This is a genomic window from Variovorax sp. P4_B11, from assembly GCF_056402355.1.
Genome location: NZ_JBFUHO010000031.1, coordinates 1 through 54876 on the forward strand (window position 1 = coordinate 1; position 54876 = coordinate 54876).

55 protein-coding genes and 2 pseudogenes (1 of these 57 only partly in view) are annotated in these 54876 nt (G+C 66.3%); 25 read left to right on the forward strand and 32 right to left on the reverse strand.

The window, feature by feature from the left end; translation table 11 throughout:
* The 3 genes and pseudogenes from AC1DYD_RS24230 to AC1DYD_RS24240 form a co-directional block, all read right to left on the reverse strand.
* Positions 1-438 (reverse strand): annotated as a pseudogene (locus AC1DYD_RS24230) (hypothetical protein); the annotation flags it as partial.
* 99 nt (positions 439-537) lie between these two features.
* Positions 538-945 (reverse strand): hypothetical protein, encoded by a 408-nt coding sequence (locus AC1DYD_RS24235; protein ID WP_478175306.1) that lies wholly within the window; start codon positions 943-945, stop codon positions 538-540.
* 83 nt (positions 946-1028) lie between these two features.
* On the reverse strand, positions 1029-1178 hold the full coding sequence (locus tag AC1DYD_RS24240; protein ID WP_478175307.1) for a hypothetical protein: 150 nt from the start codon (positions 1176-1178) through the stop codon (positions 1029-1031).
* Between the two features lie 318 nt (positions 1179-1496).
* Between AC1DYD_RS24240 and AC1DYD_RS24245 the strand changes: the two genes are divergently transcribed.
* Positions 1497-2138, forward strand: coding sequence for a 2'-5' RNA ligase family protein (locus AC1DYD_RS24245; RefSeq protein WP_478175308.1), 642 nt, complete (start codon positions 1497-1499; stop codon positions 2136-2138).
* Positions 2139-2187: 49 nt separating this feature from the next.
* Complete coding sequence (locus AC1DYD_RS24250; protein WP_478175309.1) at positions 2188-3108, forward strand: HAD family hydrolase; 921 nt, start codon at positions 2188-2190, stop codon at positions 3106-3108.
* Between the two features lie 3 nt (positions 3109-3111).
* On the opposite strand, the gene AC1DYD_RS24255 is transcribed toward AC1DYD_RS24250, so the two are convergent.
* The 4 genes from AC1DYD_RS24255 to AC1DYD_RS24270 form a co-directional block, all read right to left on the reverse strand.
* Positions 3112-4224: an alkaline phosphatase family protein gene (locus AC1DYD_RS24255; protein ID WP_478175310.1), complete on the reverse strand. Its 1113-nt coding sequence runs from the start codon at positions 4222-4224 to the stop codon at positions 3112-3114.
* Positions 4221-4634: a hypothetical protein gene (locus AC1DYD_RS24260; protein ID WP_478175311.1), complete on the reverse strand. Its 414-nt coding sequence runs from the start codon at positions 4632-4634 to the stop codon at positions 4221-4223. Before AC1DYD_RS24260 ends, AC1DYD_RS24255 begins: the two co-directional genes overlap by 4 nt.
* Positions 4635-4666: 32 nt before the next feature.
* Positions 4667-6397 (reverse strand): acyl-CoA dehydrogenase family protein, encoded by a 1731-nt coding sequence (locus AC1DYD_RS24265; RefSeq protein WP_478175312.1) that lies wholly within the window; start codon positions 6395-6397, stop codon positions 4667-4669.
* A 78-nt stretch (positions 6398-6475) separates the two neighbouring features.
* A complete protein-coding gene (locus tag AC1DYD_RS24270) occupies positions 6476-7258 on the reverse strand; it encodes an enoyl-CoA hydratase (protein WP_478175393.1) in 783 nt (260 codons plus the stop codon).
* A 143-nt stretch (positions 7259-7401) separates the two neighbouring features.
* On the opposite strand from AC1DYD_RS24270, the gene AC1DYD_RS24275 reads away from it, so the two are divergent.
* Complete coding sequence (locus tag AC1DYD_RS24275) at positions 7402-7857, forward strand: MarR family winged helix-turn-helix transcriptional regulator (RefSeq protein ID WP_478175313.1); 456 nt, start codon at positions 7402-7404, stop codon at positions 7855-7857.
* Between the two features lie 235 nt (positions 7858-8092).
* Here AC1DYD_RS24275 and AC1DYD_RS24280 read toward each other — a convergent pair whose 3' ends face one another.
* The 6 genes from AC1DYD_RS24280 to AC1DYD_RS24305 are packed head-to-tail and all read right to left on the reverse strand — an operon-like array spanning position 8093 to position 14056.
* Positions 8093-9103 (reverse strand): YeiH family protein, encoded by a 1011-nt coding sequence (locus tag AC1DYD_RS24280; RefSeq protein ID WP_478175314.1) that lies wholly within the window; start codon positions 9101-9103, stop codon positions 8093-8095.
* Positions 9104-9119: 16 nt separating this feature from the next.
* Positions 9120-10748 (reverse strand): 3-(methylthio)propionyl-CoA ligase, encoded by a 1629-nt coding sequence (locus AC1DYD_RS24285; protein WP_478175315.1) that lies wholly within the window; start codon positions 10746-10748, stop codon positions 9120-9122.
* A complete protein-coding gene (locus AC1DYD_RS24290; RefSeq protein WP_478175316.1) occupies positions 10745-11101 on the reverse strand; it encodes a Rieske (2Fe-2S) protein in 357 nt (118 codons plus the stop codon). Before AC1DYD_RS24290 ends, AC1DYD_RS24285 begins: the two co-directional genes overlap by 4 nt.
* Positions 11101-11952 carry an SDR family NAD(P)-dependent oxidoreductase gene (locus AC1DYD_RS24295; RefSeq protein WP_478175317.1) on the reverse strand — a complete coding sequence of 284 codons (852 nt, stop codon included), beginning with the start codon at positions 11950-11952 and terminating at the stop codon, positions 11101-11103. The genes AC1DYD_RS24290 and AC1DYD_RS24295 overlap by 1 nt, the downstream gene beginning before the upstream one ends.
* A 16-nt stretch (positions 11953-11968) precedes the next feature.
* A complete protein-coding gene (locus AC1DYD_RS24300) occupies positions 11969-12961 on the reverse strand; it encodes a Bug family tripartite tricarboxylate transporter substrate binding protein (protein WP_478175318.1) in 993 nt (330 codons plus the stop codon).
* 39 nt (positions 12962-13000) lie between these two features.
* The gene (locus tag AC1DYD_RS24305; RefSeq protein ID WP_478175319.1) at positions 13001-14056 is read right to left on the reverse strand and encodes a beta-keto acid cleavage family enzyme; all 1056 of its coding nucleotides are present in this window, start codon (positions 14054-14056) and stop codon (positions 13001-13003) included.
* A gap of 159 nt (positions 14057-14215) precedes the next feature.
* Between AC1DYD_RS24305 and AC1DYD_RS24310 the strand changes: the two genes are divergently transcribed.
* Positions 14216-15217 carry an AraC family transcriptional regulator gene (locus AC1DYD_RS24310; RefSeq protein WP_478175320.1) on the forward strand — a complete coding sequence of 334 codons (1002 nt, stop codon included), beginning with the start codon at positions 14216-14218 and terminating at the stop codon, positions 15215-15217.
* A gap of 47 nt (positions 15218-15264) precedes the next feature.
* Here the strand turns inward: AC1DYD_RS24310 and AC1DYD_RS24315 are convergent.
* Positions 15265-15309 (reverse strand): annotated as a pseudogene (locus AC1DYD_RS24315) (hypothetical protein); the annotation flags it as partial.
* A 26-nt stretch (positions 15310-15335) separates the two neighbouring features.
* On the opposite strand from AC1DYD_RS24315, the gene AC1DYD_RS24320 reads away from it, so the two are divergent.
* Positions 15336-15671, forward strand: a complete 336-nt coding sequence (locus AC1DYD_RS24320; protein WP_478175321.1) for a hypothetical protein — start codon at positions 15336-15338, stop codon at positions 15669-15671.
* Positions 15672-15823: 152 nt separating this feature from the next.
* Complete coding sequence (locus tag AC1DYD_RS24325; protein ID WP_478175322.1) at positions 15824-16546, forward strand: FadR/GntR family transcriptional regulator; 723 nt, start codon at positions 15824-15826, stop codon at positions 16544-16546.
* 81 nt (positions 16547-16627) lie between these two features.
* On the opposite strand, the gene AC1DYD_RS24330 is transcribed toward AC1DYD_RS24325, so the two are convergent.
* The 3 genes from AC1DYD_RS24330 to AC1DYD_RS24340 form a co-directional block, all read right to left on the reverse strand.
* Positions 16628-18334 (reverse strand): FAD-dependent oxidoreductase, encoded by a 1707-nt coding sequence (locus AC1DYD_RS24330; protein WP_478175323.1) that lies wholly within the window; start codon positions 18332-18334, stop codon positions 16628-16630.
* A 120-nt stretch (positions 18335-18454) separates the two neighbouring features.
* Positions 18455-19765: a CaiB/BaiF CoA transferase family protein gene (locus AC1DYD_RS24335; protein ID WP_478175324.1), complete on the reverse strand. Its 1311-nt coding sequence runs from the start codon at positions 19763-19765 to the stop codon at positions 18455-18457.
* A gap of 14 nt (positions 19766-19779) precedes the next feature.
* Complete coding sequence (locus AC1DYD_RS24340) at positions 19780-21096, reverse strand: Rieske 2Fe-2S domain-containing protein (RefSeq protein WP_478175325.1); 1317 nt, start codon at positions 21094-21096, stop codon at positions 19780-19782.
* A gap of 107 nt (positions 21097-21203) precedes the next feature.
* On the opposite strand from AC1DYD_RS24340, the gene AC1DYD_RS24345 reads away from it, so the two are divergent.
* From AC1DYD_RS24345 to AC1DYD_RS24375, 7 genes are all read left to right on the forward strand, one after another.
* Positions 21204-22124 (forward strand): PDR/VanB family oxidoreductase, encoded by a 921-nt coding sequence (locus AC1DYD_RS24345; protein ID WP_478175326.1) that lies wholly within the window; start codon positions 21204-21206, stop codon positions 22122-22124.
* A 14-nt stretch (positions 22125-22138) separates the two neighbouring features.
* Positions 22139-22555 carry a hemerythrin domain-containing protein gene (locus AC1DYD_RS24350; RefSeq protein WP_478175327.1) on the forward strand — a complete coding sequence of 139 codons (417 nt, stop codon included), beginning with the start codon at positions 22139-22141 and terminating at the stop codon, positions 22553-22555.
* 63 nt (positions 22556-22618) lie between these two features.
* Complete coding sequence (locus AC1DYD_RS24355; protein WP_478175328.1) at positions 22619-23599, forward strand: Bug family tripartite tricarboxylate transporter substrate binding protein; 981 nt, start codon at positions 22619-22621, stop codon at positions 23597-23599.
* Positions 23599-24741 carry a CaiB/BaiF CoA transferase family protein gene (locus tag AC1DYD_RS24360; RefSeq protein ID WP_478175329.1) on the forward strand — a complete coding sequence of 381 codons (1143 nt, stop codon included), beginning with the start codon at positions 23599-23601 and terminating at the stop codon, positions 24739-24741. Before AC1DYD_RS24355 ends, AC1DYD_RS24360 begins: the two co-directional genes overlap by 1 nt.
* Positions 24738-25919: a thiolase C-terminal domain-containing protein gene (locus AC1DYD_RS24365; protein WP_478175330.1), complete on the forward strand. Its 1182-nt coding sequence runs from the start codon at positions 24738-24740 to the stop codon at positions 25917-25919. The genes AC1DYD_RS24360 and AC1DYD_RS24365 overlap by 4 nt, the downstream gene beginning before the upstream one ends.
* Before the next feature lie 9 nt (positions 25920-25928).
* Positions 25929-26372, forward strand: coding sequence for a Zn-ribbon domain-containing OB-fold protein (locus tag AC1DYD_RS24370; protein WP_478175331.1), 444 nt, complete (start codon positions 25929-25931; stop codon positions 26370-26372).
* 55 nt (positions 26373-26427) lie between these two features.
* Entirely contained in the window at positions 26428-27129 is a 702-nt protein-coding gene (locus AC1DYD_RS24375; RefSeq protein WP_478175332.1) for a nitroreductase, read from the forward strand.
* Positions 27130-27133: 4 nt separating this feature from the next.
* On the opposite strand, the gene AC1DYD_RS24380 is transcribed toward AC1DYD_RS24375, so the two are convergent.
* The 6 genes from AC1DYD_RS24380 to AC1DYD_RS24405 are packed head-to-tail and all read right to left on the reverse strand — an operon-like array spanning position 27134 to position 33374.
* The gene (locus AC1DYD_RS24380; RefSeq protein ID WP_478175333.1) at positions 27134-28705 is read right to left on the reverse strand and encodes an AMP-binding protein; all 1572 of its coding nucleotides are present in this window, start codon (positions 28703-28705) and stop codon (positions 27134-27136) included.
* 8 nt (positions 28706-28713) lie between these two features.
* Positions 28714-29616, reverse strand: a complete 903-nt coding sequence (locus tag AC1DYD_RS24385) for an SDR family oxidoreductase (RefSeq protein ID WP_478175334.1) — start codon at positions 29614-29616, stop codon at positions 28714-28716.
* Between the two features lie 10 nt (positions 29617-29626).
* Positions 29627-30826 carry an acyl-CoA dehydrogenase family protein gene (locus tag AC1DYD_RS24390; protein WP_478175335.1) on the reverse strand — a complete coding sequence of 400 codons (1200 nt, stop codon included), beginning with the start codon at positions 30824-30826 and terminating at the stop codon, positions 29627-29629.
* Between the two features lie 16 nt (positions 30827-30842).
* Positions 30843-32009: an acyl-CoA dehydrogenase family protein gene (locus tag AC1DYD_RS24395; protein ID WP_478175336.1), complete on the reverse strand. Its 1167-nt coding sequence runs from the start codon at positions 32007-32009 to the stop codon at positions 30843-30845.
* A gap of 34 nt (positions 32010-32043) precedes the next feature.
* Positions 32044-32925: an HpcH/HpaI aldolase/citrate lyase family protein gene (locus tag AC1DYD_RS24400; RefSeq protein WP_478175337.1), complete on the reverse strand. Its 882-nt coding sequence runs from the start codon at positions 32923-32925 to the stop codon at positions 32044-32046.
* Positions 32922-33374, reverse strand: coding sequence for a MaoC family dehydratase (locus AC1DYD_RS24405; protein ID WP_478175338.1), 453 nt, complete (start codon positions 33372-33374; stop codon positions 32922-32924). Before AC1DYD_RS24405 ends, AC1DYD_RS24400 begins: the two co-directional genes overlap by 4 nt.
* Before the next feature lie 119 nt (positions 33375-33493).
* Here AC1DYD_RS24405 and AC1DYD_RS24410 point away from each other — a divergent pair, with 119 nt between their 5' ends.
* Complete coding sequence (locus tag AC1DYD_RS24410; protein ID WP_478175339.1) at positions 33494-34525, forward strand: NADP-dependent oxidoreductase; 1032 nt, start codon at positions 33494-33496, stop codon at positions 34523-34525.
* Between the two features lie 16 nt (positions 34526-34541).
* Here AC1DYD_RS24410 and AC1DYD_RS24415 read toward each other — a convergent pair whose 3' ends face one another.
* The 9 genes from AC1DYD_RS24415 to AC1DYD_RS24455 form a co-directional block, all read right to left on the reverse strand.
* Positions 34542-35024: a PaaI family thioesterase gene (locus tag AC1DYD_RS24415; protein ID WP_478175340.1), complete on the reverse strand. Its 483-nt coding sequence runs from the start codon at positions 35022-35024 to the stop codon at positions 34542-34544.
* A 5-nt stretch (positions 35025-35029) separates the two neighbouring features.
* A complete protein-coding gene (locus AC1DYD_RS24420) occupies positions 35030-36268 on the reverse strand; it encodes an acetyl-CoA hydrolase/transferase family protein (protein ID WP_478175341.1) in 1239 nt (412 codons plus the stop codon).
* The gene (locus AC1DYD_RS24425; RefSeq protein ID WP_478175342.1) at positions 36265-36657 is read right to left on the reverse strand and encodes a MaoC family dehydratase; all 393 of its coding nucleotides are present in this window, start codon (positions 36655-36657) and stop codon (positions 36265-36267) included. Before AC1DYD_RS24425 ends, AC1DYD_RS24420 begins: the two co-directional genes overlap by 4 nt.
* A 61-nt stretch (positions 36658-36718) precedes the next feature.
* Complete coding sequence (locus AC1DYD_RS24430) at positions 36719-37171, reverse strand: MaoC family dehydratase N-terminal domain-containing protein (RefSeq protein WP_478175343.1); 453 nt, start codon at positions 37169-37171, stop codon at positions 36719-36721.
* The gene (locus AC1DYD_RS24435; RefSeq protein ID WP_478175344.1) at positions 37168-38697 is read right to left on the reverse strand and encodes an enoyl-CoA hydratase-related protein; all 1530 of its coding nucleotides are present in this window, start codon (positions 38695-38697) and stop codon (positions 37168-37170) included. Before AC1DYD_RS24435 ends, AC1DYD_RS24430 begins: the two co-directional genes overlap by 4 nt.
* A gap of 27 nt (positions 38698-38724) precedes the next feature.
* A complete protein-coding gene (locus tag AC1DYD_RS24440; RefSeq protein WP_478175345.1) occupies positions 38725-39522 on the reverse strand; it encodes an enoyl-CoA hydratase-related protein in 798 nt (265 codons plus the stop codon).
* Between the two features lie 13 nt (positions 39523-39535).
* Positions 39536-40306 carry a glucose 1-dehydrogenase gene (locus AC1DYD_RS24445; RefSeq protein WP_478175346.1) on the reverse strand — a complete coding sequence of 257 codons (771 nt, stop codon included), beginning with the start codon at positions 40304-40306 and terminating at the stop codon, positions 39536-39538.
* A 50-nt stretch (positions 40307-40356) separates the two neighbouring features.
* Positions 40357-41562, reverse strand: coding sequence for an acetyl-CoA acetyltransferase (locus tag AC1DYD_RS24450; RefSeq protein ID WP_478175347.1), 1206 nt, complete (start codon positions 41560-41562; stop codon positions 40357-40359).
* The gene (locus AC1DYD_RS24455) at positions 41562-43034 is read right to left on the reverse strand and encodes a 3-oxoacyl-[acyl-carrier-protein] synthase III C-terminal domain-containing protein (RefSeq protein WP_478175348.1); all 1473 of its coding nucleotides are present in this window, start codon (positions 43032-43034) and stop codon (positions 41562-41564) included. Before AC1DYD_RS24455 ends, AC1DYD_RS24450 begins: the two co-directional genes overlap by 1 nt.
* 139 nt (positions 43035-43173) lie before the next feature.
* Here AC1DYD_RS24455 and AC1DYD_RS24460 point away from each other — a divergent pair, with 139 nt between their 5' ends.
* From AC1DYD_RS24460 to AC1DYD_RS24510, 11 genes are all read left to right on the forward strand, one after another.
* Positions 43174-44088: an SDR family NAD(P)-dependent oxidoreductase gene (locus AC1DYD_RS24460; protein ID WP_478175349.1), complete on the forward strand. Its 915-nt coding sequence runs from the start codon at positions 43174-43176 to the stop codon at positions 44086-44088.
* Between the two features lie 20 nt (positions 44089-44108).
* Complete coding sequence (gene kce / locus AC1DYD_RS24465; RefSeq protein WP_478175350.1) at positions 44109-45041, forward strand: 3,5-dioxohexanoate:acetyl-CoA acetone transferase; 933 nt, start codon at positions 44109-44111, stop codon at positions 45039-45041.
* A gap of 105 nt (positions 45042-45146) precedes the next feature.
* Positions 45147-45611: a MarR family winged helix-turn-helix transcriptional regulator gene (locus tag AC1DYD_RS24470; protein WP_478175351.1), complete on the forward strand. Its 465-nt coding sequence runs from the start codon at positions 45147-45149 to the stop codon at positions 45609-45611.
* A gap of 241 nt (positions 45612-45852) precedes the next feature.
* The gene (locus AC1DYD_RS24475; RefSeq protein WP_478175352.1) at positions 45853-47508 is read left to right on the forward strand and encodes an AMP-binding protein; all 1656 of its coding nucleotides are present in this window, start codon (positions 45853-45855) and stop codon (positions 47506-47508) included.
* A gap of 151 nt (positions 47509-47659) precedes the next feature.
* On the forward strand, positions 47660-48514 hold the full coding sequence (locus tag AC1DYD_RS24480) for an ABC transporter ATP-binding protein (protein ID WP_478175353.1): 855 nt from the start codon (positions 47660-47662) through the stop codon (positions 48512-48514).
* Entirely contained in the window at positions 48511-49398 is an 888-nt protein-coding gene (locus tag AC1DYD_RS24485) for a branched-chain amino acid ABC transporter permease (protein ID WP_478175354.1), read from the forward strand. Before AC1DYD_RS24480 ends, AC1DYD_RS24485 begins: the two co-directional genes overlap by 4 nt.
* A 3-nt stretch (positions 49399-49401) precedes the next feature.
* Positions 49402-50439 carry a branched-chain amino acid ABC transporter permease gene (locus AC1DYD_RS24490; RefSeq protein ID WP_478175355.1) on the forward strand — a complete coding sequence of 346 codons (1038 nt, stop codon included), beginning with the start codon at positions 49402-49404 and terminating at the stop codon, positions 50437-50439.
* 29 nt (positions 50440-50468) lie between these two features.
* Entirely contained in the window at positions 50469-51686 is a 1218-nt protein-coding gene (locus AC1DYD_RS24495; RefSeq protein WP_478175356.1) for an ABC transporter substrate-binding protein, read from the forward strand.
* Positions 51671-52507: an ABC transporter ATP-binding protein gene (locus AC1DYD_RS24500; RefSeq protein WP_478175357.1), complete on the forward strand. Its 837-nt coding sequence runs from the start codon at positions 51671-51673 to the stop codon at positions 52505-52507. The genes AC1DYD_RS24495 and AC1DYD_RS24500 overlap by 16 nt, the downstream gene beginning before the upstream one ends.
* Positions 52508-52628: 121 nt before the next feature.
* A complete protein-coding gene (locus AC1DYD_RS24505; RefSeq protein WP_478175358.1) occupies positions 52629-54452 on the forward strand; it encodes an AMP-dependent synthetase/ligase in 1824 nt (607 codons plus the stop codon).
* Positions 54445-54876, forward strand: partial view of an enoyl-CoA hydratase/isomerase family protein gene (locus tag AC1DYD_RS24510; RefSeq protein WP_478175359.1) — the 5' portion only. 363 nt of this gene lie beyond the right edge of the window; 432 of the gene's 795 nt are visible here — the first part of the coding sequence; its start codon is at positions 54445-54447; its stop codon lies beyond the right edge, outside the window. Before AC1DYD_RS24505 ends, AC1DYD_RS24510 begins: the two co-directional genes overlap by 8 nt.

The following is a 54876-nucleotide window of genomic DNA, read 5'->3' on the forward strand; positions in this document are numbered from 1 at the left end:
GATCGAGAAGATGTCGAACTCTGTAGAGCCGATCAGGGCGTTGTTCACCATGAGCAGGCCGGATTCGAAGGCCGTGATCTCCCCGACCTCGTAGACGCACTGGATCTTCAGGTTCCCGACATTCTTCGCGTTGATCTGGTCGAGCGGCGAGAACCGCTGCGAGGACGGGGTCCTGTTGTAGCTCGGCCAGTCGCTGGCGGCAGCACCGGGCCATGCCGCCTCGGCCAGCGGCGGTGCGGGCACCGCGGCCACAGGCGCTTTGTAATCGGAGTTCGTCTCGGTGGTCAGCGTTCCTGGTGGCGCAGCAAAGGACTTGAGAAAGTTGAGCCCCATGGCGCCGTAGGTCGTCATCTGCACGGGGAGAGTGACATAGAGCAATCCCGCGACGGCCAAGCCCGCCACAAACAATATGCCGAGGATGACAAGCAGTCTTTTCATTTGAAGTCCCTTTCGGTGAAAAGTATCTGGCGCGTCGCGAAGAAGGGTCCATGACATCCCGACGATTAGTCTGGCTGCGATTCCGCTACCGGCAACCAGTCACGTCTTGCGGTTGCGGATCAGCAAAGCAATGATGGCAAGTGTGGGATCAAGAATCGCAATCGCGAACAACGTATGCGGAAATACACCTGATATCGCGAGGGGGACCAGCACAAGAGGGATGAGCACTATTCGATCGAGTATGGCAGCCGGGCCGATTTGTCGAGCGCCGGAGCGACCGCCGAATACGTAAAGCCAGCCAATGACGGCTAGCGCCGCGCCAGTCACACGAAAGATCGCACCCTCGTCTCCGACGAATGGCCTATCCATGAAGATCGCCTGCACCGCGCCGGGCCAGACAATGAACAGTGCTCCGATCGCAAGGTACATATAGCCGTTGATCACCGCCCATTTCGATTCGGCGGACAAGTCCGCGGGTTTCTCAAGAAGATCACTGAAAAAAGTCATGCCATTGCCCCTTAGGTTGTTGTGACGTTGAGGGAACTGTCTATAAAGATGTTTGCCAGGGCTGGTCGCTGCATGGCCTTGGCTCACCGGTAGCCGCCGCGGACCTTGCCGCGGAAGACCCAGTAGGCGCCGAAGGTGTAGATCGCGAGCAACGGGCCCTGGATCGCGCCGGTCTTCACGCAGATACTGCAGCCAAGGTCGAAATCGATCAGGTCGTAGTCGAATTCGGACATGCTGCCTCGCGGATGCCAAAACGGCTATGTTCCCCCCATCGCGGAGCTTGACCATCCCGGTGACCACGTACGCCTACGTACGTGGAGAGCCCCCTTCCTGGACTTCGAGCTTTCTGCTTTGCCGGTGCCAAACTCGACACTCGAATGTCGCTTTCGGGCTCGAAGCTCCCCAGCGTCCTACGCCCCCAACCGCAGTCCTTGCCTGTCCCGGAAGGATGCCTATACTGAATCCTTTCTGCCGCGATGCGGGGCACTCTGCACTGCACCTGGTCGCAGATGACAAGGGGTCTCCGGCCTCGGAAGCCGGGGATTGAAGACGTGACCATCCCGAACAATCCAGTCACAGCGATCGACATCTTGCTCGAGCCAGACGCCAGGATGCTCGAGCACGCTGAAGCCAACAACGCTCGCCTGCTTCAGGTTTTCCCCAAGGGATTCGCTCTGGACGCGACCCACCGCCCGCACGTCACGCTGGTGCAGCGGTTCGTCCGCACCGCGGACCTGGACGAGGTGTATGCCGCCGTCGAAAAGGTCCTTGCTGGAACCCGACTGGGCGACATAGAACTGGAGGCCATCAAGTACTACTACATCGCGAGCCAGGAGATTGGGCTGGCTGGCATCGTCGCGAAGCCCACGCCTCAGCTCCTCCAGCTGCAGGAGGCGCTGATCGAGGCGGTGACGCCGTTTACGACCGAGACCGGCGACTCGGCCGCGTTCGTCACGACACCCGATGACCCTGTCATCGACCCGATGCTCATTCAGTACGTTTCCGTGTTCGTGCCGAAGGCTTCCGGTGAACATTTCAATCCGCACGTCACCACCGGCGTTGCGACGCGCAAGCAGCTCGACGAAATGCTCGCCGAACCGTTCGAGCCATTCAGCTTTTCGTTCAGCGGCGCCGCCATCTATCAGCTGGGCCAGTTCGGCACCGCCGCCAAGAAACTCAAGGCGTGGGATTGAGGCCTGGCCGCTGAGCGGTCGGCGCCGACGGAAGTACCAAGGAGCGGGCATGAATTCGAAGAGGCTTTCCAGTTGGAACGACGGTCCGTCGCGCACTGCGATCGTGGACTTCGTCGAAAGGACTACCCGGTCGGGCAGTGCCGATTTCGTGCCGCCGTCCGATCGGATCGCGACCTTCGACAACGACGGCACCCTCTGGTGCGAGCGCCCCCTCCAGGTCCAGTTCTTCTTTGCGCGGGCACGCCTCGAACAGTTGGCGCAAGCGGATCCCTCCTTTCGAACGCGCGAACCATTCAAGACCTTCCTCGAGCACGACATGAGCAAGATCCCGGCCCTCGGGAAAGAGGACCTGCTGCACCTTGCAGCAACCGTGCACTCGGGCACGACGGTGGATGAGTTTGGTCAACTCGCCCGGCAATGGCTAGCTTCTGCCAAGAATCCGACGCTCTCGCGCCTCTTCACAGAGTTGACATACAAGCCACAGATTGAACTGCTGCACTTCCTGCGTGAAAACGGGTTCAAGACCTTTGTCGTCTCCGGCGGTGGCATCGACCTCATGCGCGCGTGCAGCGAAAGGCTCTACGGGGTGGCGCGAGATGAAGTGATCGGCAGCAGCATGAAGACGCGCTTCGAGATGCGCGACGGACGGGGCGAACTGGTCAAGCTGGCCGAAATCGAAAGTTTCAGCGACCGTGAGGTCAAGGTGAACAGCATTTCCCGCCATATAGGTCGCCGTCCGGTCCTCGCTTTCGGGAATTCCGACGGTGATCTCGCGATGCTCAGGTACACGCAAACAGGCGAAGGGCCGCGCCTGGCGCTGCTGTTGCACCATGACGACCCGGAAAGAGAATTCGCCTATGACCGCGACTTCCCCCTCAGCCCGCTGGCGGAAGCACTCGATCACGCGGACGAGTACGGATTGCAGGTCGTCAGCATGAAGCGCGACTGGGCTCAGGTCTTTTCGGGTTGAAGATCAAGCTTTGGTCCGCAATCCCGGGAAGAGCTTGAACGCATCGTCGCGAATCATTTCAATGGCCTCTGCGCCAGTCAGATTGGCATCCGGCGAGAGGGTCGGCACCGTTGCGCCCAACATTCTCTCCAACGCCAAGATGCTATGCACCAGTGCCTTGCCGAGCGGCGACAGTGGCAGATCCGGAGGAAGCAGGGCGACGTCGAACTTCGGAACTGGCCGGGGCGCGACGTCAGGCCATTGATCCGGTGTCCTCGGCTTGCCGAGCGAGAGAACGGGAGCGATGTCCAGGGCCGAGGCGTCGCGTGCGGTGAGAGGGCGCCCGAGCGACCACCGCTTGCGCAGGGTCTGGATCACCGAGGTGTGGCGATATTCATCGTTGACCACGGTGCGCTCGGGAACCCATGCCGAGATTCCGATGGCGGGCACGCGCGCGCCCGACCGATTGAACGTGAACCCCATCTGGCCGGCCGGTGCCGAGCGGTTCGGCGGCACAGCGGACGGAGGCGGGACATGGTCGTAGGTGCCGCCCGATTCGTCGAAGGCGACCAGCAGGAACGTGTTGAGGTAGTTCGATCCGCTCGACGATGTCGAAGAGCGGACCGCGTCGTAGACCGTTGCCAGCAGCGCGTCGCCACCCAGCAGAGAGGACGGCGGATCGTACGGCAGGCCGTGCATCAGCGCCGAGATCGGCGGGTGCATGTCATTGTGGCCATGCCACAGGTTCGGTTCGATGAACGAGTAGGTCGGCAGGCGGCCTCTCTTGGCATCTTCGAGGAAATCGGCCACCGTCGAGAAGTTGGTTGCAAAGCGGTTGCGCAAGCGCGAGGCGTGAATGATCCCGGTGAAGGAGGCTGGGCTTGGCGCATCGCAGTAGACGCGCCATGTCAGTTTCTTGGCCTCCAGGCGTTCGAACAGCGTCTCTGCCTTGTTGTGAACGGGAAAGGAATCGGGAGGAGACGTGTTGACGACGTATCCAGACGCCGTGCCCGCATGGAAGAACGAGCGATTGGTGAAGGTCTGCGACGGCACCTCGCAGAACCAGTGGTCGAAGACGGCGAAGCCACGAGCCAGCGTTGACATCACCGGCATCTGCTCCGGCGTGTACCCCGTCATGATCTGCGCGTACTCGTCGTAGGTGGCTGCCGCTTCATCTCGGCCGTGAAGGCGCTGATGTAGTCCATCACGAAGCCGTCCATCGTGGGCTGCTGGCGCGGATCGCTCGGCGCGTTGTACGGAGCCACCATGCGCGCCAGCGGCATGAACCGGTTCTTCGGGTCCAGGGTTCCGTACAGATCCGTGTTGATGTGCGGATACTCCTCGCCCGGATCTGGCTGCGGCGTGTTCATCGTGGGCGACATGCCGTAGGGCACGAACTTGCGCTCGGCTCCATGCTCGGCCCATTCCGGGATGGGGTTCTTGAGATCCTTGCCGATCACCCCGTCGAAGGACTTGACGTCGCCCGGTGCGTAGAGGCGGCCGAGCAGATTGTCGAATGAGCGGTTCTCGAACATGAGCACGACCACGTGGTCGAGCGCCTTGCGCCGGTCGCCTCAACTCAGGGGTTCATCTCATACGCGCCCGCGAGGCTGCGCGCCTGCTCCCAAACCGTCTCGAAGCGTGCGCGATCCGCCGCAGGGCGGCGGATGCATCTCTGCGCGGCGGACTGCTGCGCGTCCGTTGCCGATGGCTTGTTGAACAGCATGAGGGCGGAGCCTGAGAAGTCGCGCACAAGCACATCGAAGATCTGATCCACAAGCGCCGTCTCGGTGCCTGCGATCGCGGCCTGCTGGAGGATCAGTTCGGCATACGGCACCAGCGTGAACATCTCCCCAATCGCGAGCATGAAGTCCAGATCCTTCTGCTGCGAGGGTGACGGCGCAGCGCCGCCGAGCATGGCCCCCAGCGCATCGATCTGTTCGGTGAACACGGCGACGTTCGGCACGTGAGAGAAACTGGCAAAAACCGGCCGCCAGTCGTGAAAACGCACCTTTTGCAAGCCCTTGGTCGGCCCCTGCCGAAACAGGAACTCATCGTCCGCGGCATCCCTGCGCGTCGGCACCTCGCAGAGCGCCGGGCTGGCATTGCCCGAATTGAGCAGGTAGCCGGGCATGAACTTGAGCGCCAGCGCAAGGTTGACGTGCACGGTGCCCTCGATCTTGGGGAAGCCCTGCAGGCCGAACTGGGCCATCTGGAAGAACATGTCCTTCTCGAATCCCTTCGCGGAGATCACGTCCCACAGGTCGGCGTACGCTTTGGCGCCTTGCCGGGTGACCGTGATCTTCTCGATGGTGTTGAAAAGGAGATAGCGCCGGTCTTCAAGGGATGCCGAATGCATGTAGTCGATCGCGCGCTCCCCGAACAGCTTCATACCCGCCAACCGCGCGTAAGCATCCGTGAACAACGCCTGCACATGCGCAAAGTCGGTGACCTTGGCGTTGAAAAGCACGCGCCGCTCCGCGTGCGTGATCGCCTCGAAAAAGCAATGCTCGACCAGTCCGACTGCACCGAAGCCCAGGTTGAACTTGCCGACGTTGACGGTGTTCATGCCCGCATCGAAAGCCTCCTGCCCGGTATGCAGAACGTCGGCCGAAGTGACCGGGTAGTCCTCGAGGTCGAACGCCGCGACGTACATCTGGCTGGCCACGACGTTGCCGCGCAGCTTGTAGGCCGGGTGCTGGCTGTCGACAGTGAAGAACACGTAGGCATCCGGGCCGTCGATGCCCGCGATGCGGCCGAACACGGACACCATGCCAGCGACGTTGCCGTTGCCAATGTAGTACTTGCCGCCGTTGGCCTTGTAGCCGCCCTGGCCGTCGGGGGTCAGCACCATGTCGGTCGTGTAGATGTCTGCGCCGTGCTCGCGTTCGGAGAGGCCGAACGCGAAGACTGAGCCGGCATCGAGCAGGGCGGCGGCGCGCTGCCTTGCCTCGGCGTTGGCGCTTTGCCAGATCGGTCCCAGGCCGAGAATGGTGACCTGCCAGACGTACCAGTACTGCCCGCCGTAGAAGCCGAGGATATGGCTCATCATCGCGATGCGGCTCGTGTCCCATCGCTTGCTCGGATTTCCGCCGCCCTCGGCCGCCGGCGTGAGCAGCGTGGCGAACACCCGCTCCCGTTTCAGGAACTCGATGAAGTCTGCATACCAGATCCGTTCGCGGTCCTGTTCGAGAAGAACACGCTTGCCGCGCTGCTCGAAGAAGGCGATCGTCGCTTCGAAGATGCGCCGCGATTCGACGTCGAAGGCGCAGAAATCTGCGGCGTGTGGATTGAAGAGAGTCGAGTTCATGGGATGGGTTTCGGTGTGGGCGCCAGCGATGCAGCGTGTCACGTCAATGGTTTGTTGTGGACCTTCGACCCCTCGCGTTCACGCTGCGAACTTCGAGAAATCGGCAGGCCGCTTCTGCGCAAATGCAGCGAAGGCTTCGCGGGCTTCGGCGCTCTTGAGGCGGTCGGTGAAATGCACGCTCTCCCGGTCCATCTGGGTTGCGATGGCTTCCGCCTGTCGCATGAGGCTTTTCGTCAGCTTCAACGACCCCGCGGCCTGCCTGGCGAGAAGCTGTGCAACCTGCTGAGCTTCACCATGAAGCTCCGTCGGCGACACAACCCGATTGGCGATGCCCCAGTCCAACGCTTGTGCAGCGGTGATCGGCTTGCCCAGCGCGAACATCTCGAATGCGCGGACGTGGCCGATGCGAGCGGGAAGCAGGAGGCTCGATGCAGCCTCCGGCACAAGGGCCAGATTCACGAAAGGTGTAGACAGGAGCGCATCCTCCCCGAGCACCACGAAGTCGCAGTGCAGCAGCATCGTGGTCCCGATCCCCACGGCACGCCCATTGGCGGCAGCCACCAGTGGCCGGGTCGAGCCTGCGAGGGCGCGAAGAAATCGAACGACATGGCGCGGCTCACCGGTGCCGGCATCACCGCTTGCGGCAGTGGCGGCGAACTCGCCCAGGTCGTTGCCGGCGGTGAACATGGCGCCTTGGCCTCGGATCACGATGGCACGCACGGCAGGATCTTCCTCGGCGCCAATGAGGGCGTCGGCCAACACCGCGTACATGGCATTGGTGATCGAGTTCATCTTCTCCGGACGCGCCAGCGTCAGGGTGAGGACGCCTTGGGCGGATTCGACGGTTACGTGGTCAGTCATTGTTTCTCCTGTGGTTCGTTCCCCATCGGGGCGGCTTGGAATATATTTCGCAGACGAAGTATATACTTCGTGCACGAAATAGAATTGCCCTTCGTGTAACAATCAATCCGGTACGGTCCGGCGCACTTACAGATGAGAAATAAATGAAGGATCAGAGTAAAACGCGGCTGGTCTTCCTGCTCAACGTGGCCCAGAGGACGGTGGAGCGATGGATCGAGAGCAAGGCAGACGGGCCGATGGCCCTGTCAGCGGCGCAGGCAGGAACGATGTTCTTCCTGTCGCGTCATGACGGCGCGCTCGTAGGAGACGTTGCGCAGGCGCTGAAAATCGGCGCACCCGCGATGTCCGGGCTCGCCAACAGGCTCGAACAGGCAGGCTATCTGATTCGAAGGCGTGATCCGGAGGACGGTCGCGCCATTCGCCTCTATCAAACCGAAGAGGGGCGCGCCGCCGGACAAGATGCCAAGGCAAGGCTGAGTGCCTTGAATGCCCATCTGACCGAAGGCTTCAGTGCGGACGAAATGGAGGTTGTCGGACGATGGCTGGAATCACTACAGCGCAAGTTGTCCCTCGAGAACATCGAAGGGCACCGCGAGTAGGCGGACTCGATACAAGGAGCGCTGCGTCGAGCCCTCACAGGACGTCGCGAGGTAGCCCGGCTGTCGACGTGGACCGAGCGGGTCAACATCGAATGTCTGCTTTGCGGCGATCAAACCCTGCGCTCGTATGTCGCGTCTTGAACTCGGCCAGTCAATCGGCGTAGCCGGTCGGCGGCTGGGTGAGGAAATCAGGGTGCAGAGATGGCACCTCGGCAGAAGGAAGATGCGCCGCCGATCACCGCACCCAGTGCATCAGCGCCAAAGTCAAGACGACCAGGAAGACCGTCTCGCCGACCATCAGCAGCACCGGCTTGAGGCCGACGGTGATCAGTTCACTGAGTTGCGTCTTCATCCCGATGCCCGCAATGGAGGCCACCAGGAACCAGCGCGAGAAGTCGCTGCCGGTCTTGGCGACAAGGTCCGGGAGCCAGCCGGTGCTGTTGACGGCCACCAGGACCGCGAAGCCGACCGCGAAGCCCGGCAGCAGCGGCGGCCGTGGCCCACTGGCCTCGCCGGCTTGCCGGCGCGACAGCACGACGGCCAACAGGATCACCGGCACCAGCATCGCCACGCGCATCAGCTTGACGACGGTCGCGATGTCGCCGGTTTGCTGCGACATGCTGTAGCCGGCGCCGACGACCTGTGCGACATCGTGGATGGTCGCGCCGAGGAACACGCCAGCCGCGCGCGGATCGAGCCCGATCATCTGGGCGATCGTCGGGTAGACGATCATCGCGAGCGTCGACAGAGCCGACACGCCGACCACAGTGAACAGCGTCGCGCGCTCCTTCAACGGATGGCTCGGCAATGCCGCGGCCAGGGCCATGGCGGCCGAGGCGCCGCAGATCGCCGTGGCGCCGCCGCTGAGCAGCCCGAACAGGGTCTGGAATCCGAGCAGCTTCGCCGCCAGCATGGACACCCCGATCGTCAGCGAGACCGTCAACAGGACGATCACGAGGGGTTGCCATCCGAGTTCGGTGATCTGGCCGATGGTGATGCGCAATCCGAGCAGCGCGACGCCGATGCGCAGAAGCCTGCGCGCGGTGAATTCGATGCCCGCCTGGCAGGCGCCCTCGCTGGAGAGGAAGTTCATCGCCAGGCCGAGCAGCAGGGCGAACAGCATCACCGGCGCGCCGTAGTGCTCCGACAGGAAAGTCGCGGCCGCGGCAACCACGCCGCAGGCCAGCACGCCGGGGAAGAGGGCGCGGGCCTGCCCGGGGATGACGCTGATCGAAAGTGCGGTCATGGCGAGGTTCCGTCGCTCAGGCCGTGGGCAGCTTGTAGTCGGCAAACTGCTCGCGCAGCCTGTTCTTCAGCATCTTGCCGGTCGCGCCGAGCGGAATCTGGTCCACGAACACCACGTCGTCGGGTGTCCACCACTTGGCGATCTTGCCGTCGTAGAACGCGAGCACCTCGTCGCGCGTGAGCACGGCGCCGGGCTTCTTCATCACGACCAGCAGGGGCCGCTCGTCCCACTTGGGGTGCCGCACGCCGATGCAGGCGGCCATCGCCACGGCGGGGTGTGCCATCGCGACGTTCTCGAGGTCGATCGAGCCGATCCATTCGCCGCCGGACTTGATCACGTCCTTGCTGCGGTCGGTGATCTGCATGTAGCCATCGGCGTCGATGGTGCTGACGTCGCCGGTGGGGAACCAGCCGTCGACCAGCGGGTCGCCGCCTTCTCCCTTGAAGTAGCTGGCAATGATCCACGGGCCGCGCACCATCAACTCGCCCGAAGCCTTGCCGTCGCGCGGCAGCTCCTGGCCATCCTCGCCGACGATCTTCAGGTCGACACCGAAGGGGGGGCGCCCTTGTTTGGCCTGAACAGCCATGCGCTCCTCGGCGCCGAGTTGCAGGTGCTTGGGCTTCAAGGTGCATACCGTGCCGATCGGGCTCATCTCGGTCATGCCCCAGGCGTGCAGCACCCGCACGTTGTAGCGCTCCTGGAAGGCGCGCATCATCGCCGGCGGGCAGGCCGAGCCGCCGATGATGGTGCGTCGCATGGTGCTGAACTTCAGGTCGTTGGCTTCGACATGGGTCAGCAGCCCCTGCCAGACGGTGGGCACGCCGGCCGAGACGGTGACGCCTTCGCTCTCGAAGAGATCGTGCAGGCTCTTGCCGTCGAGGTGCGGGCCGGGGAAGACGAGCTTGGCGCCGACCATGCACGCGGCGTAGGGCAGGCCCCAGGCGTTGACATGGAACATCGGCACCACCGGCAGGATGGTGTCGCGCGCCGAGCAGTTCAGGCTGTCGGGCAGCGCCGCGGCATAGGTGTGCAGCACGGTCGAGCGGTGGCTGTACAGCGCGCCCTTGGGGTTGCCGGTGGTGCCGGAGGTGTAGCACAGCGAACTGGCGCTGTTCTCGTCGAAGCGGGGCCAGGCGAACTCGGGCGAGGCGGCCTCGATCAGCTCTTCGTAGCACAGCAGGTGGGGGATTTTCGAGTCGGCCGGCATGTGCGCCCGGTCGGTCATCGCGACAAAGGCCTTGATGGTGTTGACGCGCCCGGCAATGGCCTCGACCAGCGGCAGGAAGGTGAGGTCGAAGAACAGCACCTGGTCTTCGGCATGGTCAGCGATCCACACCACCTGGTCCGCGTGCAGCCGCGGGTTCAGCGTGTGCAGCACCGCGCCCGAACCCGACACCGCGTAGTACAGCTCCATGTGGCGGTAGCCGTTCCAGGCGAGCGTGGCGACGCGGTCGCCGAAGCGCACGTCCAGCGCGGCGACGGCGTTGGCCAGGCGGCGCGAGCGCGAGGCCAGTTCGCGGTAGCTGGTGCGGTGGATGTCGCCTTCGACACGCCGCGAGACGACCTCCTGGTCGCCATGATGCCGCTCGGCATGGGTCAGCAGGGTCGAGATCAGCAGCGGCTGCTGCATCATGTTTGCGTTCATGGAAATTCCTTTGCAATGAGAGTGGATGGGGCGTTCGGCGAAGGGTCGCCGGGGGTCAGCATCACCATGCCGTCGACGACCTGCACCGCGTATGTCTTCGCTTCCAGCATCGGCGCGCTCGGCGGGCCGCCGTGCTCCAGGTTGAACTTCAGGCCGTGCACCGGGCAAGTGACGCGGGTACCCTGCAGCTTGCCGTTGCTCAGCGAGCCACCGGCATGCGGGCAGCTGTCCTCGATCGCGTAGGCCGTGTCGCCGATCCTGAACAACGCCAGGTCGAGCCCGGCCTTGCAGACCCGCCGGCCCCTGCCCTCGGGCAGTTCGCTCAGCACGATCAGGGGAGTCCACGGGGCCATCACATCACCATGCCGCCGTTCGGGCTGATCACCTGGCCGGCGAGATAGTGCTCATCCGACGCCAGGTACACGGCGAGCGAGGCGTATTCCTGCGGCGTACCGAGGCGGCCCATCGGGATCATCTGGAACAGGCTGTTCTTCTGGGCCTCGGTGGTCGTCGCGAGGTAGGCCTCGAAGGGCGGCGTCATGACGCCGCCGCAGGCGATGGCGTTGACGAGGATGTTGGCCCCGGCAACGTCGTAGGCGGTGGTCTTGGTCAGGCTGATCACGCCGGCCTTGGTGGCCGAATAGCCCGGGCTGTGCATGCTGCCGACGCCCAGGCCAGCAATCGAGGCGATGTTGACGATCCGGCCCGAGTGCCGCGGCTCCATCAGGCGCAGCGCCGCGCGGGTGCAATAGAACACGCCGTGCATGTTGACGTCCCACCACTTGAGCCAGTCCTCGTCCGACAACGACGAGACGATGCCCAGCGATTGCCGCGGGACCGGCGTGGTGGCATAGGCATAGTGCTTGTTGCGTCGCTCGGTCTCGGCCGGCGAGTTCGGCACGCGCGCTGCGTTGTTGACCAGGATGTCGACCGTGCCGAAATGCGCGGCGGCTTGCGCGAACATTGCATCGACCGCGGCGCTGTCGGAGACATCGCACAGCACCGCGAGGTGGTCGGCCTGCCGGTCTGCCAGCCAGGAGCAGGTCAGGTCCAGCGCCGCCTGGTTCACGTCGCACAGCACCAGCCGCGCGCCCTCGTCGGCCATCGCCGAGGCGATCACGCCGCCCAGGCCCGGACCGGCGCCGGTGACCAGCGCCACCTTGCCGGCCAGCCGGCCAGTGCGGGGTTTCGTCGAGTCAGTCATGGCCTGTCTCCTTGATTCAGTCCGGCTTGAAGCCGATGGCTTTCAGGTGCGCGGCATGCTTGTCGGACGCCACGCGCAGCGACTGCGACAGCTGTTCAGGCGTCAGCGGCTGCCCGATGTCCTGGCCCAGCTCCTTGAAGCGCTCGATCACCTTCGGCTGCTGCAGTACCTTCAGCGTCGCCGCGCGGAACCGGGCCTGGATGTCGGCCGGAACGTCGGGTGTGGTCCACAAGCCCATCCAGGCGACGTCGTCGATCTGCGGGTAGCCCAGTTCGGTGAAGGTCGGAACGTCGGGCAGTGCGCTCAGCCGCTTGGGCGTGCTGACCGCGAAGGCCTTCAGCTTGCCGGCCTTGATCATCGGGATCGAGGTTGCCGGGCCGTCGAACATCAGCGCCACATGGCCGCCCATCACGTCCTGCAGGGCCGGTGGCGAGCCCTTGTAGCTGACATGCGCCATGTCGATTCCGGCCAGCTTGTTCAGCTGCTGGCCCATGGTGTGGGAGATCGTGCCGGTGCTGTAGGAGGCATAGCTTACCGTGCCCGGATGCGCCTTCACGTAGGCGATGACTTCCTTCAGGTTCGACGCCGGCAATGCCGGGTTGCCGACCATCACGAGCCCCGTGCGCGTCAACTCGGCCAGCGGCTTCACGTCCTTGAACATGTCGGTGCGGGTCTTGACCACATGGGGGATCTCGGTGGCCAGGCCGTTCACGCCGACCATGAAGGTGTAGCCGTCGTGGGGCGAGGAGATCAGGTCCTGGGTGCCGATGGCGCCCATGCCGCCGGCCTTGTTGTCGACGATCACGGGCTGGCCGAGTTGCGTCGCCAAGCCGTCGGCCAGGGTGCGCGCGATGAAGTCGGCGGTGCCGCCCGCGGGCGCGCCGACCACCAGGCGAATCGGCCTGCTCGGCCAGGTCTGGGCCATCGCGGCCGGCACGGCGGCCAGCAGGCAGGTGCCGGCAAGGGCGCCGAGCAGGGCGCGGCGCAGGGTTTTCGTCGAGTGGTTCATGGGGTTGTCTCCGTTCATTGTTTTCAAGCTGGGAATCGATCAGGCCGCGAGGCGCAGCGGCGCACCACGCTCGCCGGCCCGGCGGTTCGGCTCGTAGCCGAGCCTGGCCAGGGTCTGGTCGGCGCCCTTGTATTGGGTGCCGATCTGGTAGATCTGCCGGGCCTCTTCGCCGGTGGCGACTTCGCGGTACAGCGCGCGGGCGATGCGCACCGTCTGCTCGATCTGCTGGACGCTGGTCAGGCGCTCGCCTTTCCTGCCCCACAGGTTGTCCTCGATGCCGACGCGCACGTGCAGGCCCATCGCGATGGCCATGGTGTTCAGCGGCAGCACGTTGCGCATGAGGCTCTCGATGGTCAGCACGGCACCGGCGGGCACGCGGCGGATGAACTCCATCATGTTGTGCGGGTTCGGACCGTCAGCGCCGCCGCCGATCATCACGTGGTTCAGCACCAGCGGGCCGCAGTAGACGCCGCGGCGGATCAGGCGCTCGACCGTCTCGAGCTGGCCGGTGTCACCCAGCATGAAGTGCGGCTGGATGCCCTTGGCCTGCAGGCGCTTCAGGTGCTCCTCGACGAAGGCCGGACCCGAGGGGATGGTCATCTCGCGGTAGGCCTCCTGGTAGGCGGGCTGGGCCAGCGACGTGCCGGCGACGTCGTCGGCGCCGAGCAACTCGCAGATGTTCATCTGGTTGGTGTTGATGGCGATCGTCACCTGGTCGGGCTTGGGGTCCAGCTCGGCCAGCATGTGGCGTGTGTCGTCGCTCAGCCACTTGGCGTCGGCGCCTTCGCCTTCGGGGGCGAAGGAGATCGAGCCGCCCACCTGCAGCACCATCTGCGGCACCGCCTCGCGCAGCCGCGCCAGCATCTCGTTGAACATCGACATGCGCTTGCTGCCCTTGCCATCGGCTTCGCGGCAATGCACGTGCAGCACGGTGGCACCGGCGTTGTAGCAGTCGACCGCTTTCTGTACCTGCTCTTTCATCGTCACCGGGATGTCGTCGGAATCGCCGGGCAGGAATTCGGGGCCGTACGGGGCGACCTGGATCACCAGGGGTTGCTGGGTTTCGGGCAGCAGGGAGTCGTCGAGGAATTGCATGATGGGGTCCTTTCGGTGGAGTGGGTCGGGTCGGCGGGGAGCGGCGGTACAGTCCTTGTCGGTGTCGCTCAGTGGTATGTATTGTTGGGCGGCGGGTCAATTCGAACTTCACTATTCGGGACATTGGCTTACCATTTCGGGACAAGGCCCGACCCCCCCATGACCGCCCTTCTGCGCAGTGCGAGCCTCACCCATTTCGCTGAGGTGGCCGCCGAATGCGGCCTCGATGCTCGCGCGCTTGTCGCCGAGGTCGGGCTGCCGCCGCGCTGCCTGCTGGATCCGGATCTGAAGATCGCTGCGCCCAAGGTTGCAGACCTGCTGGAACTCGCGGCCACCCGGGCGAAGGAGCCCGTGTTCGCGCTGAGGATGGCCGCGTCGCGGCGGCTGTCGAACCTGGGGCCACTCGGCTTGCTGGTGCGCGAAGAACCCACACTGCGCAGCGCGCTGGAAGCGGTGGTGAGTCACATCCACCAGCACAACGAGGCGTTGACGGTGGAACTCGAGCCGTCGGGCAACCTCGTGGTGATCCGCCAGTACCTGCTGGGCGAAGGCGGCCAGTCGATGCGCCAGGCGACCGAACTCGCATTGGGTGTGATGTTCCGCGTGATCGCGGTGTTCATGGGCGCAGGCTGGCGGCCTCGCCTGGTGTGCTTCACGCATCGCGCCCCGCCCAGTCTCGCGGTACACCGCCGGATCTTCGGCGACGCGGTGGAGTTTGGGCACGAGTTCAATGGCATCGTCTGCAACGCCGCTGATCTGGACGTGCCGAATCCCGGCGCCGATGCGGTGATGGCGCGCCTGGCCGAACGGCTTCTGCGAGCGAGCCCCGGTGCCAGCGAAAAGCTGTCGGCTCGCGTGCGCCAACAGGTGGTCGTGCTGCTGCCGCGCGGGCTGTGCCGGGTCGAGGTCGTGGCGCAGCACCTGGGCATCGACCGACGCACGGTGGCCCGGCGCCTGAGCGCGGAAAACACCTCCTTCAGCGAACTGGTGAACGAACTGCGGTGCGATCTGCTGGCGCGCTATCTCAAGGAGGGTGCGCGCTCGCTGGGAGAGGTGTCGGCGCTGCTCGGATTTTCCGCGCCGAGTGCGTTTTCACGGTGGCACCGACAACAGTTCGGCCAGGCCGCACGCGTGCAATGGGCACAGACGCGGGCCCGTTGACAGCCGAGGTAGCCGCTGATCGCCGCGGGCTGAGCTGAGCGTGCGTGGGCGCGCGCCAGCGTCCATCCGGACAGCGTCGCGTAGGCGGCCATCACGCTGGGCGTGCCCAGGCCAACTCGTGGGCCGCAAGACCGCGCGCGACGGCGGCGCCGTCGCGACGGCGATCGCCGGTGAGATTGAAGCCACCGAGGCGGCGCTGCGACAGAGCGACAGCGAGGCTGCGCAAGCGTTGGCCGGCCGACTGGCCGCGGCGCCGTATGCGCAATGCGATGGCGCCGCCTACAGAAGCCATTCGATGGAGAGGATCGACATTAGCTCGACGCCCATTCGCGTGGACCAGTCCGTCTCGGGCTTGGTGTCTTGGCGCTTCTCGCCCGATGCAGTTCGCTCCGGGAGGTGCAACTTTGAAAGCGAAGCTCGTAAGTCGTTGATTTTGTTGGGCAAGCGAGTGTGACAATCTTGGAGGAACTCACCAAAACCAGTTCGCGTGGCAATGGGGGCTGCGCGGACTATCGCCCGGGTAGGGAGCCACGGTCCAGGCAGCAATTCCGTGTCACCATCGCTTCAGGTAGAATGATTGAACCAATGTCATCTCGTTCTCTTACCATGGACTTTTCTGCAATCGCACCGTCGCGGGCTGTGGATGAGATCGCTGCGCAGGTGAGAGAAATGATCGCATCCGGAAAGCTCAAACCAGGAGACCGCCTGCCATCGGAGCGGGACCTGTCAACGCGACTTCACGTCAGCCGCAACACCTTGCGCGAGGCGCTGCGCGCACTTGAGCATGCAGGACTCGTGGAGATGCGCAAGGGGGCCACGGGCGGCGCGTTTGTCCGCCCGGGTAGCTCCGGCGTCATCGTCAGCGGGATGCGCGATCTGTATCACCTGGGGGCCATCACGCCGGAGCAGCTGACCGAGGCCAGAGTGTGGTTGTGCGAAGTCGTGGTGCGCGTCGCGAGCGAACGGGCGACGGATGAAGACTTCGCAGCGCTCGAGGCCAATATCAATGCGGCGGCAAAGGCGGCCGACTTCGACGAGCGGGCCCGTCATAACCGTGAGTTTCACATCATCCTGGCTCGCGCCACGCGCAACCCGATACTGGTGATCACGATGGAAGGGATCGTCGAGGTCTTTGCACAGTTCATCGCGCAGATCGGACCGAGCGATAACGCGTTCATCTTGCCTTCGCGCCGTCGCTTCATGAAGCACTTGCGCGCGCGAGACGCCGCCGCGGCGGCCGCGGAGATGACGAAGGCGCTGGTACGGCTTCAGACCAAGTACATGGACCAGTGGGATGCCCGCTCGGCGGCCGTCCAGAGCAGGACCTAGGCTCGCCCCGCCCGGCCGTCCTCGCGACAAGACTCGACGCTGACGACGGCGCATGGAGAGTTCGCAGCACTGGCTCATCGTCTATCGCTTCGAGACAATAGCTCGAATCAGTCGGTAGGCGAAGACCATCGCAGGCCCTAGCGTGGCTCCGGGCCCGGGATAGGTGCCGCGCCAGATCGATGCCATGTCATTCCCACACGCGTAGAGCCCAGGGATTGCACGGCCCGACTTCCCGAGCACCTCGCCGTCCGCGGTCGTTGAGATGCCCGAGCTGCTCGCAGACTCTCCGGGCCAGACTTCGAGGCCGACGTAGGGGCCCGCCTCCAAAGGCGCCAGGCAAGGGTTGGGCAAGTGGGTTGGATCTCCGTTGAATCGACTGACTGCCGTGCTGCCTTTCCCGAAGAGTGCGTCGCGACCTTGCACGGCGGCTTCGTTCATTTGCGCGACGCTGGCCCGAAGTCCGTCGGCGTCGATTCCCAGTTGCTCCGCCAGAGAGTGCAAGGTATCGGCGACTGCGACATAGCCGCGCTGCGTCCACTGGCTCAGATTCGTGGTTCCCGGATGGATGGCGCCAAGTCCGTACTGTTTCACAAACCCGGCGTTGCAGACGAGGTACGCAGGAGTTGCGCACTTCGCCGTGTCACGCGCGGCGCGCATGCCTTCGACGAAGTGATGGTAGGAAGCGCCTTCATTGACGAAGCGCCGGCCCGAACGATCGACGGCGATCAGGCCTGGTTTCGCGCGGTCAAGGAACAGGTGGGGGTAGAGGGATTTGCGCCCAGCGCCGTCAGGCACCAGGGAGACGGGCTGCCACAGGAAGTCGGGGTCGCTGCGCTCAAGCGCAGCGCCAACGGCCAGGGCTGCCTCAATGCCCTCGCCGAGATTGCCGTCGAAGGCCAGTGAGTGAGAGTGCAGCGCATCGGTGCCAAACGCGCGGCGAAGCTCGGCATGGTGGCCGACGCCGCCCGTGCACAGCACGACACCCGCGCGCGCTACAAGCAGTCGGGTTGCATCTGAATCCCGGTGCCGGAATCGAACGCCCGCGACGCGTCCTTCGTTGAGGACGATGCTCTCACAACGCGCTTCGTACGCCACCGTCACGCCCGCTCGCATCAGGCTGTAGAGGAGGCGAGCCACCAGCGCATTGCCCATCACGAGTCGCGTTCCGCGCGGGTAGCCCGTCAATCGGTCGAGTGCGTACCTTCCGACGAGTCGCGCTGCGTGAATGAAGTTGGACGCAGACTCGAAGCGCCCGAGCAATGCGCTGATGTCCGCCTTGCCGACCATCATGCCGCCCAGCACCATGAAATGCGGCAGGGGCGCTCGCACGCGCGAAAACTTCTTGCCCAGCCTCCTTCCGTCGAATTCGACGGGGGAGATCGCCCGACCCGCCATGGCTGAGCCGGCGAACTCCAGATAGTCCGGGTGCGTGCCGGCGGAGCGAAATTCAAGGGCCGAGTTCGCTTCGAGAAAATCGATCGCTTCGGCCGCCGAAGTCAGATATGCCGATCTCAGGCCGCGTGGATCGTCCGCGCCCATCAACGCGTCGAGGTAGGTGCGGGCACCGTCGAGGCTGTCGCAATGACCGGCTCGTGCGCCTTGGCTGTTCCCTGGGATCCAGAGGGTGCCGGCCGACGAGGAGCTGGTGCCTCCCACTTGATCGCTCGCCTCGAGCAGCGTCACTTTCAAACCGTGAAGCGCGGCGACCAACGCAGCGGTCATGCCCGCCGCGCCAGCGCCGATCACGACGAGGTCGCTGTCCTCGCCTGGCGTCGCCTTCGTACTCACCGCAGCAGCGAAATGCCCGAGGCTTGCTGACCCCGGGCTTGGGTGAGAGGGGCGTCGAAGCGCTTCTGGAAGCAGGAGGTCTCGACCTGGCAAATCAAGGTCATTGTCGGCGATTCGGCGTCATGCGGCGTCACTGGCCGATGCGGGGACACGTTGACCGAACGCCCCCGAACGGGCCATTTCCGCCACCTTTGTCGCGGTCCAGCCCAGTATCTCCTGCAGTACGACCTCGGTGTGCTGTCCGATGTTCGGCGCCGGTGAAGGGTCGACCATCGGAGTGCGCGCATACCGGATCGGCGATGCGATGTTGGGGATTCGGCCCAACGTCGGATGCGGAATGTGCGTGACGACCCGACGCGCCTCGGCTTCGGCTGATCGCATCGCCTCTCCGACGGTGCGAACCTCGCCGCACGGGATCTGAGCCTCGCGCATGCGCGCCTGCCAGTGCGCCCAGGGAAACCGTCGAAACGCTTCGCCAAGCTCCTGAAATAGGAAGTCGCGACGTGCGATACGACCGTTGCGATTCATCAAGGTCTCGTCGCTCGCGAGCTCGGGGCGTTCAAGCACCTGTCCTACCAGACGCTGGAAGATCTTGTCGTTGCCGCAGTTGATGTAGAAGGGCTTGTCCGAGGCCTCGAAGACGCCCGACGGGCAGGTGTCGGGGCTCGTATTGCCGTTGCGCTCGGGCTCTCGGCCCGAGACGAGGTGCTGCATGGTGGCCCACCCCGTCATCAGGAGCCCGGTGTCGAACAGGGCGACCTCGACGAACTGCCCCTCGCCTTGCCGCTCGCGAGCGAACAGGGCGCCCAGAATGGCGTTGGAAACCATCATCGCCGTGCTGATGTCCATGACTGCGGACGAGGCACGCACGCCCATGCGATCCGGGTATCCATTCATGGAGACGAATCCGCTTTCCGCCTGCACCACGGGGTCGAAGCCAAGGCGGTCCGCGAACGGACCTTCGCGGCCATAGGCCGATACGGAGCAATAGATGATCTTCGGATTGAGGGCGCGGCACGCGGCGTAGTCGAGCCCGAACCGGCCCATCACCCCGGTCGAGAAGTTTTCGACGACAACGTCGGCATTTGCAATCAAGCTGCGCGCCACCTCGATGCCCGCCGGTGTCTTCAGATCAATGGCGACGCTGCGCTTGTTGCGGTTGCTCCATAGGAATGGCCCGCCCTGGGCGTCCAGGCCCGGCACTGCGGGCGGGTAGTAGCGAAGTTCGTCGCCTCGCTCGGGCGCCTCGATCTTCACCACATCGGCCCCCATATCGGCGAGAAACATGGTCGCCAGTGGTCCCGCAATGAAGTGGGTGAAATCGACCACCCGGATACCCTGCAAAACGGTTGGCGCGTTGGCGGGTCGTGCCACGTGCGCTGGGAATTCCTGCGCTCGTTGGGCGAGCGTGGGCTGGCTGGAGGTCGTCATGGAGTCTCGATCTGTCATGGTGCGTAGCCGAAGTCCTTGCCGGGCTCGGCACGCATGAACTCGCTTCCCGCAGCCATCCAGTCCGCGCCCTCCGGCACCGTGATCGAAATCGCGCGGACGAGGAACTTCGACGAATCCTCTACGGAGGCAGGCCGCACACCATCGGCGCGCAAACGCTTCACTGCCTCCAGCAGCACGCGGCGGGTTCTCGCAACGCCGCTATCGCTGACCCCAAGGTTTTCCTTGCTGCGGTCGTAGATCGGCGCAACGCCTGACTGGCATGCTGCGTCCTGCAGCCACAGTCCCGGCATGCCCGCGTTGTACTTCTTGGCCAGGGCCGGCGCATAGCCGTAGGCGTTCTCGCGGTTGTACTTGCTCCAGTAGGTGTGGTACGGGTAAGTGACCGGCCGGGGTTCGGCGAACGAACCCTCGGAAGCATGCCCGGTCTCGCGGTCGTTGTGACCTTTCATGAACAGCTTGCGCGTCTTTTCGTAGAAGGGCTGTGCCGGGTGATAGGAGAACATGATGCAAAGCGTGTGCTCGTCATCGATCGGCACCCACGCGTGACCGCTCAATTCGGGATATTGCGAGAAGGGCGGCACCAAGGTCCAGAACGGCATCAGGAACTGGTTGACCCGGATGTAGTTCTTGTCGTCGCCGAGCTTTCGGCGCGAGGCGACATGCACACCGCCATCATGCTGCACGACCTCGAACTTCGGTGCCAGGTCGGCCGCCTGCTTCCATTGGTCGATGCTGCCGCCCGCGTCGACGCGGCCGTGGAGGATCGCTGCGTGCGCCGAATCGATCTCACCTTCGAGGGCTTGAAGCCAATTGCAGTCCTGGATGCGCATGGACACATGCACGTTTTCCGGAGGAACCATGTTCCATTCCATGCTGGGCAGCTCGGGTGGATCCTCGTCCGGACCCATGTAGGCCCAGAGGACGCCGTTGCGCTCGCGCACGGGGTACGCCTTCACCCGCACGCGATTGAGCATCGGGGTATTTTCAGGCTCGGCAGGCATCTCCTGGCAGCGGCCATCGACAGAGAATTTCCAGCCGTGATAGACGCAGCGCAGCCCACCTTCTTCGTTGCGGGCGAACACGAGTGGTGCACCGCGATGAGGGCAAGCCTGGTCCACCAGCCCCACGCGCCCTTCGCTGTCGCGAAACGCCACCAGGTCTTCGCCGAGAAGGCGGATTCGGTAGGGCTGTCCGTCCACCGGAACATCGTCTGACAGCAGGAATGGCAGCCAGTACATCCGCATCAGATCGCCCATGGCCGTTTGCGGGCCGACGCGAACGAGCAGCTCGTTGTCTTCTGTTTTCAGCATCGCCTTGTCCTCATGAATGGTTCAACCATTGATAGAATTTAGCAGATTCGTGATACGCTGTCTACATGAACTCGATCAAATTTCCTGTGGTCGTTCGAGACCGAAGAATGGAAACCGCGGAAGTGGTTTGCCTGGAACTGGCGTCGGCCGGCGGTGATGCGTTGCCTGACTTCCTTCCTGGCGCCCATGTGGATGTCCGGATGCCCGAGGGGCAGGTCAGGAGTTACTCGCTCGTGAGGCAGGCCGCGGACTGCCGCGGCTACCTGATCGCGGTGAAGCGCGAAGCCCAAGGTCGTGGAGGATCCGCCTGCTTGCACGACGAGGCCATCGTGGGTTCCGCGCTGGAAATCAGTGCCCCGAAGGGTGACTTCACGCTGGTGGAGCAACCGGCGCTGAGTTGCTTCGTGGCGGGAGGTATCGGCATCACGCCGCTGCTGCCCATGGTCGAGCGGCTCGTCGAACTAGGCCACCCTTGGCAATTGCACTATGCGGCCGCCACGCCGTCACGCATGGCGTTTCACGACCGATTGGTGCGTCTGGCGGAAAAAGGCGGACAGGTCTCTTTTCACTTCTCGGATGGGTCCACGCCGCGCATGGATGTGTATGAGGTGGTCTGTGCGCTCAATGGATCTCCGGCAGCCCACTTGTATTGCTGTGGTCCTGCCCGCATGGTCGATGACTTTCTGCTGGCCGCCAAACGTCGCCCGTCGGGCACGGTGCATTACGAGCGATTCGGTGCTGCCCAGCCGATGGCCACGGAAGGCGGCTACACGGTCGAACTGGCCAGCACGGGACAACGCCACGCCGTTCCCAGTGGCAAGACGATCCTCGACGTGTTGCTGGAGGCGGGGGTGGACATGCCTTATTCCTGCGGCCAGGGCGTCTGCGGCTCGTGCTACACAAAGGTGATCTCAGGCGAAGTGGACCACCGCGATTGTTTCCTGACAGAGGACGAGCGTGCAACGAGCAGCGCCATGCTGATCTGTTGCTCAGGCGCCCGATCGGGCAACCTGGTCTTGGATCTGTGATGCAGGCTGACCCTATGAACGATCCCATTGTTCTCGGGCACGCCGAGATGGACGAGGTGCATGCCGAGTTCGAGGAGCTCCTCGCATCAGCGGGATGCAGCAGCGACGATGAACTGCTCCGCACGCTGGATGCCTTGACCTCGCACCTTGAATCCCACTTCTCCATGGAGGACGACTGGATGTCACGAGGAGACTTCCCGCCGCGCGACTGTCATGCGGCCGAGCACGCGGCGGTCCTGCGTTCGGCGAACGAGGTACGGCCGATGGTGGCAGCGGGCAATGTCCACGTGGGACGGTCGTTCATCCAGGCGCTGCGCGAGTGGTTCCCTGCGCATGCGACGCATCTTGATTCGGCCTTGGCGACGTGGATATGCAAGCAAAGGCTGGGCGCAAAACCCCTCGTCTTTCATCGCCGAGTGCCCAGTTATTGACTCATTGTTAGTATGGTTCTACCATTGATATCTTATTGAAAAACTTGTCCGCTCGGAGACAACATGCCCCACTCTCGTCGCGTTGCCCTGGCCGCAGGCCTTTTCCTTTCGCTTGCTACGCTTGCGGCGCCGTTCGCCGCGGCCCAAGACAAGTTTCCTTCCAAGCCGATTCACATCGTCGTGCCCTATGCGGCCGGCGGTAGCACGGATCAGTTGGCCCGCGCAATCCAGCAGCCGATGGCAGATTTCCTGAAGCAGCCCGTGATCGTTGACAACAAGGTCGGCGCAGGTGGTGCGATCGGCACGGACTACGTTGCCAAGGCGCCCGCAGACGGCTATACGCTGGTCTTCGGCAATTCAGGCCCCAATGCGGTCTTGCCTCTGCTTCGGAAGACGCCCTACGATTCATTGAAGGATCTACGTCCCATCTCGACAGTGGCGATCACGCCCATGATTCTGGCCATCGCGGCCGACAGCCCCGCGAAAAGCCTGAAGGAATTTCTTGCGGCAGCCAAGAAGTCCGGCAATGCGTGGAATTTCGGATCGGTGGGCAACGGCTCCCTGTCGCACCTGACGGGTGAATACTTCAACAGCATGGCGGGTCTCGGTCTCACCCATGTGCCCTACAACGGCGGCGCACCCATGATGACGGCTTTCGCTGGCGGCCAGTTGCAGGCAGCGTTCGTGACCGGCCTTGATGGCCAAGCCCTGGTTCAGGCAGGAAGGGTCCGATACCTCGCGGTTGGCACCCCGCAGCGCACCCCTATCGTGGCGGGCCTGCCAGCGATCGCCGAGGAAGTGCCAGGATTCCGCAGCGTGGCTTGGTTCGGCGTGCTGGCGCCACGGGGCGTGCCGGACGCGGTGGCCTCGAAGCTGCATGAGGCGGTGGTGCACGCAGTGGCGCAGCCCGAGGTCCGAAAGATGTTCTCCGACCGCAATATCGAGGCGCGCAGCAGTTCGCCTGAGGAGATGGAGCGCATGATCCGCGACGAGATGGCGCAGTGGGGGCCCGTGGCGAAGCGCGCAAACATCCGCCTCGATTGATGGAGACGCCTGTGTCCGTGGCTCGAGGGCCACTCCGCGGTCTGCGAATCGTCGAGTTCGCCGGCTTGGGTCCGGCGCCCTTTGCTTGCATGCTGCTGGCGGACATGGGCGCGGATGTCGTGCTTGTGGACCGCCCCGGCGCGTGCGTGGCGGATCCTTTGCAGATCGTCAATCGCGGCCGTACGCTGGTGCACGCCGATCTCAAGGCGCCCGCCGACAAGGATCGGGTATTGACTCTGCTCGATGAAGCGGACGTGCTTGTGGAAGGATTCCGGCCAGGTGTCATGGAGCGCCTCGGACTGGGCCCCGACGTCGTGATGGACAGAAACTCCAGGCTTGTCTACGCACGCATGACGGGTTGGGGGCAGGACGGGCCGCTGGCGAAGACGGCTGGCCATGACATCAACTACATCGCCATGACGGGCGCGCTCGCAGCGATCGGTCCGAAAGATCGGCCTACGCCGCCGCTGAATCTGCTGGGGGACTACGCGGGTGGCAGCTTGTTCCTGGCGCTCGGCGTGCTGGCGGCCGTGCATGAGGCGAGAAACTCAGGGCTGGGACAGGTCGTGGACGCGGCCATCACCGACGGTGTGATTCAGCTCATGACGCACTTCATCGCGCAGCGGCAGCGCGGCCGCTTCACCGAGCAGCGCGAGAGCAACATGCTGGATGGCGGTGCGCCCTGGTACGGCGTGTATCGAACAGCGGATGGGCAGCATGTCGGGGTGGGCGCCATCGAACCCCAGTTCTTCGCCCTCTTCGTCGATCGGCTTGGCCTGGACGGCGTGTGGAAAAAGGCGCAGCACGACGAGTCCCTCTGGGCGGGTCTGCGCGAGGCGATCGCCGCCGCGCTGGAGTCGCGCACTCGCGCAGAATGGGAAAAACGCTTCATGGGCTCGGATGCCTGCGTGTCGCCAGTGCTCACGCTCAGCGAAGCCATGGTGCATCCGCACAATCTGGCGCGTGGCAACTTCGTGAACCTCGATGGCGTGGTGCACCCCGCACCGGCGCCACGTTTCTCGCGGACTCCGACCAGCGCGGTGGCCGCGCCACCGAGCGGGTTGTCCACCTTCGATGCGGCGCTGCTGCGCTGGAAAGGCCACGGAATGGCCGCGACCGAACCGGGAGAAGGGCAGTCATGAGCGATCGAACATTGCGGGGCAAGGTCGCCGTCGTCGGCGTCGGTGAGACCGGATACTACAAGCACGGCCAGGCGCCCGAGCCCGAATTCAAGCTCGCGCTGCGGGCGATTCTTGCCGCGTGCAGCGACGCCGGCATCGGCGCCCACGACATCGATGGTTTTGCGTCTTACAGCGATGACCGCAGCGATGCCGTGAGGTTGGCGACGGCGCTCGGCCTTCCACGTCTGCGTTCATCGACCATGCAATGGGGCGGAGGTGGCGGCGGCTGTTGTGCCGCGGTCGCAAATGGGGCTGCCGCGATTGCGACAGGCCAAGCCGACTGCGTCGTCGTCTTTCGCTCTCTGGCCCAAGGGCAGTATGGACGTTTCGGACAGAACTCGGCATCGGGGACTGTCTCCGGTGAGCGAGCCTATCTCGTGCCTTATGGCGTGATCGCACCGCCCCAGCGATTCGCCATGCGGGTCATGCGCTACATGCATGAGCACGGCGTGAGGCAGGACGCCCTGCGAGCCATCGCCATGGCGTCCTATCACCACGCGCAGAACAATCCCCGTGCGGTGATGCACGGCAAGCCTTTGAGCGCGCAGCGCTATGACGCGTCGCGCTGGATCGTGGAGCCCTTTCACCTCTTCGACTGCTGCATGGAAAACGATGGCGCCGCTGCGCTGGTTCTCATGGATGCAGAACGGGCCAGGGACCTTCGGCAAAAGCCCGTGTACTTGTTGGGTGCGGCCTCGGGTGCCAGTGAGCGCTTCGGCAGCCACGCGCACAATTCTCCTGCCTATGCGTCGGCCAATTTCACGACGGTGGCTCGGGATCTCTACCGCATGGCGCAGGTCTCGCCCGGTGATGTGGGCGTGGTGCAGAGCTACGAGAACTTCACGGGTGGCGTGGTCATGGCTCTCGCCGAGCATGGCTTCTTTGCGCCCGAGGAGGCCAACGAATTTCTGACGCTCGACAACTTGACGGCCACCGCGGGTCGCCTGCCGCTCAACACCAGCGGCGGCAATCTGGCCGAGTGCTACATGCATGGCTTCGAGTTGGTGCTGGAAGCTGTGCGTCAGGTGCGAGGCACTTCCACCAACCAGGTCCGGCGCAACGACGTCGCGCTGGTCATTGGCGGGCCCATGGTCGCACCGTCCAGCAACCTGATGCTGGGCTCCGCGGCGGCACTTTGAGGACCATCGATGACGACGAAGTTCTATCTCCCTGAAGGGCTGCCCGCGCCGGTGGCTGAATCCGACGGCGTGTCAGGCCCGTTCTGGAGCGGTTTGCGCGACGGGCGCCTGTGCGTGCAGCGCTGTGCTCACTGCGGGACGTGGCAGTTCGGCCCGGAATGGCTTTGTCACCATTGCCATGCCTTCGATCCGGAGTGGGTCGAGGTGCCCGCCGAGGGTGTGATCTACAGCTGGGAACGCGCCTGGCACCCGGTGCACCCGGTGTTGCAGGACTGCGGCCCCTACGTGGCCGTACTTGTGGAATTGCCCCATGCGGGCCGCGTGCGGATCGTGGGAAACCTGTTGGGTGATCCTTCGCAAGAGGTCCGGATCGGCGCCAGGGTGACCGGCTGCTTCGAGCATCATGCAGATGCCGAGCTGCCGTTCACCCTCTTGCAATGGCAGGTCGCGTGAGCCGAGCCAGACCTGCCGATCGGCGCTCGCTGCCCTGCTTGACCAGGAGGCGGACGTGACCCAGGAACGCCAGATGGGCGGCCTGGAAGCCAACCAGGTTCTCGGTCGACTCTTGAGCACCAGGCACAGTTGCCGCGCATTCCTGCCGGATGCGGTGCCGCTCGATGTCCAGCGGCGAATCCTGGAGTGCGCGCAGCGCAGTCCGTCGTGGTGCAATGCGCAGCCCTGGAAGGTGCACGTCACCCAGGGGCAGGCCACCGAACGTTTCCGGAAACTCATGCTTTCTGCTGCCGACGACTCGGAGGTCGGTCCTGACTTCGCGTTCCCCTCGGCATACGAAGGCGCCTATCGCCAGCGCCGGTACGACTGCGCAATGCAGCTTTATGAGAGTGTCGGCGTAGCCCGCGGCGACCGCGAAGCTTCAGCATGCCAGGCACGGGAGAACTATCGCCTGTTCGGCGCGCCCCATGTGGCAATGATCACCAGCGATGCGCGACTGGGAGTCTACGGCGCCGTGGACTGCGGAGCCTTCGTGGCGAATTTCTTGCTGGCTGCCGCCAGCCTCGGAGTCGCCACCATCCCACAGGCGGCGCTGGCCTCGCGGCCGAGCCGCGTACGGAAGTTTTTCGGGTTGGACGACGACCGCCTCGTGGTGTGCGGAATTTCCTTCGGCTACGCAGCGAGCGCGCATCCGGTGAATGGTTTTCGCACCGCGCGGGCAGCCCTGGACGATGTGGTGTCTTTTGTGTCCGAGTAGCAGTTCAGCGTACGCTGGGATCAGCCACGACCTCGCGAAGCCGGCGCCGCAACAGCTTGCCGGTCGGCGATCGCGGCAGGCTGTCGATGACCCGGAATTCCGACGGTCGCTTGACGCGGCCGAGATGGCGCTCGCAATGCGCGCGCGCCGCCTCGATCAGCGCTGGCCGATCGCCCGCGGGCGTTCCGTGCTCGGGCACCAGGAAGGCCACGGGCCGTTCGCCGAAGCGCGCGTCCGCGACGCCGACGACGGCGCAGTCCCACACGCCGGGCACGCCGCGAAGGGCCGACTCGATCTCCTGTGGGTAGACGTTGACGCCGCCGGAAATGATCATGTCGTCCTGGCGATCGGTCAGATACAGATAGCCTTCCTCGTCGACGTGACCGATGTCGCCGAATGTCTGCCATCCTTGCGGCAGCGTGCGCGCAGCGGTCTTCTCGGGCGCCTTGTAGTAGGCGAACGGCGACACGCCGGAAAAGCACACGAGGCCGGTGGCGCCGGCGGGCAATGCATGGCCGGCTGGGTCGGCGATGTGCAGCACGCCCTTGCGGGCGCGGCCGACCGAGCCCGGATGCGCGAGTGCTTCCTGCGAGTCGATCAGGGTCAGGCCCACGCCTTCGCTGCCTGAGTAATATTCCAGGACGATCGGACCCCACCATTCGATGAGCGCCTGTTTGAGGGCAGCGGGGCAGGGGGCCGCACCGTGGATGGCGCAGCGGTGCGAGGGTGCGGAGAAGGCGGCGCGCTGCTCGGCAGGCAGTTCGAGTAGCCGCTGGAACATGGCCGGGACCCATTGACTGTGCGTGATCGCGTGGCATTGCAGCAGGCGCAGGGCTTCTTCGGCGTCAAAGCGTTCCATCACATGCACCGCGCCCCCTCCTGCCGTCACGGCCAGCGCAAAACGCAGCGGGGCGGCGTGATAGAGCGGCGCCGTCGACAGATAGCGCACATCGGGGTCGCCCAGCCCGAACAGCGAGAAAAGGTCGCTGGCGAAAGGTGGCGTGCCGCGGTAATCGGCGGGAAGGAGCGGCCGGAACACGCCCTTGGGCGCACCGGTGGTGCCGGAGGTGTAGACCATCAAGGCGCCGGGTGCCTCGCGCGGATCAGGCTCCGGCGAGGTCTTCGCCAGCAGCGGCTCGATCGCGGTGTAGCCCGCGATCGCGCCGCGGACCGACAGCCATTCAAGTCCCGGCTTCCTTGCGGGTCCGATCAGTTCCGCCGCCACCTCCGCCAGCGCCGCATCGGCCACGACGACCTTCGCGTCGCAGTCGTCGACCAGATAGCCCAGTTCGGTGGCGGTGAGGCCGGTCGGCATCGGCGTCAGGTAGACACCGGCGCGCCAGGCAGCCCAGGCCAGGGCCACCGCCTCGGCGCGATTGCCGATCAGCGAGGCGACGTGGTCGCCGCGCGCAAGGCCGAGGCTGCGCAGCACTGCGGCCATGCGGTTGACGCACGCCTCGAGCGCGGCATAGCTCCAGCTTTCGCCGCCGCAGACGATCGCGGCGCGATCCGGTGTGGCGCGGGCGTGGATGCGCAAGTCGCGCACTGCGCCGTCGCTTTCGGGCATTGTCGGCATCGGCCGCATCATCCCGCGGCGCGCTGTGCTTTTTCCTGCTCGGCGCGCCCGCGCACGATGGCCTTGGCTTCAGACCAGTCCTCGGGCGTCAGCTTGCCGAGCGCCGCGAAGGTGCTCGGCGCGGCGAGGTGGTGGCCGCCGTCGATCGCAATGTTCTGCCCGGTGAGGTAGTCGCAGCCGTCGGCCTGCAGGAAGGTCAGCAGGTTGCACAGCTCCGGCATGCGGCCGAAGCGCTGCATCGGAACCTCGTCCGCGGATGCGGCGCCGACGTTGGCCTTGGGGATCGGCGCGAGCTTCTCCCATGCGCTCTCTGTGGGGAATGGACCCGGCGCCACCGCATTCACGCGGATGTTGTTCGCGCCCCATTCGACCGCCAGCGACATGGTCATCGCGTGGACCGCGGTCTTGGCCATGACCGACGGCAGCACGTAGGCGGAGCCGGTCCAGACCCAGGTCACCAGCATGCTCACGACGGAGCCGGGCAGGCCCTGCGCGATCCAGCGCCGGCCGCAGGCCAGGGTGGAGAAAAGCGCGCCGTCCATCACGGTGGAACGCACTGCGGCGAAGCCGCGCGGGCTGATGTCGATGGACGGCGAGATGAAGTTGGCGGCAGCGTTGTTCACCAGGCCCGTCAACGGCCCGCCGGCCCAGATGCGATCGACCATCGCCTCGATCTGTTCGGGTTCGCGCACGTCGCAGATGTGGTATTGGGCGCTGCCGCCATGCTGCGCCGTCTGGTTCAGCTCGGCCACGGCCTGCTGCAGCACCGCCTCGCGGCGTCCGCAGATATGCACCGAGGCGCCTTGCGCGGCAAACTGGCGCGCCAGCTCCTTGCCGAGGCCGGTACCGCCGCCGGTGATCAGGATGCGCTTGCCCGACAGGACATCGGGGCGAAAGGTGGACGGGATCACTGCGAGTCTCCTAGACGGGATTGATGCCCGCGACGCCGTTGACGGCGGCGTCCTTGCCGGGCCGGAAATCGGCGAACAGCTGGCGGCCGATGATGTGCTTCATCACCTCGATCGATCCGCCGGCGATCTTGACGATGCGCGCATCCGCATAGGCGCGCGCAATCGGATATTCCCACATGTACCCCCAGCCGCCGAACAGCTGCAGGCATTCGTCGACCACCTTGCAGTGCATGTTGCTCAGCCACATCTTGGCCATCGCGGCGTCGACTGCGTCGAGCTCGCCCTTCATGAAGGTCTCGATGCACCTGTCGGTGAACTGGCGACCGACGACGGCCTCGGTCTTCAGTTCGGCCAGCTTGAACTGCGTGTTCTGGAAGTCGCCGATCGTCTTGCCGAAGGCCTTGCGGTTGCCGGTGTACTCGATGGTCCAGTCGATGACGGTCTCGGCCACCGTGGCCGACCGGATGGCCTGGGCGAGCCGCTCCTGCGCCAGCTTGGTCATCATCAACTCGAAGCCGCGGCCTTCCTCGCCGAGCATCGCCGACGCCGGGACGCGCACCTCGTCGAAGAACAGCTCCGAGGTGTCCTGCGCCTTCATGCCGAGCTTGTGCAGGTTCTTGCCGCGCCGAAAGCCCGGCAGGCTGGTGTCGACCAGGAACAGGGTCACGCCCTTGGCACCGGCGCTGGAATCGGTTTTCGTCGCGAGCACGATCACGTCGCACAGCTGCCCGTTGGAGATGAAGACCTTCTGCCCGGAGATGACGAAGTCGTCGCCGTCGCGCACGGCCTTGGTCCGGATGGCCTTCAGGTCGGAGCCCGCATGCGGCTCGGTCATGCCGAGCGAGCCGATGGCCGCGCCGGCGACCATCAGCGGCAGCCACTTTTTCTTCTGCGCCTCGCTGCCGAAGCTGGCGATGTAGGTCGCCACCAGGTCGCAGTGGATCATGAAGCCCGGCCCGGTGAAGCCCGAGCGCGCCATCTCCTCGAACACCACGACGTCGAACAGGTAGTCGGCGCCCGCGCCCCCGTAGAGCTCCGGCACGGTGCAGCAAAGCATGCCGGCCGCGCCCGCCTTCAGCCACAGTTCGCGCGGCACCACGCCGGACGCTTCCCATGCGGCGTGGTGGGGCGCGATCTCGTTCTCGATGAATCGCCGAACCATGCTGCGGAATGCTTCATGGTCCTCGTTGAACAGTTTTCTCTTGAACACCTTGGCTCCCTTGGGATCAGTAGGACTTGGGCAGATCCAGCACCTTTTCGGCGATGAACGACAGGATCAATTGCTCGGTCACGGGTGCGATGCGCGTCACCGTGACTTCGCGCAGCAGGCGCTCCACGTGGTATTCCTTCGCATAGCCGAAGCCGCCGTGCGTGAGCACGGCCTGCAGGCACGAATCGAAGCCCGCACGGGCGCCGAGGAACTTGGCGGCGTTGGCCTCCGCGCCGCAGGGCTGGTGCTGGTCGTAGAGCCAAGCTCCCTTCATCACCATGGCCCAGGCCGCCTCCAGCGCCATCCAGCGCTCGGCCAGCGGATGCTGGATGCCCTGGTTCTGGCCGATGGGCCGGTCGAAGACGACGCGTTCCCGCGCGTACTTGGAGGCCCGCCGCAGGGCGTCCTGGCCGATGGCAACGGCCTCGGCCGCCACCAGCAGGCGCTCGGGATTGAGGCTGTGCAGGATGTACGAGAAGCCCTTGCCTTCCTCGCCGACGCGGTCCTCCTCGGGGATGAACAGGCCGTCGATGAAGATCGAGTTCGAGTCGACCGCCTTGCGGCCCATTTTCGGGATGCGATGGACTTCGATCTTGCTGCGGTCCAGGTCGGTGTAGAAGATCGTGATGCCGTCGGTGGGCCGCTTGCAGTCCTCGAGCTTGGTGGTGCGCGTGAGCAACATGATCTTGTTGGCCACCTGCGCGGTCGAGGTCCAGACCTTCTGGCCGTGCACCAGGTAGCCGCCCGGAACCTTCTGTGCGAAGGTCTTGATCGCCGTGGTGTTGAGTCCGGCATCGGGCTCGGTGAAGCCGAAGCAGCACTGGTCCTTGCCCTCGACCAGTGGCGGCAGCCAGCGCTGGCGTTGCTCAGGCGTGCCGAAGACCACGATCGGATGCGGCCCGAAGAGGTTGATGTGCACCGTCGACGCGGCCGCCATGCCGCCGCCATGGCTCGCGACCTCGTGCATCATGATGACCGCTTCGGCGACGCCAAGGCCGGCGCCGCCGTATTCGGGCGGCATGGTGATGCCGAGCCATCCGGCATCGGCCATCGCGCGATGGAAGGCGCGCGGAAACTCGCCGTCGTCGTCGCGCGCGAGCCAGTACTCGTCGTCGAAGGAGCGCACGACTGCGCTGACGCCGTCCCGAATGGCGCGATGGTCGTCACTGACTGAGAAATCCATGGGGTGTCTCCGTTGAACGCGGTGTGGCGGCCGTCTAGGCGGCCGCCGCCAAGGTTTCGAGCGCCTGGGTCAGGTGCGGCTTGTCGAGCATCACGCCATCGAGACTCAGGGTGCCGGCTTCGGGTGCCGCCGCAAAGGCATCGACGATGCGTTGCGCCTGCGCGATCTCGGCGCTCGTGGGCGTGTAGGCTTCGTTGATGACGGCCACCTGGTCCGGATGGATCGCGATGCGGCCGCGGAAGCCGCGGCGGCGCGAGGCACGACAGGCCGTCGCCAGGCCTGCTGCATCGCGGAAGTCCGCATGCAAGGTATCGATCGGCGGCACACCGGCCGCTGCGGCGGCGCAAAGGCACAGCGAATTCGCGAGCGCATAGAGTGGCGAGAGGCTGCCGTCCTCCTCGCGGTTGGAGACCGCGCCGATGGCCGTCGAAAGATCTTCGGCGCCCCAGGTGATGCCGGCGAGCCGCTCGATGGGACCCGCGGCAAAGGTCTGCATGTTCAGCATCGCCTGCGGTGTCTCGGTGGCGACAGGCACGATCCGGACTGTCCCGTGGGCGATGCCGGCGCGCGCTTCGAGCGCGTCCAGGCAGTGCGCGAGACGCGCGATGTCGGCCGCACTGCGCGTCTTCGGCAGCATGATGCCGGCCAGGCCCGGCATCACGATCGCGGCGAGGTCGCCCTTCGCCAGCGCAGTGTCCAGTGGGTTGATGCGCACGAAGAGACGGGCGCCAAGCGTTGCTGCATGTGCGGCCATGAACTCGGCGGCCGTGGCGCGCGCGCCCACCTTGCGCGCATCGGCGACCGAGTCCTCGAGGTCGAGGATCAGCACGTCGGCCGGGCAGGCTATAGCCTTGGCGAGCTTGCGTTCGCTGTCGGCCGGCACGAAGAGCATCGAGCGGAGCTTGAGCGGCTTCATTGGGGCTTCCGAAGCATCAGCGCCTGGCGCGTGCACACGCACACTTCCTCACCGCGCTGGTTGAGCCCCTGGTGCAGGAAGGTCACGATGCCGGCGTTGGGACGGGACTTGCTCGGGCGCACCTCCTTGACCGTGGTGCGCGAACGGATGGTGTCGCCCGCGAACACCGGACCCGGAAAGCGCGTGTCGGTCATGCCGAGGTTGGCCACCGTGGTGCCGAGCGTCGTCTCCTGCACCGACAGCCCGATCACCAGCCCGAGCGTGAAGATGCTGTTGACCAGCGGGCGCCCGAATTCGGTGCCCTTGCAGTATTCGGCGTCGATGTGGATCGCCGCGGGATTGCAGGTGGCGTTGCTGAACCACATGTTGTCGGCTTCGGTGACCGTCCGGCGAATCTCGTGATCGTACGACTGGCCCACCTCGAATTCTTCAAACCATCGACCTGCCATCGGGGTTACCTCTCAATTGGAAAGTTGCTTCAGCGTATGGATGTGCATGGTACGCATGTGTACTATAGCAAGTCTCGCGGCTTTGCAACTCCGGGGGAACCTTGATGGAGACCATTCGAATGACCATCCCACGCGTCAACCGCCAGGTATGCCTGGCATCCCGGCCGGCGGGTATTCCGCAGGCCGAGCATTTCACGATCGTCGAGTCGCCCGTGCCCTCGCCGGGTGCGGGCCAGGTGCTGGTGCGCAATGTCTGGCTGTCGGTCGAGCCCGCGATGCGCGGCTGGGTGAGTGCCGCCGCCAACTATTCGGAACCGGTAGCGGTAGGCGCGGTGATGCGCGCCTTCGCCGCCGGCCTGGTCGTCGAATCGAACGATCCGGCATGGCCGGTCGGCACTGCGGTGACGGGGCTCTTCGGCTGGCAGGATTTCGCCGTGGTCGACGGCGCTGCGATTCAGCGCCGCATCGACGAAGACGACCCGCCGATGTCGACGGCGCTGGGCGTCTTGGGCATCAACGGCGTCACCGCGCACTACGGGTTGCTGGCGCTGGGCCGGCCGAGCGCCGGCGAGACAGTGGTGGTTTCGACCGCCGCGGGCGCCGTCGGCTCGTGCGTCGGCCAGATCGCGCGACTGCGCGGCTGCCGCACGGTCGGCATCACCGGCGGGCCGGTCAAGCAGTCGCTCTGCCTGGAGCGATTCGGCTATGACGCGGTGGTCGACTACAAGGCGGCCGACTTCGCGCAGCGGCTGGCCGAGGCTTGCGCCGAAGGCGTCGACATCTACTACGACAACACGGCCGGGCCGATCAGCGACGCGGTGATGACGCACCTGAACGTCGGCGCCCGTGTCGTGATCTGCGGCACCGCCTCCGTGGCAAGCTGGGATCCGCCACCGCAGGGCCCGCGCGTCGAGCGTCATCTGCTCACCCGCCGCGCCAGCATGCAGGGCTTCGTGATCTTCGACCATCCGGAATATGCCGCCGGTGCGCGCGCCGACCTGGCCGCGTGGCTGCGCGAAGGGCGGCTGCAATACGTGGAGGAAGTGCTCGAGGGCATCGAGAGCGCGCCGGATGCGATCGCCGGGCTCTACCGCGGCGACAACCTCGGCAAGCGGCTGATCCGGCTGGGCGCCGGTGGCGATGTGGCGTGATGCGTGCGTGAGCCGCTCAATCGCGCCGCGGTAGCCCGGGCAGCCGCAGCGCCTGGTCGTCCGCGGTCTCGGGCAGCAGCGGTCCGCGCCGGAACACGCCGCTGGCGCGCATCACCGCCTGTCCGTCGGCCTGTACGAGGCCTTGCGAGAAGACCAGGTTGCGCGTCACCTTCAGGATCTCGGCCTGGCCCTGCACCCAACTGCCCAGCGGCGCGCCGGCGAGGAAATCCACCTGCAGGCTGATGGTGGGCAGGAACTGGCGTGGAATATCGGCCTGGTACTGCGCCGCGGTCGAGATCAGCACGTCCGCGAAGGTGCACAGCATGCCGCCGTGGCAGTTCTGCCCCGGGTTGACGTGGCCGGGACCGACCCGAAAGCCGATCTGCAGGTGATCGCCGTACCAGCGCGCAAACAGCGGGCCGTTCACCATGGCGAAGGTGCCACCGAGTTCGACCCACTCGAAGCCCGGTGGCGGCGCGAGGGATGGATCTTGGGCCATGCGTGTCATGCGGTCGTCCGGATCGCGCGCCAGGCATCCTGCAGCCCTGCTCGGTGCTCGGGCGCCGCAATACCGATCAAGGCCTCGGCCCGCGCATCGAGCGACAGGTGGCGAAGCTCGGCCACGCCATGCTCGGTGACGACGGCATCGGCCAGGTAGCGCGGCAGGGTGCACAGGCTCTGGTCGCCCAGCACCGGTACGATGCGCGAGACGGTGCCCTTGCGCGCGGTGGCGCCCAGGCAGATGAGCAGCCGGCCGCCGGGCGAGGCGAGGGCGCCCTGCGCGAAGGCCGGCAGCCCGCCCGAGCCGGCCTGGATCATGCCGCCCACGCGCTCGCCGTTCACCTGGCCGAACAGGTCGACCTCGGCCGCCGCGTTGATGGCAACGAAGCGCGGGATCCGCGCGAGCACCGCCGGATCGTGCGTCTTCGTCACATCCATCACCCGCAAGGCCGGCAGCTGCGCCGCGAAGTCATGAAAGCCCGCATCCCCCAGCACCACGCCGGTGACGATGGGCGCATCGCGATCCATCGCGCCCGCCTCCCACAGGGTGCGCAAGGCGCTCGACACCAGACCGCCATGAAAGCGCAACCCGCGATGCGCGCTCAATGTACCGGCCAGCGCCAGCGGCACCGAGCCGATGCCGAACTGCAGCGTGTCGCCGTCGCGCACCAGCGCCGCCACGTGCCGGCCGATCTGCGCCTCCACCTCGCCGGCCGGTGGTTCGACGAACGCATTGAGCGGCAGGTCGGCCTCCTCGGCGGCATCGAGCTCCGAGACATGGACGCGGAACGAGCCCTGGGTGCGCGGCATGCGCGGATTGAAATGCGCGACACGTTTCCTGGCGCGAGACCAGACAAGGGGCATGAAATCGCTCGCGAGACCGGGGCTGCACCAGCCGTCGGCGTCGGGCGTCGTCAGGTGGGCGATGGAAAGGTCCATCGGTGCGGACTCGCGAAGGTGGCGCGCGATGCCGAGGTAGTCGAGCGAGAGCAGTTCCGCGCGACCCTGGGCGAGGCCGGCGCGCACCGACGCTGACATGAAGAAGGCGGTCTGGCGGGCCCGCGGATGCAGCGCCAGGTAGTCGGCACGGTCGATGCCCGGAAACTGCACGCCGGTGAAGACCACGCCGCTCGCGCGTTCCGGATCGGCGCCCAGCTCGTCGAGCAGCAGCGAAGACTCGGCGCTCAGCGTCGGCACGAAAACGCGCATGCCGGGGCGCAGGGCGTCGACCAGGCGGCTCATTGCGGCGGTCCGGCCGCGACCCGCGCCGTGCCGGACATCAGCGCGTCACCGGAGGCGGTGCGCGCGTGGAGGTCGTAGTGGCCGAGCCCGTCCTCGGTGCCGGTGAGCGTCGCGCCCAGCACGACGGTGTCGCCGAGCTTCGCCGCGCCGGTGAAGCGCGTGGCCAGGTGACGCACGCTGCCGGCGCCGAAGGCCCGCGTGAACAGCCGCGCGGCGTAGGCCATGGTCAGCATGCCGTGTACCAGCGGCCGGTCGAAGCCGGCCGCGCGCGCCGCCTCCAGGTCGAGGTGCAGGGGGTTGTGGTCGCCCGAGGCGGCCGCGAAGAGCGCGAGGTCGACCGCGGTGACGGGCCCGCAACGAAGGTCGAGCCGCTCCGGAAAGGCGCTCACTAGAGTACCTCCGTGCTTCGCACTGCGGTGCGAGCTTGCTTGGGGCGGCCCGGCGCTGCGCTCATCCCGCCTCCAGTGCATTGCGCACCAGGATCGTCTGCCGGCTGTTCGCCACCGGCTGCCCCGCACGGCGGTAGTGGGTGTCGACCACGATGAAGGTGAATGCGCCGTTCTTCTTGTCGTAGATGTCGGCCACCTCGCGGCTGACGTCGATGCAGTCGCCGACATACACCGGTGCGAAGTGGTCGAAGCTCTGTTCCGCATGCAGCACGCCGCGCAGCGGCACCTGCAGCAGCGCCAGCAGTTGCGCGCTGCTGAAGTGCTCGCCTTCGACGGCCTTCAGGAAGGTCGGCGGCACCGGGCATGCCGGGTGGCCCGCGGCGCGCGCGGCGTCACGATCGTGATAGATCGGATCGTCCTCGCCGATCGCCTCGCAGAACAGCTTCACGCGCCAGCCGTCGATGTCTGCCGTGGTGGCTTCGGTCTCGAAGCCGATGCGGGTCCGGTCGATCATGGGAACGTGCGATGTAGGGCCGGCTGGATCCGGTTCCAGGCGTCGCGCGATGCGGCGTCGAAACCGGGCACGAGCCGTGCGCGCTCGGCCCAGAGCCAGCTCAGCGGGCCACCGCTCCAGGCCGGCGTGACGCCGGCCAGGCAGGCGGCGACATCGAGGAAGGCAAGGTCGCCGGCGCCCGGAGTGACCGCGTAGCGGACGGCAGTTCGGGCCTGAGCTTCGAGCGGTGCGCCGCGCAACTGCTGCAGCACGCTGGCGGGGCCCGGCGTGCGCCAGGGCAGGGCACCCAGCCGCGGCGCCAGCGCGGCGAGTGCGGCAATCGCCGAATCGTCGATGCCGATGATTTCGATCACCCGCCCGTACGGACTCAAGGGCGAGAGCACCGCGAGCAAGGGTGCGGCCGGGGCCGGCATGTCGAGCATCGCCAGGGCCACGCGATGGCGCACGCCCTTCAGGTCGACGATCTCGATCGTTCCCTCGGGCAGTGACGCGTTGGCCACCTGCGTGACCTTGGCCCTGGTGAGCGCATCGGCCCAGGCCTGGTGCGCCGGACCGAGCGCGCCCACCTCGACGCGCTCGATGCCGCTGCCCTTCGGCGCCGCCAGTTCGCGCTCGGCGCGCAGGCGATCCAGGAAGAGGGTGCGCACCATGTGACCCGCGACCGGATTGAACATGAGGCGCAGGAACTGCGTCATCTCGACGTCGGTGGCTTCGTCCAGGGGCAGCCGCGCGCCCTTGAGCACGCAGTCCACGATGGCGCTGTAGGCCGGATAGGCATCGAAGTCGGCCGCGCTCACGCCATGGCCGAGCGCGATCGCGCGCGCGCCTTCCTCGCTGTAGGCGGGTACGTCGGCCTGCGTGAGGCGGGCGAATTTCACCTTCACGTCGAAGGGCTTGCCGTGCATCGCGCGCGCCTCTGCGCGGGCCTCGTCCAGCAACTGCGCGGCCGGCAGCGCGCGGGCGAAGATGCCGAGCCGCACCGCGTCGGCCGGCGCGATGGAGCGGCCGCTCAGCAGCATGTCGATGGCCGGCTCGAAGCCGGCCAGCCGCGGCAGCCGCTGGGTGCCGCCGGCACCGGGCAACAGGCCCCAGCGCACTTCAGGCACGCCGATCTGCGTGCGCGGCTCGTCGGTCACCAGCCGGACGCGGCAGGCGAGCGCCAGTTCGAGTCCGCCGCCGAGCGCGATGCCGTTGACGGCCGCCACCCAGGGCTTGGCCGACTGCTCGAGCCGGACGAACTGGCGTCCGAGCCTTCCGCACAGCGTGAACAACTGCGCCTGCGTGCCGGTCTTCGCGCTCTCGGTATAGCCGCGCACCATCGCGAGGTCGGCGCCGGCCAGAAAGGTCGACTTGCCGGATGTGAGCACGACGCTGCGCACGGCGGCGTCGCCATCGACGCGGTCCATCAGCGCATCGAGCGCGTCCATCAGCTGGGCCGAAAACACGTTCATCGTGCGGTCCGGCATGTCGATCGTGGCGATGAGCACGCCGTCGGCTTCCAGCGCCGTGCGGATCAGGGTTTCCAACTTGTCTGCCTCCAGCCTGCGGGGCGTTCAGCCCGCGTACTTCTTGAAGTCGGGCTTGCGGCGCTCGTTGAAGGCCCGCACCCCTTCCTTCGATTCCTCGGTCTGGTAGTAGTGCTTGACCGTCTGGATGCCGAGGAAGCCGATGCCGCGGATGTTCTCGCTGTCGGCATTGAAGGAGCGCTTGGCGATGGCGATCGCGGTCGGGCTCATCTCGTTGATTTCCTTGCACCACTGCGCCACCTCGGCATCGAGCTGGTCGTGCGGCACCACCTTGTTCACCAGGCCCATCTTCTCGGCTTCGACGGCGCTGTACTTGCGGCACAGGAACCAGATCTCGCGGGCCTTCTTCTCGCCGACGATGCGCGCGAGATAGGCGGTGCCCCAGCCCGGATCCACCGACCCGACCTTCGGGCCGACCTGGCCGAAAGTCGCCTTCTCGCTGGCGATGGTCAGGTCGCACAGCGTGGCGAAGACGTTGCCGCCGCCGATCGCGAAGCCCTGCACCTTGGCGATCGAGACCTTGCGCAGGTCGCGCAGCGCGGTCTGCATTTCCTCGATCGGCATGCCGACCGTGCCGCGCGGGCCGTACAGGCCGTCTTCGCTGAGGTGCACCTTCTGGTCGCCGCCGGTGCAGAACGACTTGTCGCCAGCGCCCGAGAGCACCATGACATTGGCGCTCTTCTCTTCGTCCGCGCGGCGCAGGCCGTCGATCAGTTCCTCCAGCGTCTGGTTGCGAAAGGCGTTGTAGACCTCCGGCCGGTTGATCGTGATGTTCACCACGCCGTCGCGCACTTCGTAGAGGATGTCCTTGTATGGCTTGCTCATCTGTCTGCTCCTGTTATCCATGCATGCTGAGGCCGCCCGAAACGCTGATCGTCTGGCCGGTGATGAAGGCGGCGTCGTCGCTGGCCAGGAAGGCCACGAGACCGGGGTAGTCGTCGGGCACGCCGATGCGGCCGAGCGGCACGCCCCGCACCATCGCGTCGCGGATTTTCTGTCCCTGCTCACCGGTGCCGACGAAGGCGTCCATGGCGGGGGTGTCGGTCGGGCCCGGGCACACCGTGTTGACCGTGACGTTGCTGCGCGCGACCTCGCGCGCCAGGGCCTTGGCGAAGGCGATGGTCGCGCCCTTGCAGCCTGAGTAGACGACCTCGCCGGTCGAGCCGACGCGGCCGGCGTCCGATGCGATGTTGACCACGCGGCCGCTCTTGCGCGCGGCCATTCCCTTGGCGACAGCGTGCGTCATGTGCAGCGGCCCGAACCAGTTGATCGCGGTGACCTTTTTCCAGAAGGCCTCATCGGTCTTCAGGAACGGCATGGGCGTGTCCCAGCCCGCGTTGTTGACGAGGATGTCGGTGCCCGCGCCAGCCTGGCTCTCGAAGCTCGCCACGGCGTCGGTGACCGCGGCGTAGTCGGTGATGTCGCAGGTCACCGCGACGGCCTTGCCATCCGCGGCCTCGATCGCCTTGACGGTCTCGGCGGCGCCGGCCGGATTGATGTCGAACACGCCGACGATCGCGCCTTCGGCGCCGAGCCGCAGCGCGATCGCCCGGCCGATGCCGCTGCCGGCGCCGGTCACGATCGCGTTCTTGCCTTTCAGTCCTCGCATGAGATGTCTCCAGTTGAAATAGGGAAAATGAAATCGGTCGCGCTGCGCACTCAAGCGCCCGCGCGCCCGATGATCGCAACCGCGCTCACGTTCTGGTGCGGATGGCCGCCCAGGTTCTGCGTCAGGCCGCGGTCGACGTTCTTGATCTGCCGCTCGCCCGCGCGGCCGTGGATCTGCTGGTAGACCTCGTAGACCATGCGCAGCCCCGATGCCCCGATCGGATGGCCGAAGCATTTCAGGCCGCCATCGGGCACGATCGGCAGCGCGCCGTCGAGATCGAACAGGCCATCGAGCACGTCATGTATGACACGGCCGGGCGCGCTGAAGCCGAGGTCCTCCATCAGCACCGCCTCGGTGATCGAGAAGCAGTCGTGCACCTCCGCCAGCTGGATCTGGCTGCGTGGATCGTGGATGCCGGCGGCGCGGTAGGCACGCTCGGCGGCTGTCTTGGCGGTCGCGATGTTCGCGCCGTCCCAGTTGTTGAAGCTCGCCTCCTCGCCATTGCTGACGGAGATCTCGAGCGCCTTGATCGTCACGATCTCGGCGTTCGCCTTGAGTGCGCGGGCGATCTCCGGGGTCGTCACGATCGCGCAGGCCGCGCCGTCGCTGACGCCGCTGCAGTCGTACAGGCCGAGCGGCGCGGCGATGGTCATGGCCTTGAGCACGTCTTCTTCGGTGATCTTGTTGCGCAGGTGCGCTTTCGGGTTCAGCGCCGCATTCGCATGGCTCTTGACCGAGATGTGTGCCATGGCCCGGCGCAGATCCGCCATGGCGACGCCATGCTTGGCGGCGTAGGCCGAGGCGAGCTGGGCGAAAGCGCCGGGAGCCGTCGAGTTGGGCAGCCACAGGTCGTTGGCGACGCCGCGTGTGCGCGCCGGCAGGCCGCCGTAGCCGGTGTCCTTGAGCTTCTCGACGCCGAGCGCGAGCACGATGTCATAGGCGCCGGCCGCCACGGCGTAGGCCGCACCGCGCAGCGCCTCGGTGCCGGTGGCGCAGGCGTTCTCGACCCGGGTCGCGGCGATGCGCGGCAGCCGCAGTGCCTGGGCGAGCGGCCCGGCCGTCTTGCCGACGTTGTTCTCCTCCAGGCAGACGCCGAACCAGGCGGCCTCGATCTGGCCGGCCTCGATGCCTGCATCGGCCACGGCCTCGTTGAAGGCCTCGAGCATGAGGTCCTCCGGGCCGCAGTCCCAGCGCTCGCCGAAGCGTGTGCAGCCCATGCCGATGATGGCGACCTTGTCGCGTATGCCGCTGGCCATTACGTGCTCTCCGTGTGGGGGGTGGCGCTGCCGGCACGTGTCGGCGTCGCCTTCCAGAAATAGCGCCGAAAGCCGCGAAGGTGGTCAAACTCCTTCACCCGGTAGACCATGCGCAGCGGCAGGCCGACCGCGAGCTCGCCCACGTCGGTGTCGGTGAATTCCATCAGCACGCGGCCGCCGCCCTCGAAATCGATGTGGCCGAACTGGAACGGCGGGTCGGGCGTATAGCCGAGGAAGTCCGTGGTGTGCGACATCACGCGGGCCGGAACATCGGCCAGACTGGTGGGCTGCTGCGTGTCCTGCGCCCGGCAGGCCGGGTTGACGCAGATCCGGGAACGCGGGAACTGCACCGTGCCGCAGCGCTCGCAACGCCCGCCTTCGAAGCGTTCGGTGCGTGCATGGTCGCGCCAGGCGGCGGTGAGCGCGGTCTTGTTGTCCATCTCGGCGCGCATGCCCCAGGCGAGCTCGAGCTGGCCGGTGAACGACAGGTATTTCAGGTAGCTCGTCTCGGCCTTGCCGGCATCCGGTGGGTCGCCCGGGCAGGGGGCGGTGGTGCGCTTGAGCAGCAGCACGTCGCAGCCGCTGCCGAAGGCTGCGACCAGGATCAGCGCGCCGGGCGCCGCCGCGCGCAACGCGATGTCGAGCATGGCCAGCGGCTGCGCGCAGCCGAGGTCGCCGACCGTGTCGGACGCGGTGGCCACGAGCGCCGCCGGCGCGATGCCGACCCGCTTCGCCACGGCCTCGTTGATCCGCGCGATCGGTGCCGGCAGCACGAAGTGGCTCACGTCCGCGGCGCTGACGCCGGCGTCCGCCAGGCATTGCCTGATGGAGTCGGCCGCCAGCTTCATGTAGCCCTCGTCGCGCACCCAGCGTTCTTCCCAGCCGTAGTCATAGGCAACGCCTGCCTGGCGGAAGTGATCGACCAGGTCGGCCCGCAGGCTGCGCGCGGCGATGAAGGTGGCGATCGGCCGGCCGCTGCCGACCGATGCGGCCGCGGCGCCGTCGCCGAAGATCAGTTCCTGCGGGCTGGCCGGCTTCGCGCTGCGTCGCTCCGAGGCGACGATGATGCGGGTGGCGCCCGGCGCCGGATGCCGCAGGCTGGCGGCCAGTTCGGTGAGCGCTGCCCGTGCGCTCGAAGCGACGTCGCGCACGACCGCGTCGGCGCCGAGGCCGACTGCGGCGGCGACCATGCCGGCGTTGAGCCGGTCGGCGAACGGGAGGGTGGTGGAGGCGAGCGTGAGTTCCGTCGGCACGGGTGCGGGCGCGGCGGCGAGCAGCGCGCGGGCGGCCTCGACCGCCATCGTCACCGCGTCCTCGTCCCAGTTCGCCATGGCCCGCCGGCCCTTGGCCAGCGACTTGAGGCCGGGTGCCATCCACCGGTGCTGGGCGGCCACTTCGCTGCGCTCCAGGCGCAGGCGGGGCACGTAGCGGATGGTGGCCAGCAGGCCGAACGCGGTGTCGGATTCGTTCATGGATTTGCGCTTTGCCGCTGGCGGCCGCTGTACATCATCATGTGGTGCATGGTACGCTAGTGCACGATAATTTTGCAAGTCGCAAAGTTGGGGTTGAGCAGGGGTTTACCCTCGACGGCGGCACTCAAGGAGACATCAATTGAGCACACTTCTGGCAGGCAAGGTGGCGTTGGTCACGGGTGGGGGCCGCGGCCTCGGGCGAGGCATCGCGTTGGCAATGGCCCAAGCAGGCGCCAAGGTGGTCGTCAACGATCTCGGCGCTTCGCTCGATGGCCGGTCGGACAACGAGCAGCCGGCCAATGAGGTCGTCGCGGCCATCAAGGCCATGGGAGGCGAGGCCATCGCCGACGGCGGCTCGGTGGCGCAATGGGGTGCGGCCAACAAGATGGTCGAAGCGGCGGTCGATGCCTTCGGCCGCATCGACATCGTGGTGAACAACGCCGGCATCCTGCGCGATGTCATGTTCCACCGCATGAGCGAGGCGGAATTCGACCAGGTGCTGGCGGTGCATTTGAAGGGATGCTTCAATGTCAGCCGGGCGGCGGCCACGCATTTCAAGCAGCAGGGCAGCGGCGCTTATGTGCACATGACATCCACCTCGGGACTGATCGGCAACTTCGGACAGGCCAACTACAGCGCGGCCAAGCTCGGGATCGTGGGGCTGTCGAAGTCGATCGCGCTCGACATGCAGAAATTCGGCGTCCGCTCCAACGCCGTGGCGCCGTTCGCATGGACGCGCATGATCGACTCGATCCCGAGCGAGACGCCCGAGCAGAAAAAGCGGATGGAAGGCCTCAAGAAGCTGGTGCCCGAGAAGATCGCCCCCTTCGTGGTCGGCCTCTGTGCCGACGCGGCGAGCGATGTCACGGGGCAGATCTTCGGCGTGCGCAACAACGAGATCTACCTGTTCAGCCAGCCGCGCCCGATCCGCAGCGCCCACTGTGGCGAGGGCTGGACGCCGGAGGGCGTCGTCGAAACCGCGCTGCCGATGCTGCGCGCCAGCTTCTTTCCGCTCGATCGCTCGGGTGATGTGTTCACCTGGGACCCCGTCTGACAACCGCCAAGGAGACCCGCATGTCCGCACAACGCAAAGTCATCATCACCTGCGCCGTGACCGGTGCCATCCACACGCCCTCGATGTCGCCGTACCTGCCGATCACGGCGCAGGAAATCGCGGACGCCGCGGTCGGCGCCGTCGAGGCGGGCGCGGCCATCATCCACCTGCATGCCCGCGACCCGGTCACCGGCAAGCCGGACCAGCGGCCCGAGGCCTTCGTGCCGTTCCTGAAGGACATCAAGGCGCGCTCGGACGCGGTCATCAACCTCACGACCGGCGGCTCGCCCTACATGACGGTGCACGAGCGCATGCAGCCGGCCAAGGTGCTCAAGCCCGAGGTGGCCTCCATGAACATGGGCACGATGAACTTCGGCCTGTTCCCGATGCTGCAGCGCTTCAAGGAGTTCAAGTTCGACTGGGAGCGTCCCTACCTCGAAGGCAGCAAGGACCTGATCTTCCGCAACACCTATGGCGACCTGGAAACCGTGCTGACGGAGCTCTCGGTCAACGACACCCGCTATGAGTTCGAGTGCTACGACACCTCGCACCTGTACAACCTGGCGCACTTCGTCGACCGCGGCCTGGTCAAGGCGCCCTTCTTCGTGCAGACGGTGTTCGGCATCCTCGGCGGCATCGGCAGCCATCCCGACGACGTGATGCACATGAAGCGCACGGCGGACCGGCTCTTCGGCGGCGACTACCGCTGGTCGGTGCTGGGGGCCGGGCGCAGCCAGATGCCGATCGCGGCGATGTCGGCGTCGATGGGGGGCAACGTGCGCGTCGGGCTGGAGGACAGTCTCTGGATCGGCGCCGGCAAGCTGGCCGAATCGAATGCCCAGCAGGTGCGCAAGGCACGGGAGATCATCGAAGGGCTGGGGCTGGCCGTCGCAACGCCCGCCGAGGCGCGCGAGATCCTCCAGCTCAAGGGCAAGGACGCGGTCGCCTTCTAGGGCAGCCGCTGTCGCCTTGCGGACGACACGCCCTCAAAGTCCGTTGCTAGAATGTACACATCATTACAGTAATGGGTCCGCCGTCCAACCGGCGGGCGGCGCAACATGGCAACCGACCCACATTCGATCGATTGGGAGCTCCGGCTCGGTTTTCTGATTCATGACGTCTCGCGCCTGCGGCGCAGCGCCTTCGACCGCTGCCTCAAGCCCCTGAACGTCACGCGGTCGCAGTGGTGGGTGCTGGCCTACCTCTCGCGCGAAGACGGCATGACGCAGTCGCAACTCGCCGAAGAGCTCGACCTCGGCAAGGTGGCCGTCGGCGGCCTGATCGACCGCCTCCAGAAATCCGGGCTGGTGCGGCGCGACGCCGATGCCAGCGACCGGCGCGTGAACCGGGTTTTTCTCGAACCCAAGAGCAAGCAGCTGATTGCACGCATGCGCAAGGTGAGCCATCGGCTCAACGAACAGATCCTCGATGGCCTGCCCGACCCGAAGCTCGAGGCCGCGGCGACCACGCTCGACGCCATGAAGCGCAACCTCCTGACCTACCTTCAGGCCACCGAGAACTAAGGCGCCGATGGCGCCGTCGGCGCCGCGTTGCAGCCGATGCCAGAGATGCCGCGGAACCGGCTTTGCCGGGCCGCTGGCATCGCCCCCGGTCGGGGGTGGGCGCCTCGACACGAAGTGCGAGGCAACCTGGGGGCGAGCCAAGCATCTACTCGCTTTCCCGGGGGTCGGCGGGCTTGCGATCAATGGTCATCCCACGTATCGTACGGTAGTGAACTAAATTCGCCACCTCGGAGATACAGGCATGACTGACAAGGCATTCGACCCCGTCGCCCACGGCCGCGCGATGCGCGAAGCCGGCTTCTGGCTGGACCGGACCATCGACGAATTTCTGGTGGAGGCGATCCGCCTGGCACCTGACAAGCCGGCGCTCATCGCCTACCGCGCCGACCGCACCGAACCGAAGCGCATCTCCTATGCGGAGCTGGGCGACCAGGTGGCACGCGCTGCCGGCGCGTTGCGCGCGATGGGCGTGGGCGCCGGCGACATCGTCGCTGTGCAGGTGCCGAACTGGTGGGAGTTCGTGGTCGTCTCGCTGGCCTGCGGGCGCATTGGCGCGGTGGTCAATCCGCTGATGCCGATTTTCCGCGAACGCGAACTCGAATTCATGCTCGGCTTTGCCGAGGCGAAGGTGCTGATCGTGCCAGCCGTGTTCCGCGGCTTCGACCATGCCGGGATGGCCGAGGGCCTGAGGCAGCGGCTGCCGAAGCTGCAGCATGTGCTGGTCGTCGACGGTACCGGCGACAACGGCTTCGATCGCGTGCTGCTGGAGGGAAGCGCGCGGGTCGAGGCCTCGGCCGACCCGAGAGCGGGCGCGCTTCGGCCGGACGACCTCGCGGTGATGATGTTCACCTCGGGCACCACCGGTTCGCCCAAGGGCGTGATGCACACCTGCAACACGCTCGTGGCCTGCGGCCGCGCCTTGTCCGGCCGCTTCGGCCTCACGCGCGACGACGTGCTGCTGGGCTGCTCGCCGCTCGGCCACATGACGGGCTACGCCGCGATCATGATGCAGGGCATCTACCTGGGCTCGACCGTGGTGCTCCAGGATATCTGGGACGGCAAGCGCGGCGTCACGATCATGGCGGCCGAAGGTGTCACCTACACCGCGGCTTCCTCGCCCTTTCTCGCCGACATCTGCGACGCGGTGGTCCATGGCGCACCGCGCCCCGACAAGCTGCGCAACTTCCTGTGCGGCGGGGCGCCGATTCCGCCGGTGCTGATCCAGCGCGCGGACAAGGAACTCGGCCTCAAGGTCTGTTCCCTCTGGGGCATGACCGAGTCGCTCTCCAGTGCGCTCACTGAACCTTCGCGCGCGGCCGAGAAGTCGTCGCAGACCGACGGTCGGGCGCTCGATGGCGTCGGCCTGCGCATCGTCGACTTCGACGGCAAGCCGCTGCCCAGCGGCCAGACCGGTCGCCTCATGGTGCGCGGCGCGCAGATGTCGCTGGGCTACTACAAGCGCCCCGACATTCCCACCTACGACGCTGAAGGCTGGTTCGACACCGGCGACCTCGCCTACATGGACGACGAAGGGTACATCCGCATCAACGGCCGTACCAAGGACGTACTGATCCGCGGCGGCGAGAACGTGCCGGTGGTCGAGATCGAGGCACTGCTCTACAAGCATCCGGCGGTGGCGATGGCGGCCATCGTCGGCTACCCGGACGCCCGGTTGGGCGAGCGCGCCTGTGCTTTCGTCGAGTTGCGCCCCGGCCAGGCGTTCGATCTCCCGGCGCTGCAGGCCTACATGGAAGAGTGCAAGGTCGCCAAGCAGTACTGGCCAGAGCGTGTCGTGGTCGTCGACGCGGTGCCGCGCACCCCCAGCGGCAAGATCCAGAAGTTCCTTCTGAAGGAGCGCGCGAAGGCCTTCGCCGACGCGCCGGCGCAGGCCGCCTGACGCGCCGCAGCAAGCGAACGGCGCCGCCGACGCACGGGTAAGCACTGATAAATGCATACCTTACAGTAGCGTATTATCTCGTCGCGCGGCCAGTGTGGCCGCCCTGCCTGCGCTCCGACCGGAGCGCTTCTTCATCGACCGGATTCAACGCATGGACATGGCGGCATCCACCTCGGCCCTGGCAGTCACCGCGACGCAACCCGTCGCGGCCGGTCGCCGGGCGGCCGGCGTCTCGCTGGCGGTCGAGGGCGTCGATCTGCGCTTCGGCGGCATCCATGCGCTGCGCGGCGTGTCGTTCGAGGCGGCGCCGGGCGAGATCACCGCGGTGATCGGCCCCAACGGCGCGGGCAAGACCAGCGTCTTCAACACGATTTCGGGTTTCTACCGGCCGGCGGCGGGCCGCATCGTCCTGGACGGCCAGGACATCACCGCCGTGCCAGTCCATCGCCGTGCGGGCCGCGGGCTGGCGCGCACCTTTCAGAATATTGCACTGTTCCATGGACTCAGCGTGCTGGAGAACATCAAGCTCGGTGGCCACCACACGATGCACGCCGGGCTGTTGCCGAGCATGCTGCACACCCGTGGCGCCCGCGACGAGGAACTCGCCCTGCGCGACGAGGTGGAGCGTCGCGTGATCGACTTCCTGCAGATCGACCACCTGCGCCACCGCCCGGTGGAGGCGCTTTCGTACGGCTTGCAGAAGCGGGTCGAGTTGGCACGCGCGCTCGCGATGCGCCCACGCGTGCTGATGCTCGATGAGCCGGTGGCCGGCATGAACCGCGAGGAAACCGAGGACATGGCGCGCTTCATCCTCGACGTGCAGGAGGAGTGGGGCGTGACCGTGCTGCTGGTCGAACACGACATGGGCATGGTGATGGACATCTCCAGCCACGTCGTGGTGCTCAATTTCGGCCAGGTGATCGCCAGCGGCACGCCGCTGCAGGTCCGCAGTCATCCGGAGGTCATCCAGGCCTACCTCGGCGCCGACGAGGAGATCGCGCCATGACGATGACCGGCTGGTACGAGTTCATCGAGTTCAGCACCATCGGCCTGCTGTCCGGCGGCGTGCTGGCCCTGATCGCGCTGAGCTTCGTGCTGGTCTACAAGGGCACGGGGGTGGTGAACTTCGCGGTCGGCGAGGTGATGATGCTCGGCGCCTATCTCTACTATGCGGCGCACGTCACCTTCGAGCTGGGTCCCTTGCCTTCGCTGGCGATCGCGCTTTGCGCCATCACGCTGCTGGCGATCTTCTTCGAGCGGCTGGTGCTGCGCCCGCTGTCGGGGCAATCGGCGGTCTCGGTGTTGATGGCGACCATCGGCATGGCGAGCATCGTCCACGGCGTGGTCGAGGCGGTTTGGGGCGGCGACACCTTCACCGTGCCGCCGCTGCTGCCGCGCATGCCGCTCGGCTTCGGCGATGTGCTCATTCCGGGCACCGCCATCGGCAATTTCGTGCTGGCCGCGGCGCTGATCGCCGGCTTCATGGCCTTCTTCCGCTATTCCAAGACAGGCATCGCCTTGCGTGCGACGGCCAGCGATCCGGTGACGGCGGCGACGATGGGCATCGACATCCGTCATGCGCAGCGGCTCACCTGGATTCTCTCGGGGCTGGTCGGCACGGTGGCGGGTGTGCTGATCGCCTCGTCGGCGAACCTGTCGCCGCTGCTTGCATCGACGGCCTTCGCCGCCTTCGCGGTGATCATCCTCGGCGGCCTGGACAGCATCGTCGGTGCCATCGTCGCCAGCCTGATCATCGGCTGGCTCGACGCCACCACCGCCGGCTACCTCGGCGGCAAGGCGCGCGACCTGGTGCCCTACGTGGTGGTGCTCGCGATCCTGGTGGTTCGTCCACACGGCATGTTCGGCACCCGTAGCATCGAAAGGCTCTAGACCATGCGCACCGGCGTCTTCCACGAGTCCCATCGTTCCGAGGAGCAACTGTGGGATTCGCCGACCGCGCGGCGCTGGATGGCCGGCTTTCTCGTCGCGCTGCTCGCGCTGCCGTTCTACGGCAGCGACTACGTGCTCGCGATGGCCTGCATCGTCGGCATCCACATCGTCGCCACGCTCGGCCTCAACGTGACCACCGGCAGCACCGGGCAGATCTCGCTGGCGCATGCGGCCTTTCTCGGCGTGGGCTGCTACACGGTCGCCTGGCTGGCGAAGCACGGCGTGCCGTTCTACTTCGCGCTGCCGGCCGCCGGGCTGGTGGCCGCGGCGCTGGGCATCGTCGTCGGCCTGCCGAGCCTGCGGGTGAAGGGCATCTACCTGGCGATCGCGACCCTGGCCGCGCACTTCATCCTGACCTTCATGTTTCGCGAATGGGATGCGGTGACGGGTGGCGTGCCGGGCACCTCGATCCCGCGTGCGAGTCTCTTCGGCTTCGAGCTGATCGGTGACCGGCGCAACTTCTATCTCATCTTCGGCTGCGTGCTGCTGATGGCGCTCGCGGCGCGCAACCTGCAGCGTAGCTACATCGGCCGCGCCTTCATCGCGGTGCGCGACCGTGACATCTCGGCCGAGATCCTCGGCGTGAGCCTGCTGCGCACCAAGCTGCTGGCCTTCGCGCTCGGCGCTTTCTATGCCGGTGTCGCGGGTGGACTGCTCGGCTACTTCTACGGCAACATCACGCCGGAGTACTTCACGATCACGCTGGCGATCTACTACCTCGCGGCGATCATCGTCGGCGGCGCCACGGTACTTGGGAGCATCCTCGGCGCCATCTTCATGACCTTCGTGCCCGAGGTGCTGCGGCTGGTCGCGCATGCCAGCGCCGGCTGGCTGCCGGGCATCGCCGGTCTTCTGTTGCCGATGGGGCAGGTCGTCTTCGGCGTTCTGATCATCGGTTTCCTGGTGCTGGAACCCCACGGGCTGTCGGCCATCTGGTCGCGCGTGCGGCGGATCTTTCATCTCTGGCCATTCATCACCTGATTCGCAACACGACAAAAGAGGAGACCGACATGACCGATTCCCAAAAGCCCGACGCGCTTCGTCGCAAGCTCATCCAGGCCGCGGGCAGCGCGGCGGCGATCGGGCCGCTGGCCTTCCAGCCGGTATCAGCCCAGGCGCAGAAGGGCGACATCGTGATCGCGGCCTCGCAGCCGATCACCGGCATCTTCGCCTTCGCGGGCACCGCGATGAACAACGGCCTGAACGACTTCGTTCTGTGGAAGAACGCCAACGGCGGCGTGGCCGGGCGCAAGCTGCGCTATGTTTCCGAAGACAGCGGCTTCAAGCTCGACCAGGGCGTGGCCATCTTCAAGAAGCTGATGGCGGCCGAGAAGCCGACCTTCTTTTACGGCGACAGCACCCAATGGGCCAAGGCCGTCGCGCAGGACGCGATCGCCGCGGGCACCATCATGACCTCGTCGACTTCGCTGGCGAGTTCGATGGCCGATCCCGTCCATATGCCGCAGCACTTCGTGCCGGGGCCGATCTACGGCTCGATGCATGAAATCCTGATGGAATACATCGCCAAGACCTGGAGCAAGTCGGACAAGCCGAAGATCGCCTACGTCTACGCCGACACCGAATTCGGCAGCGACGGCATCCCGGCGGGCAAGGCGCGCGCGGCCAAGCTGGGGTTGCCGATCGTGGCGGAGATCGTGACCAAGCAGTCGGGCATCGACGTCGGCCCCGAGGTCTCGAAGCTGCGCCGCGCCCGGCCAGACATCGTGATCTTCCAGGGCTACATCCTCACGCCCATGCCCGAGTTCGTGCGCCAGATGCGCGAGGCGGGCCTGCAGAGCCAGGTGATGGGCACCGCCTGGGGCCTGGACCGTCCGGCTTACGACGCGCTCGGCCAGATGGGCGAATCGCTCGGCGGTGTCAGCCCGTACCGCTACGGCCACGAGACCGATTCGACGATGATCAATGCGATGCGCGATTTCGCGGCCAAGAATCGGCCCGACATGAAGAACATTTCGCCTTTCTACATCAGCTCCTGGCTGTCGGGCATGGTCTTCGCCGAGATCGCCGAGCGCTGCATCAAGGCCAACAAGCCGCTGACGCTGCCCAACATGAAGGCCGCGCTGGAGTCGATGAAGGATTGGGATTCGGGCGGCATCTTCGGCACCTTGGTCGACTTCAGCAAGCACCAGGCACCGGTGGGTCGCCTCTACCAGTACGACCTGAAGACCAAGACCATGGAGCCGGCAAGCGGATGGCTGAAGGTCTGACATCGACCGCCGCCGCCACGCCGGCGCTGGCAATCTCGAGCATCGAGGTGGTCTACAACCACACGGTGCAGGCCCTGCGCGGGCTCTCGATCGAGGTCCCGGATGGCAAGGTGGTGGCGCTGCTGGGCTCCAATGGGGCGGGCAAGACCACCACGCTGAAGGCGGCCTCGGGCATCCTGGGGCTGGAGAACGGCCGGGTGGCCAGCGGCCAGGTTCTTTTCTTCGGCGAGGACATCGACCGCTGGGCGCCGCACGTGCTGCCGCGTCGCGGCATGGCGCATGTGCGCGAGGGCCGGCACGTGTTCGCGGAACTGACAGTCGACGAGAACCTCATCGCGGCGGGTAACGCGCTCAAGGGCCGCGCGGGCAGGGCGATCGACATCGAGTCGGTGTTCGAATACTTTCCACGCCTGAAGGAGCGCCGCAAGCAGCTCTCGGGCTACCTGTCGGGCGGCGAGCAGCAGATGCTGGCCATCGCTCGCGCGCTGGTCGGACAGCCGCGCCTGATCCTGCTGGACGAGCCTTCGCTCGGATTGGCGCCGCTGGTGGTCAAGGACATCTTCTCGATCATCCAGCGCATCAACCGCGAGCAGGGCGTGGCGATGCTCCTGGTCGAGCAGAACGCGCGCGTGGCGCTCGGGGTGGCCGACTACGGCTACATCATGGAAAACGGCCGCATCGTCATCAACGGCCCCAAGGAAACGCTGCTCGGCGATGCCGATGTGCAGCGCTTCTACCTCGGCAGCGGCGACCATGGCGAGGGCCAGGTCAGCTTCCGGGACGTCAAGCACTACAAGCGGCGCAAGCGCTGGCTGTCATGAACCACCCCCGTAGCGCCTTCGGCGCAGCCCCCTCAAGGGGGCGACACCGGCGGCCCGGCAAAGCCGGTTCCGCGGTATCCCTGGCATGGGTCGGGGAGGACTGTCATGGGAAGGAGCCTGCGTGAGCGTGAGTGATGACCTGAAGACCCTGACCGCGCCGCAGCAACTGCTGCACTGGGCGCAGGCGCGCCCCGACGCGGTGGCGCTGCGGCAGAAGCAGTTCGGCATCTGGCAGCCCTTCACCTGGCGAGACTACGCCGAGCGTGCGAGCGCGCTGGCGCTGGCCCTGATCGATCTCGGCCTGCAGCCCGGCGAGAAGGTGGCGATCCTCGGCGAGAACCGGGTCGAATGGGTGATTGCGCAATTCGGCGTGGGCCTGGCCGGCGCCATCGTCGCGGGCGTGTATCCGACCTCACCCGGCGTGGAGATCGAGTACCTGCTGCGGCTGGCGGGTTCGCCGATCATCGTCTGCGAGGACCAGGAGCAGCTCGACAAGGTGCTGTCGGTGCGCGCCCACCTGCCCGAACTGCGCCAGATCGTGCTGATCGACGCGCGCGGCCTGCGTCACTACGACCGTGCCGGCATCCATGAATTCGATCAACTGATCGAAGCCGGCCGCAAGCTCGCCGCCGGGCAGCCCGCGCGCGTGGCGCAACGGGCCGCCGCGCAGACACTCGACGACATCGGCCTGATCGTCTTCACCTCCGGATCGACCGGCCGGCCGAAGGCCGCGCAGATGAGCTGGCGCGGCCTGGGCAGCGCGGCGCGCGGACTCAACACCGTGCTGGGCTGCACCGAGCGCGATGCGCTGGTGTCATATCTGCCGCTGTGCCATGTGGCCGAGCAGATGTTCTCGATCCACGTGCCGATGGCCACCGGCGCCGTGGTCAACTTCGCCGAGAGCCTGCGCACCGTGCAGGAAGATCTGCGCGAGCTGTCGCCGCAGGTGTTCTTCGGCGTGCCGCGCATCTGGGAGAAGTTCCACGCGTCCATCCAGACCAAACTGCGCGAGGCCGGGGGCTGGCGGCTGGCGCTCTACCAGCGGGCGCTGGCCTCGGTCGGCCGCTTCGAATCCACGCCGCGCGCGCGGTGGACACCGGCGCAGAGGCTGGCGCATGCCTTCTGGTATTTGGTGATATTGCGGCCGCTGCTGAATTTCGTCGGCCTGCGGCGCTGCCGGGTCGCCATCTCGTCGGGCGCGCCGATCGCGCCGGACATCCTGCAATTCTTCCGCGTGCTCGGTGTGCCGATCCGCGAGGCCTACGGCCTCACCGAAGCTTCGGGCGCGACCACCATGCAGACCCACGATGCCTCGCCGGTGGGCACCGTAGGCGTGCCCTATCCAGGCGTCGAACTGCGGTTGGCCGACGATGGCGAAATCATGATCCGCGGCGACGTGGTCTTCCGTGGCTACTACCGCAATCCGGAAGCGACCGCCGAGGCCATCGATGCCGAGGGGTGGCTGCACACGGGCGACGTCGCGCGCTGGGAGGACGGGCCAGCCGGCCGCGAGTTGCGCATTGTCGATCGCAAGAAGGACATCATGATCACCGCCGGCGGCAAGAACATCACGCCCTCGGAGATCGAGAACGCGCTGCGCTTCTCGCCCTTCATCAAGGAGGCGATCGTGATTGCGGACCGGCGGCGCTTCGTGTCGGCCCTGCTGCAGATTGACTTCGAGAGCGTCGCGAATTGGGCCGAGGCGCAGGGGCTGGCCTACACCACCTTCAGGAGCCTGGTCGAGCAGGCGCGGGTTCACGCGATGATCGAGACCGAAGTCGCCCACGCCAACGCCGGACTGGCGCAGGTGCAGCAAGTGCGCAAGTTCCACCTGCTGGTGAAGGAACTCGACCATGACGACGGCGAGGTGACCGCGACGATGAAGGTGCGGCGCAAGGCCATCGCCGAGAAGTACGCCGACGTGATCGAGGCCATCTATGCCTGAGGCCGGCGCGCTGCTCGAATGGCCGGCAGAGGGTGTCGCGCTGCTGCGGCTGAACCGGCCCCACCGGCTCAATGCGCTGGACGACGAGACCGTGCGCGAGATCGGCCGGCTGCTCGATCGGGTCGCGGACGACGACGCCTGCCGCGTGTTGATTCTGAGCGGGCAGGGGCGCGGCTTCTGCGCCGGCTTCGACCTCTCGCTGGCCGCGGATGCGCCTGGCAGCGCCGACGGCGAGACACAAGCCTGGATGAAGCGGCAGGAGTTGTTCGCCGGGCTGGTCACGCGGCTGCGCGGCCTGCGCCAGCCGGTGATCGCGGCGGTCAACGGCCCCGCCAACGGCGCCGGCCTCGGGCTGGCGCTGGCGGCGGAGATACGCGTTGCCGCCGAATCGGCTTCCTTCAACGCGGCCTTCGTGAAGGTCGGC

Bases quoted from the DNA above. Each gene is read 5' to 3' on its own strand.
- AC1DYD_RS24235 (WP_478175306.1), bottom strand. From the start codon at position 945: ATGACTTTTTTCAGTGATCTTCTTGAGAAACCCGCGGACTTGTCCGCC.
- AC1DYD_RS24240 (WP_478175307.1), bottom strand. From the start codon at position 1,178: ATGTCCGAATTCGACTACGACCTGATCGATTTCGACCTTGGCTGCAGT.
- AC1DYD_RS24250 (WP_478175309.1), top strand. From the start codon at position 2,188: ATGAATTCGAAGAGGCTTTCCAGTTGGAACGACGGTCCGTCGCGCACT.
- AC1DYD_RS24255 (WP_478175310.1), bottom strand. From the start codon at position 4,224: ATGACGGGGTACACGCCGGAGCAGATGCCGGTGATGTCAACGCTGGCT.
- AC1DYD_RS24265 (WP_478175312.1), bottom strand. From the start codon at position 6,397: ATGAACTCGACTCTCTTCAATCCACACGCCGCAGATTTCTGCGCCTTC.
- AC1DYD_RS24270 (WP_478175393.1), bottom strand. From the start codon at position 7,258: ATGACTGACCACGTAACCGTCGAATCCGCCCAAGGCGTCCTCACCCTG.
- AC1DYD_RS24275 (WP_478175313.1), top strand. From the start codon at position 7,402: ATGAAGGATCAGAGTAAAACGCGGCTGGTCTTCCTGCTCAACGTGGCC.
- AC1DYD_RS24280 (WP_478175314.1), bottom strand. From the start codon at position 9,103: ATGACCGCACTTTCGATCAGCGTCATCCCCGGGCAGGCCCGCGCCCTC.
- AC1DYD_RS24285 (WP_478175315.1), bottom strand. From the start codon at position 10,748: ATGAACGCAAACATGATGCAGCAGCCGCTGCTGATCTCGACCCTGCTG.
- AC1DYD_RS24290 (WP_478175316.1), bottom strand. From the start codon at position 11,101: ATGGCCCCGTGGACTCCCCTGATCGTGCTGAGCGAACTGCCCGAGGGC.
- AC1DYD_RS24295 (WP_478175317.1), bottom strand. From the start codon at position 11,952: ATGACTGACTCGACGAAACCCCGCACTGGCCGGCTGGCCGGCAAGGTG.
- AC1DYD_RS24300 (WP_478175318.1), bottom strand. From the start codon at position 12,961: ATGAACCACTCGACGAAAACCCTGCGCCGCGCCCTGCTCGGCGCCCTT.
- AC1DYD_RS24305 (WP_478175319.1), bottom strand. From the start codon at position 14,056: ATGCAATTCCTCGACGACTCCCTGCTGCCCGAAACCCAGCAACCCCTG.
- AC1DYD_RS24310 (WP_478175320.1), top strand. From the start codon at position 14,216: ATGACCGCCCTTCTGCGCAGTGCGAGCCTCACCCATTTCGCTGAGGTG.
- AC1DYD_RS24325 (WP_478175322.1), top strand. From the start codon at position 15,824: ATGGACTTTTCTGCAATCGCACCGTCGCGGGCTGTGGATGAGATCGCT.
- AC1DYD_RS24335 (WP_478175324.1), bottom strand. From the start codon at position 19,765: ATGACGACCTCCAGCCAGCCCACGCTCGCCCAACGAGCGCAGGAATTC.
- AC1DYD_RS24340 (WP_478175325.1), bottom strand. From the start codon at position 21,096: ATGCTGAAAACAGAAGACAACGAGCTGCTCGTTCGCGTCGGCCCGCAA.
- AC1DYD_RS24345 (WP_478175326.1), top strand. From the start codon at position 21,204: ATGGAAACCGCGGAAGTGGTTTGCCTGGAACTGGCGTCGGCCGGCGGT.
- AC1DYD_RS24350 (WP_478175327.1), top strand. From the start codon at position 22,139: ATGAACGATCCCATTGTTCTCGGGCACGCCGAGATGGACGAGGTGCAT.
- AC1DYD_RS24355 (WP_478175328.1), top strand. From the start codon at position 22,619: ATGCCCCACTCTCGTCGCGTTGCCCTGGCCGCAGGCCTTTTCCTTTCG.
- AC1DYD_RS24360 (WP_478175329.1), top strand. From the start codon at position 23,599: ATGGAGACGCCTGTGTCCGTGGCTCGAGGGCCACTCCGCGGTCTGCGA.
- AC1DYD_RS24365 (WP_478175330.1), top strand. From the start codon at position 24,738: ATGAGCGATCGAACATTGCGGGGCAAGGTCGCCGTCGTCGGCGTCGGT.
- AC1DYD_RS24370 (WP_478175331.1), top strand. From the start codon at position 25,929: ATGACGACGAAGTTCTATCTCCCTGAAGGGCTGCCCGCGCCGGTGGCT.
- AC1DYD_RS24380 (WP_478175333.1), bottom strand. From the start codon at position 28,705: ATGCCGACAATGCCCGAAAGCGACGGCGCAGTGCGCGACTTGCGCATC.
- AC1DYD_RS24395 (WP_478175336.1), bottom strand. From the start codon at position 32,009: ATGGATTTCTCAGTCAGTGACGACCATCGCGCCATTCGGGACGGCGTC.
- AC1DYD_RS24400 (WP_478175337.1), bottom strand. From the start codon at position 32,925: ATGAAGCCGCTCAAGCTCCGCTCGATGCTCTTCGTGCCGGCCGACAGC.
- AC1DYD_RS24405 (WP_478175338.1), bottom strand. From the start codon at position 33,374: ATGGCAGGTCGATGGTTTGAAGAATTCGAGGTGGGCCAGTCGTACGAT.
- AC1DYD_RS24410 (WP_478175339.1), top strand. From the start codon at position 33,494: ATGACCATCCCACGCGTCAACCGCCAGGTATGCCTGGCATCCCGGCCG.
- AC1DYD_RS24415 (WP_478175340.1), bottom strand. From the start codon at position 35,024: ATGGCCCAAGATCCATCCCTCGCGCCGCCACCGGGCTTCGAGTGGGTC.
- AC1DYD_RS24420 (WP_478175341.1), bottom strand. From the start codon at position 36,268: ATGAGCCGCCTGGTCGACGCCCTGCGCCCCGGCATGCGCGTTTTCGTG.
- AC1DYD_RS24430 (WP_478175343.1), bottom strand. From the start codon at position 37,171: ATGATCGACCGGACCCGCATCGGCTTCGAGACCGAAGCCACCACGGCA.
- AC1DYD_RS24440 (WP_478175345.1), bottom strand. From the start codon at position 39,522: ATGAGCAAGCCATACAAGGACATCCTCTACGAAGTGCGCGACGGCGTG.
- AC1DYD_RS24445 (WP_478175346.1), bottom strand. From the start codon at position 40,306: ATGCGAGGACTGAAAGGCAAGAACGCGATCGTGACCGGCGCCGGCAGC.
- AC1DYD_RS24450 (WP_478175347.1), bottom strand. From the start codon at position 41,562: ATGGCCAGCGGCATACGCGACAAGGTCGCCATCATCGGCATGGGCTGC.
- AC1DYD_RS24455 (WP_478175348.1), bottom strand. From the start codon at position 43,034: ATGAACGAATCCGACACCGCGTTCGGCCTGCTGGCCACCATCCGCTAC.
- kce (WP_478175350.1), top strand. From the start codon at position 44,109: ATGTCCGCACAACGCAAAGTCATCATCACCTGCGCCGTGACCGGTGCC.
- AC1DYD_RS24470 (WP_478175351.1), top strand. From the start codon at position 45,147: ATGGCAACCGACCCACATTCGATCGATTGGGAGCTCCGGCTCGGTTTT.
- AC1DYD_RS24475 (WP_478175352.1), top strand. From the start codon at position 45,853: ATGACTGACAAGGCATTCGACCCCGTCGCCCACGGCCGCGCGATGCGC.
- AC1DYD_RS24480 (WP_478175353.1), top strand. From the start codon at position 47,660: ATGGACATGGCGGCATCCACCTCGGCCCTGGCAGTCACCGCGACGCAA.
- AC1DYD_RS24485 (WP_478175354.1), top strand. From the start codon at position 48,511: ATGACGATGACCGGCTGGTACGAGTTCATCGAGTTCAGCACCATCGGC.
- AC1DYD_RS24490 (WP_478175355.1), top strand. From the start codon at position 49,402: ATGCGCACCGGCGTCTTCCACGAGTCCCATCGTTCCGAGGAGCAACTG.
- AC1DYD_RS24495 (WP_478175356.1), top strand. From the start codon at position 50,469: ATGACCGATTCCCAAAAGCCCGACGCGCTTCGTCGCAAGCTCATCCAG.
- AC1DYD_RS24500 (WP_478175357.1), top strand. From the start codon at position 51,671: ATGGCTGAAGGTCTGACATCGACCGCCGCCGCCACGCCGGCGCTGGCA.